This is a genomic window from Bradyrhizobium uaiense, assembly GCF_010811875.1.
Classification (GTDB): Bacteria; Pseudomonadota; Alphaproteobacteria; order Rhizobiales; family Xanthobacteraceae; genus Bradyrhizobium; species Bradyrhizobium uaiense.
In genome coordinates, this window is sequence record NZ_VKHP01000022.1 from 1 (window position 1) to 55,306 (window position 55,306).

Here is a 55,306-nt window from a genome sequence, read left to right on the forward strand (position 1 = left end):
CCTCCATTGGCGCCCCCTGTGCCTGGTGAGCCACCACCCCCCGGGTCGGCGGCCCCAGCGCCACCACCGGCAGCGCCGACAGCGATGCCGGCAGCCCCGTTGCCACCCGTCGAGCCAGTCTGGCCGGCCCCGCCGTTGGCGCCGAGGCCAATCCCGCCTCCGCCACCACCGCCGGAGTTACCACCGTTTCCGCCATTGCCACCGAGCCCGCCGCCACCGCCACCACCGGCGACGGTCGAGCCGTAATTGCCGCCGCTTCCGCCATTAGCCTGATTGCTCGCGAGCGACACATTGCTGACCGTGACGTTGGCGCCGCTGGCGACGAACAGCGCGCCGCCCTTGGCGACGGCGTTCTGGATGGTGAGATTGTTGATCGCGACGCTGCCGGCGTAGACGAAGAATCCGCGCTGCAGGCCGCCGCCATCGAGCGTGAAGTTGCCGCCGTTAATGGTTACGGTGCCGCTTGAATTGATGACCGGCAGCGTTGTTCCGGCGGTGAGCGTGATGTTGTTCGTGATGTTGAGCGTATAGTTGGTGCCGGGATTGTTATCGATCGTCGTCAGCGCGGTGACGAGGCTCGCGCCATCGCCGACATTCAGCACCGTCTGGGCACGTGCGCCAGTCCCGAACGCGACGAGCAGAGCGACGGTTACGGCAACCCGTCGCAAGCGGGGCAATCGAAAACGTTCCTCGACCTGCACGCGAATGCCATTCCAACTCGGGCCGAGAATAGGCGGCCACTGAAAATCTCAGCGTGAGGTTGTATCCCCTGAGACATCCTGCCGCATCACGAAAAACAAAGATGCAACCGAAAGCGCGACGATGTGCTTTCTGTGCCACAAAGTCATGTCCGCACGTTTCCTTGCGCCGCCTCGACACGCTCGCGTGAGATTTACCGGAATACTTGTTGAGGCATGCCGATCGCACATTGCGTGGCGCGATCGGCTGCTGAATTGCTGTTGGCGATCCGGGTGCCGCTACGTCAACTTCCCCGTATATTTCTCCAGCGTCGCCCAGGCGTCCGCGCCGTAAGTCTTCTGCCACTGCGTGTAGAAGCCGGCCTTCACCAGCGCGGCCCTGAACTGGACGTGATCGAGCTTGTTGAAGGTCATGCCCTTCGCGGTCAGCTCGGCCTGCAGCGAGCGATCGAGCTCGATGAGATCAGCGCGCTCCTTCATTGCGGCCGCGTCGAACGCCGCATTGATGATCTCGAGCAGATCGGGCGGCAGGCTCGCCATCGCGCGGCGGTTGCCGATGATCCAGTAGCCGCTCCAGCAATGGTTCGACAGCGCGCAGTATTTCTGGACCTCGTAGAGCTTTCCGGTCGAGACCTGCGCCAGCGGATTCTCCTGTCCCTCGACGATGTGGGTCTGCAGCGCCGAATAGAGCTCGCTGTAGGAGATGCTCGACGGCAATGCGCCGAGGCCTGAGAACAGTGAGGTCAAGAGCGCGGTCACGGGTACGCGGATCTTGAAGCCCTTGAGATCATCGACACTGCCGAGCTGTCGGCTCGACGATGATGTGATCTGGCGGAAACCGTTGTCCCAAACCTTCTTCAACGGCACCAGGCCGGTCCTGGCGATCGCCTCGCGCACGGTGTCGCCGACGCCGCCATCCATCGCCGCCCAGACTTGATCGTAGGATTGGAATGCGAAGCCGATGCTGGGCAGCCCCGAAAGCGGCACCAGGATCGACAGCGTCAGGCTCGGCGCGGCCATCAACTCGATCCCGCCGGCCCGGACCTGCGACAGCATTTCAGGGTCGCCGCCGAGCTGGCTGTTCGGAAACACCGTGATGCTGACCCGCCCCGACGACTGCGCCGCAACATCCTTTGCGGCCTCGACGAGGCGGATTGTTAGCGGATGGGTTTCCGGAGTGTTGACGCCGAGCTTGAAGTCGAACTCGGCGGCGGCAAGGACTGGCTTACCAAACATGGTGGCGGCAACGGCCGCGGAGCCGGTTCCCAGCACCCGGCGGCGCGTCATATTCTTTGTTTTCATTATTGTTTTTCTCCCGAGCGCGTTCCGCGCCTGGAGCCAGTTTCAGCCCTCCGGCTGTGTGATGCAAGGCACGGTGAAACCAATCCGCCTGTGGCACGAAACCATTTCCGGGAACTCACGAAACGATCCGGAAACAGATGCGGCTTACCAGTAGCTGCCATAGACGGCGCATAGACGCCCGGAGGCGACCATGAACCACTCGATCCATTCAGCCGATCGCGCGACCCACCTCAAGATTGTGGTGGTTGCCCTTGTTGCGGCCATCGGGGTTGCGGCTTTCGGCATTTCGGCGCGGAACAACGCGGATTTCACCCAGACTGCTCAGACCACCCAGGTCATCAAGGCCGGTAAGCCGGTCGCGATCACCTCCTCGGGCGCCTCGACCGTCCGCTAAGACGTTCCACACTTCGGCAGACAAACGGCCGCTTCGGGCGGCCTTTTTGTTGGGCGCTGCCGAACTGAAACAGCTGTCCCATTCCGACGCGCATGACCGCGGGCCGGCCACAGCAGGACCAGACGGCACCGCGGCCTGACCCGGGCGAGCCCGCCCGCAGCGAACCTGAAATCCACGCCAACTCCTTCCCCTGCTACCGGCGTTAACCCCGTTACGCGCCTACGCATCGACGGGCGGCGATTCCGCGCCGCGCGGCACGATCGCTGCCCCTTCCAAACCGTCTTGCCCCGCTCTCGCCCCGATGCGGGACAGGCAGAGTTTGGAGGATTGCGATGTCCGTCACCAACCACGCCCAGCCGGCCGCCGGCATCACCGATTACATTGCGATCGCCAGGCCAGACCACTGGATCAAGCATGTGCTGATCATCCCCGGCGTCGCCTTTGCGCTGATCATGTCGCAGACCGGGCCGATCGAGCTTGCGACGCTCGCCGAGCGCCTCGTCATCTGCCTGTTCGTTGCGATGGCGCTGTCGTCGGCCAACTACACCATCAACGAATGGCTCGATGCGCCGTTCGACGCCATGCACCCGACCAAGCGCGCCCGCCCCGCGGTGCAGACCGCGATGTCGCCGACCATCGTGCTTGCGCAATACGTCGTGCTGACCACCGTCGGCATCTGGGCCGCCAACCGGCTCGGCTATGCCTTCGCTGCCACCGCGACTGTGTTCGCGGTGTTCGGCGTGATCTACAATGTGCGTCCGATCCGCGCCAAGGACCGCGCCTTCGTCGACGTCATCGTCGAGTCCCTCAACAATCCGCTGCGCTTCCTGTTCGGCTGGTTCGCCGTGGTGCCGAGCATCGCGCCACCGGTGTCGATCCTGCTCGCCTACTGGTTCGGTGGTGCCTTCCTGATGGCGGCCAAGCGGGTCTCCGAGCATCGCGCAATCGTCGAGGCCGGCGGCACCGCCAACCTCGCCGCCTACCGGCCCTCCTTCGCGGTCTATACCCATTCGAGCCTGGTCACGAGTTGTCTCGTCTATGCCCAGGGCTTTGCCTTCATGATGGCGATCTTCCTGCTGAAATATCGCATCGAGTATCTCGTCGTGGTGCCGATGCTGATCGCGCTGTTCGCGTCCTATATGCGGCTGGCACTGACGCCGGATTCCGCCGCTGCACGGCCGGAGGAACTGATGCGGCAGCCGGCGATGCTGATCGCGGCGGCGGTCACCATGGCGCTGTTCGGCATCCTGACCTTCGTCGACCTGCCCTGGCTGAACAGCCTCACCAGTTCGGACCTCATCCGTCTCGGCGGGATCCGCTGATCATGTCGATTGCAACTCCGTTCGAGGCACAGAAGGCCAATTTCGGCGTCGTCGCCATGGCGCTGCTGTTCGCGGCGCTGCTCGTGCTGCTCGATGGTCCGATCTGGCTGGTGAAGCTGGTTCCGACCCAGGACGGGCCGGTGCATCTCGCGCAGGCCGACCTGATCGCCCGCTTCGGCTGGGGCGGCGCGCTGCAAGAGCCGGCGGCGTCGTTCTATCAATGGAATCCACGGATCGAGCCGAACTCGGCGATCTATCTGCTGCTTGCCGCGCTGATCCGGCTGACCGGCGATGCGCTGGTCGCCAACAGCCTGTTCCTCAGCCTCTATGGCCTCGTCTGGATCGTTGCGGCGTTCGCGGCGAGCCGCGCAGAGACCGAGCGGCCGTTGCTGCCGGCGCTGCTGCTGCTGCCGATCGCTTTCGGCGTCTTCATCCATTGGGGCTTCTACAATTTCGCGCTGGGCATCCCGCTGTTCCTGCTGTTCGCGAGCTTCTGGCGCGGCCTCAACGGCCGCCGCGATGCGCTGGCCTTTGTCGCGACCGCGGTGTTCCTGGCCGCGCTCTATCTCACTCACATCACCTCGGTCGTCGCGGCTTGTCTGCTGCTCGCCGCCGACGGCATGGCGCGCGCCGTCGCGACCTTCGAGCGGCAAGGCACCAAGGCCGCCGTACGGCGCCTGCTGCGCGATGGCCTGTGGGCCGCCGCGGCCGCGCTGCCTGTCTTGCTTCTGATTGCAAGCTTCCTGCTCGCCTACCAGAACATCGCCGGCGAGACCGCCAGCACCGAGGGCGGCATTGCCCAGATCATCCGCCGCGTCGTGGCCGCGACCTATCTCTTCACCTTCACCCGGTGGGAAGTGATCGCGCTCGCCCCTGTGCTCGGCGCGATCGTCCTGGCGGGTTTCGTCGCGCTACGGCGCTTCCGTTCGGGTGATCTGCTGTGGCCTGTGTTCTTCGTCCTCGTGGTGGCGCTGTCGCTGCTCAATCTCAAGACCGGCTCGGCGCTGCTGTCGGAACGTCTTGCGCCCTATAGCGGGATCGCGATCGTGCTCGCGATCGCAAGCCGCCAGCCCGCTCCGGCGCTGGCCCGTGCGCTTGGCATGGCCGCGCTGTCCGGCCTGGTTGGACAGACTGCGGTCCGTGCCGTCGCCTACGAGAGCTGGGCTCCGACGCTGGAAAGCGAGCTCGCCGCCGGCCGCGACAATCCCGGCCAGAGCTTTGCCAGTGCCGACCTGATCGCCCAGCGCGACAGCCATCTGTTCGCCTGGCGCATCCGTCCGACACTGCACGCCGCGCAGACCGCAGCACTTGCGGGTCGCGGCGTCGGCCTGTCGTCGCCGCTGCCCTCGACACGGTATTTCGGCTACTTCCCGCTGCAATACGTCGAGGCACGCGATTTCATGCGTGCCACGCCGGACTGGCAGGATACGCCCGACGTCGCCTCAGTCGCCAAATTTCGCGCCGCCAATCATGGCGCGCCGCAGGTCTTGATCGTCTCGAGCTCGGATGAAGACGGTGTGGCCTTTGCCGCCAGGTTCGGCTACGGCGATTGCAGGACCACCGAGACCGGGGCACGCGAGATCGACGTGTGCAAGGTTGCAACCCGGCTGAGCGCCGCGAATGACTGAACCTCGCCTCGCCGGCAATGGCATTGCCAGGCCGCAGGACACCTCCAGCACCGACGGGTTGGCCACTCTGCTCGGCCTCCCGGCCTCGCTGCCGTTGGTGCTCGACCTCGACGGCACGCTGATCAAGGGCGACCTGCTCTATCTCAGCCTGTTCTCGATCCTGCGCCGCAATCCGCTGATCGTCGCGGCATGCGCCGCCTGGCTGACGCGCGGCCGCGCGGCGCTGAAGCGCCAGCTCGCGCTGCGCCAGCGCATCGACTGGAGCCGGATCGATCTCCACCAGGACGTCGTCGCCTTGGCCGAGCGTGAGAAAGCGGCCGGCCGCCGCGTCGTGCTGGCGACCGCGGCCGACGCGCTGCTTGCGAACCAACTTGCATCGCGCCTGCCATGGATCGACCAGGTGCTCGCCTCCGATGGCGAACACAATCTCAAGGGCGCGAACAAGGCTGACCTGCTGCTGAAGACCTTTCCCGCGGGCTTCATTTATGCAGGCGACAGCGCGTCCGACCTCGCGGTCTGGGCCCACGCCGCCGGCATCATCACCGTCAATGCGCGGCAGGCCGTGCGCGCCACCGCCGCCAGGCTCAACAGGCCGACGTTGCACCTGCCGGGCCGCACCGCCGCGTCGAAGTCTTAACCGCGTCCTAACGCGGTCGTTCGATTGCAATCCGCTCCGCGACCCCAGTTTTAAAAATTGTTCCCTAAGGTCGGCGTCGTCAGAGGCGCAGGCCCACAATGAATTTGCATCAGCAAGTAATTTCGACCGGCTTCAAGATCATCTGCACGGATTGCGGCAGCCTGGCGATCAAGGTCGCCGATCCGGCGCACGCAGCCGGCGACACCATCATCGAATGCCGCCGCTGCAACGCGGTGCGCGGCACCGTGGCGGACCTGCACACCCTGGCCCGTCGCGGCCGCGACCTGTTCGAATTCTAGCCCCCGGCACCGCCGATGCTGTCAGATCCGAAGGCAACCATGCAGAACGACGTTCCAATGGAGACGGTCTGGTCGATCCTCGAGGCTGCCAACGAACTGGGCGATACCCCGACGGTGGACGCCTGCCGCCGCATCATCGACGCCAATCTGCGCGGCGACGTTCCCGGCCAATCCGACCTGAACGCTGTCGCCGCCTTCTTTGCCTGATCAAGGCAACCTGTTGCTGTCTGTGAACCTAATGCGGCGCCGCGGTGACAGACCGTCCGGCGGAAACACAACAACATGGACCGGGACGTCGCTTAACTTTGCTTGACTTGCTTCGTCCGCAGCCGGCTGGCTAACTGGCAGCCAGCTTTCGATTCGGACTGGCCGATGAAATTGACGCGCGACGACCTGGTTGTCGGGATCACGATCCCTGGGTTCTTCGTCCTCAGCGTCGGCTCGTTGATCGCCTGCGGGCACGCCTTCCCGGCGATGCACGTCTGGCGATCCGACGTGACGGTGCAGGCCGTGCTTGGCACCGCCGTCATGGTCGTCTTCATCCCGGCGTTTGTCGCAGCACGCTTCAGCTTCGGTTATCTGGTGGGCTTCCCGCTGCTGTCGGCCGTGTTCGGCTTCGTGTGGCTCAGCTTCTTCAGCGAATTCGATTATCCGCACGCCATCGCCCGCTGGGCCATGATTGCCGCGCTGGCCGCAGCGATCATCCCGCTGATGTTCCAGAATATCCATCTTTGGCGGCCCGACCTGTCGGGCGCTACCATTGAGCGTGTCGCGCTGCTGCTGCTGGTGTCGTCCTTCGCCGTGCTGATCGGCGACATCTCCTACGGTGCCAATCTCGGCAATCCCTATGGCGCAGCCCGCAACGCCGTCGTGCGGCCGGCGCTGCTGAACTATCTCACCGGAATCATGATCGGCGCGGTTCTGCCGTATCTGTTCGCGTATTTCGCATCGCACCGCCGATGGATCGCGGCGGCCGGCGTGTTGCTGCTTGCGCTCAGCTTCTATCCAGTGGTCAACAACAAGACCGTCCTCCTGTTGCCGATCTGGCTGCCATTTCTGTTCTGGTTGTTCAGCCGCTTCAATCCGCGGCTCGCCACGGTGCTCGCATTCCTGATCCCGATGATGATCGGCCTACTGGCTTTCTTCGTTCTCGCTGCCGACAGGAACTATGTCCTGTTCAGCGCCATCAATCTGCGCTTCCTCGCGATCCCCTCGCTCGCGCTTGATCACTACGCCGACTTCTTTGCGCATCGCGAGCTCACCTGGTTCTGCCAGATCACCGTCCTGCGCCACGCGACCGCCTGCCCGTATGGCGAGCTCGGCCCGACGCTCGGAGCGATCTATCGGAACGGCAATTTCAATGCCTTCTTCCTCGCCACCGAGGGCATCGCATCGGTCGGCCTTCCGCTCGCCCCCCTGTCGGCGCTGGCGTGCGGCCTGATCCTGTCGATCGGATCGATGGTCTCGCGGCATCTCCCACCGCGCTTCATCGCGGTGTCGTCCGGCATCGCCGTTCAGGCGATCATGAACGTGCCGCTCACGACAGGCCTGCTGTCGAATGGGGTTGCTTTGCTGTTCCTGCTGTGGTGGCTGACGCCCGAACAGCAGGCGGCAGCGTCGCGTCATCGGCGACAGTCAACGCTGCCCATCAATGTCGTCGGTGTCGCGGCCTGATTTTTTCGCATCCTGCCGCGGCACGACGTTGCCGAAAAGCTGAAGACGTGCCTCACTTCTTTCGGAGCACGATGATGCCCTGATACGGCGATATCCCGTTCATGCCGACATCGATAAGATCAAAACGGTCGGTCCAGTGCGTCTCGATGTACCGTTTGGAAATGATCGTCTCGCCATAGGTCATTTCGCCGTCGACCGGATAGCTTTGGGGATAGAAGTAGAATCCGTCTCGCGCCACGGTCTCGGCGATTTTTTGCTGATCCCAGCCAGGCAATTTGGAGATCGGCTCATAGAATGCGTATGCCGGCGGTCGAATGGTGAGCAGAAACAGACCACGATTCTCCAGAGAGGCGTGGACCGCGTCCAAACATACCTCGCTCGCAGCAGGCGAGAGGTGCGTCCAGATCGACAAGGCGTAAGCCACGTCGAATTTCTGGTTGAACGGAAGACGTCTCGGCAGGCTGTCCGACACCACGATATCGGCGCCCGGGTTGGAGCGTTGCGCGACCTGGATGATGCCTTTGTGAGGATCGCACCCGTGCAGATTGCGCAGCGGCACGTCCTTCATGAAATAGCGGAGCACACTCCCCCAGCCGCAACCATAGTCCAGCACGGAGCACTCATCGAATGGCTTGTCCAGATGGCGCCTGAGCTTGTCGTGCAGGAGACGATAGGTTTCGATGACGGCGGCACCGAGCTCCATCCCGGAACGACCGCTCCAGTTTTTCTGGGTCCCGGCATCGGGTGGATCGGGAATAGCGGCCTTGATCGCCTTGAAGCCATCATATTCCTTCCAGAGCAGCACATTCCACAGATACGGATCGTCGATCCATTTGAGTGCCTCGTATACCGACTCTCCCCTTCGGCAGGCGGCATCCGCCTTTTCCAGTTCGTCGTTGTAGTACTCGTTGAGCCACGAACTCCAGTTCATCGACACGCCTCCGTGCTATGGTCGCTTCATCAGCCCTCGCCCGCCAATTGCATTGTTCGAGACTGTCTCGTTTCTCCGGCGACTTTAAGACGCATCGAAAGCATGTGAGTTCCGGAAGACGATGGAACCGCTGGCGTCGTTCCGCTCCAAGTCGTCGTGACCGCTGTCACCGGGAGCAATTCAGAACGATGCCTATCCGCAGTATTTGAGATCCGTTCCGTGATCGACGCATCGGTGACCGACTTCAGCCGTCACACGGGTAAGGTTGGCGTCAGGCTCGCGCGTTACGCTGCGCAGATGAACCGAGACCTGCCGCACGTCAGCTTCTCATTGGTCTGGATGGCGATAGTCACTACCGCATCGGCTCACGTGATGCTGGTGTGCGAGGCGAACCAGTTGGCCAGCCTCCAGGAAGCATGTCGATGAAAGTCCGCGAGCTCATCCAGGTGCTCCAGGCACTCCCGGATCAGGACGCAACGGTCGTCATTGGAGAAGGCGCGAAGCCGGATACGTGGCTAATCGTGTCAGGCGTGGCGGAATGCCAGATTGCACGCGTGAACGATGATCACGCGACTGCCGGGAGCGACCCGGCGATCGAGATCGTCTGAGCAAGCGCGAGCGTCGGCGCGGAGTTGTCCTCGCGTTCCATGATACGTGCCGCAGCCCCAGGCAAAGGCGCGTTCAAAAGTGCCATGGCGGCGCACCGCGTGACACGTCTCAAATCTGGAATTTGGGCTAAGTGCTTGATAAGACTGGCGCGAGAGACGGGACTCGAACCCGCGGCCTCCGCCGTGACAGGGCGGCGCTCTAACCAACTGAGCTACTCCCGCGGATGCCGATCGTCGATTGATCCGCGCAGGATCGAGGGCATAAAGGCCCGCATCCCGATAGTCAAGCACGTTGCGGATCCCTGCACAGCGCAGCCATTTTACGCCGCGGGCTCGGGTTGTCGCCTGTTTTCGGGGGAAACGGTGGTGTCAGCAAAGCCCCGAATCGAATAAGGCCTGATACGTCTGGGTTTCCTGTGGCCGGCCCGGCGCTGCCCGTTCCCAGAACCGGTGGTTTTCAGGACCTCTCCGGACGCAATTTCCCGACGCGAACGGCGCGCCATTCGCGTGAAAGCAGCAATCCAGCCATTCAGCAACGAGGAGGGCCACACATGGCGAAGAAAGCAGCGACCCCGGCGACGATCACGCTGAAGCACCTGGCGGCGGCCATCGCCGAAGAGCAGGAGCTGTCCAAGAAGCAGGCCGAGGCGATCCTGACCGACATGGTCACCCGGATCACCAAGCACCTCAAGAAGGGCGAGCGGATTCGTATCGTCGGCCTCGGCATCCTCCAGGTCCGCAAGCGCGCCGCCCGCATGGGCCGCAACCCGGCAACCGGCGAGCAGATCCACATCAAGGCGAGCAAGAAGGTCGCCTTCCGCGCCGCCAAGGAGTTGAAGGAAGCCGTCTGAGGCTCTTAACTCTCCGTTGATACCAGGCGCCATTCCGGCTCGCGCGCGGCCCCGGAGTGGCGCTTTTCTGTTATAGAGTTCTGTCTTGATGCGTTTTGCTTGCGCGAACCACCTTCGCCCAAGCGCTTTATTCCCGTTCCCCACCTTGCGCGGTCTTCATGCTGGCACCGGCTCTCGACTTCAAACACACCGTCACCGAGCGCTTCCTGCGCTATGTCGTGATCGACACCCAGTCCGACCCGGATTCACCCACCACGCCCTCCACCGAGAAACAGAAGAATCTCGGTCGCCTCCTGGTCACCGAATTGCAAGCGATGGGGATATCGGACGCGCATCTTGATCCACACGGCTACGTCTATGCGACGATCCCGGCCAACACCGACAAGAACGTGCCGGTGATCTGCTTCTGCTCGCACATGGACACCTCACCCGACTGCACCGGCAAGAACGTCAGGCCGCAGGTCGTGAAGAATTATGCCGGCGGCGACATCGTGCTCCCGGCCGACGCTTCGCAGGTGATCCGCGCCGCTGAGCATGAAGCGCTGGCCGACCAGATCGGCAACGACATCATCACGACCGACGGCACCACCCTGCTCGGCGCCGACAACAAGGCCGGCCTCGCCGAGATCATGGATGCCGCGCATTTCCTGATCACCAATCCGCAGGTGAAGCACGGCACCATCAAGATCCTGTTCACGCCGGACGAGGAGATCGGCCGCGGCGTCGACAAGGTCGACATCAAGAAGCTCGGCGCCGATTTCGGCTACACCATGGACGGCGAGACCGCCGGCCACATCGAGGACGAGACCTTCTCGGCCGACGGCGCCAGCATCATCATCGAAGGCGTCGCGACCCATCCGGGCTTCGCCAAGGGCAAGATGGAGCACGCGATCAAGATCGCCGCCGCGATCGTCGATCGCCTGCCGAAGGATCATTGTTCGCCCGAGACCACCGAAGGCAAGGAAGGCTTTCTGCATCCTGTCGCGATCTCGGGAGCGCTGGAGAACGCGCGGATCGATTTCATCGTGCGCGACTTCACCGAGGCCGGCCTGAAGCAGAAGGAAGCGCTGCTCGGCGACATCGTGAAAGATGTCATGAAGGGATACCCGCGCTCGACCTACCGCATGGAGGTCAAGCAGCAATACCGAAACATGAAAGAGGTGATCGATCGCCACCCCCGGATCGTCGCCTACGCGATCGAGGCGATCGAGCGCGCCGGCCTGACGCCGGTCAAGACCTCGATCCGCGGCGGCACGGATGGTTCGCGGCTGTCCTTCATGGGTCTGCCCTGCCCCAACATCTTCGCGGGCGAGCACGCTTTCCATTCGCGGCTCGAATGGGTCAGCCGTCAGGACATGGAAAAGGCCGTGCAGACCATCGTTCATCTCGCGATGATCTGGGAAGAGCGAGCCTGATCAGGCCCCCGCCGTCACGATCCAGATCGCGCCCGGCAGCCGCACGGAATCGCCCTTGACGAAGGGCGCCAACGCCTCGCGCATCGAGGCGATCGCGGCGGAGCGCACCTCATCCGGATGGCCTTCCAGGGCACGGCTGGCCGGCCCGATCTCGAGCGCGCCCTGGATCGCCGCATCCATGCCGCGTCCAGTGGCGACATCGAGCTCGACCTTGCACGGCTCCATCGCGATGCCGGAGAAGCCCGCTTCGCTCAGGATCCGTTTCACCCGAGCTTCGGAGGCAAACGAAAACGGACCGGGATCCTCGGGCCCGAGCTGGGGCAGTTTCGGCACGTGCTTGTAGACCGCCTGCAGCGGTGCCATGAAGAACGGATTTTCGCGCGGCTCCTGCCAGCAGGCGAAGGCAAGACGGCCCGTCGGCTTCATCGCCTTGTGCAGATTGGCAAAGGATGCAGCGGGATCGGCAAAGAACATCACGCCGAAGCGCGAGGCCAACAGATCAAAACTCTCGGGGGCGAACGGATAGACGGTCGCATCGGCAAGCGCGAACTCGACCGGCAATCCCTGCGGCGCGCTCTGCCTTGCCCGCGTCAGCATCGGCTCCGAGACGTCGACGCCAAGCACGTGGCCGGCGGGCGCGACCTTCGACGCCAGCGCGAATGTCGTGGCGCCGCTGCCGCAGCCGACATCGACGATGCGCTCGCCGGCCTTCGGGGCGGCGCGATTGATCAGGAGGTCGAGCACCGGCTGCAGCACGATGTCCTGCGCGGCCTGCCGTGTGGCCCAGCGCTGACCGCCCGGGCCGTTCCAATATGTAATCTGATCGGCGTTTTGCGGATGGCCTGCGTTCATGCGATCCAAACCTTGTTGAGGAGCTTCCGTCGTTTCGTATGCGAGCATGATCTCCGCGCAAACGCGTTCGCGTTTGTCGCGAGGGAAAACCGCTTCGCACTGTTCGGGATCATGCTTTAGCAGCTCTCGCGCGTCGCAGCGCGCAGCATCGGCATCACTTGATAGGTGAATCCGGCATTGGCCCTGGTGACGGGATCGTTGGCGACGATCTCGTGCGGATCGGCATCATCGGACAGTTGCAGCACGCCGAGCCCCCAGACGCCCGCAGGATCGGCGACCGGCCCGAAGACCAGCGCCTTGCCGGCTTGCAGCAGCTCGCCCCAATAGGCGACGTGCGTCTGCATGATCGCGGCTTCCTGCGGCGTCATGTCCTGCGGGAAGGTCGGGCGCGGTCCGGTCAATTTGCAAAGGTAGTACTTCATCGACCGGGTCCGCGCTCGGAGATCATTTGGCCGCTGCGCTCGTCGGCTTGGCCTGCTTCGTCTTCGCAGCATTCGCCTTCGGGGCGGCCTGCCCGTCATTGCGCGTGATGCCCCACGGATCGGTCGGCTTCTGGTCCGGCACGCCGCTGAGCGCACGCTGGTAGGCCCGCTGCTGCCGTGCCTCGTTGGCCGTATCGGCCGGCGACTTCTCGACCTCTTCGCGGTAGCGCTGGACGTGATCCGACTGCGCGAATGCAGGTCCGGCAATCATGGCGAGAAGAAAAATCGCGGCGAGTTTGCGCATGCATCAAGTTCCCGGTTAGGCGGAGACAATAGCATCGCTGCAGCGTCGGCATCAAACCTGCGTGCGTGACTTTCGGCACCTTTCGCGCAATGCGCCATCGAATAACATTTGCCACGCCAGCGCGGAGCAAGCGCGGTCCCGGCCACCCCATCGAGACTACCCCACGGCCGGGATCGCGCCCTATCCACGCGCGCAACGAGGGCCAAGCAATGGCCTTACTACGTAGGGCTCATCAGCCAGAGGCCGCCTTGCAGCTCGTGAAACACCGCGCCATCGTCATCCTGCGCGAGCACGTGCAAGCGGAGGCGGAGCTGGTCGGACGAGCTGCGGTTCTCACCGATGGAACTGCGGGGACCGTCGACGGCGTGTTCCTCGACGAGTCCCATGGGTTGCGTATCTCGATCAGGGGGCACATCGGGAAGTGGCCGATCTCGACGATCAGGATGCTTCAGCAATAGAGCAATGGGCTGCCAGAGATGAAGGAGCCGGTCCGCCTACGCTCTTCGGCGCGACAGCCTTCGCCCTGCGGTACGGAACAAGTGGATGATTTCATCCGCAATGGCTGGCTTGCCCAGCCGTAGCCCGTGAGGTCCGAAGGCTGGTAGGCGGCGAGAGATTCGAACTCCCGACCCTCTCGGTGTAAACGAGATGCTCTAACCAGCTGAGCTAGCCGCCCTTACCTGCGCGCCTCTTTAGCCTCGCCCGCCCCTCAGGCGCAAGGTCGCAGAGCCTCAATCCCTACGCTTCAGTCGTTGGGCCGCGCCGGCAATCCTTTGAGATCACTGGTCCATGGTGCGGCGGAGCGACACCAGACCTGGCGTCGCGGGGTCAATTGGCCGCGTTGGCGAATGCTGCCCCAGCGGATGCCCCAGTCGTCGGGTCCGCCGTCCTCGCCGCTCGTGAACAAGGGCGAACCGCAGTCGCCGCAGAAATGCTGGAAGCGGATCCGGCCGTTGTCGCCCGTCTTGCCGTACACTTTCGGCGCAGGTCCGGTCAGCCGGACCTGCTCGGCGGCGCAGATCACCGTGACCCGATACGGCGAGCCGGTCAGTGCCTGGCAGTCGGTGCAATGGCAGATCGATATGCGCTCGGGATCGATCTCGGCCTCGTAGGTCACGGCTCCGCAATGGCATTGCCCGTCGATATGCATTTGGCGGTCTCCCAATTCCGTCAAACAAAGCAGTTCGCCGGAGACGGGTTCCATCGTCCGCGGCCCGGCTCGCGGCCCGGCCGCTGGCTAACCCCTCGGGCATTCCTGGTATCCCGGATCAGCCTTGTTTAGGATACCAAATTGGGATACGTCGACGAGGAGCCCCCGAGGAGGGCCCCCTATGTCACAGATGCTCCAGATCCACGACCAGCTCCGGGAGATGATCCTCTCCCTCGACCTTGGCCCCGGCGAGCGGCTGACCGAGCGCTGGTTGGAGAGCCGCTTCGAGGGATCGCGCACGCCGATCCGTGCCGCGCTGGTGCGGCTCGAAGGCGAAGAGCTGGTCCGCCGCGACGGCCGCAACTGGATCGTCGCGCCGATCGACCTCGGTGAGCTGGAGTCGCTGGCGGAGTTCCGGATTCCCCTGGAGACGACGGCCGTCCGCCTCGCCTGCGCGCGGGCGAGCGAGGCCGACATCGCCGGCGTCGAAGAGATGCTGAATGCCTGTCAATCCGGCGCGCCGCGCGAGGAATGGCATCGTGTCGGCACCGATTTCCATGTCGAGATCGCGCGCCTCTCCGGCAACCCGTTCATCGTCAAGGCGATCGCCGGCGCCATGACGCGGCTGTCGCGGGCGCGCTGGCTTGAGGTGTGGACCGAACCCTCTCGCGAGCAGGCCTGGCGCGAGCACCGGCGCATTCTCGGCTTCATCAAGGCCAACGATCCCGAAGCCGCCGCGCGCGAGGCCGCCGATCACATCACCGACACCCGCGATCGCCTGCTCCGTTCGCTGAATGAAGATCGCCGCGGCCTGCGGGCACGCGGCTTCGCCGTCATCGGGCTGCGCTGACATGAACATGGAAGTGGATCGCGAGGCACTGCTCGACGCGGGCCCCTGGAAGCGCAACCTGACCGTCTGCGTTTTCGGCTCGTTCACGACAATCGTGGGGATGACGCTGCTGCTGCCGTTCCTGCCGCTCTATGTCGAGCAGCTCGGCGTCACGGACCACGCCGCCATCGTGCAATGGTCGGGCGTCGCCTATGGCGCAACCTTCTTCAGCGCGGCGTTGACAGCGCCGCTGTGGGGCCGGCTCGCCGATCGTTACGGTCGCAAGCTGATGCTGATCCGCGCCAGCCTCGGCATGGCGATTGCCATGTCGCTGATCGGCATGGCGCACAATGTCTATGAGCTGGTGGGCTTGCGGCTGCTGACCGGCCTGCTCGGCGGCTACGCCTCGGGCTCGACCGTGCTGATCGCGGCGCAGACGCCGAAGGCGCGGTCCGGCTGGGCGATCGGCGTGCTGTCGGCCGGCATCATGGCCGGCAGCCTGGTCGGTCCCTTGATCGGTGGCGTCCTGCCGGGCCTGATCAGCATCCGCGCGACCTTCTTCCTGATCGGCGGCGTCATCTTCTTCACCTTCCTCGGCACGACCTTCCTGATCCGCGAGGATGCACGTCCCAAGGCGGCGAAAGGCAGCAAAGCGCGTGGCGGCTGGGCGCTCGTTCCAGACAAGCGTCCTGTCGTCGCGATGTGGGGAACGGGCCTGCTGCTGATGATCGCCAACATGTCGATCGAGCCGATCATCACGGTCTATGTCGCGCAATTGGTCGACGCGCCGCAGGTGACGTTCGTGGCCGGTCTCGTGATGTCGGCGGCGGCGTTCGGCAGCCTGTTGTCGTCGTCGCATCTCGGCAAGCTGGCCGATCGTGTCGGCCACTGGCGGATCATCACCGTCTGTCTTGCCGTCTCGGCGCTGCTGCTGATCCCGCAGGCCTTCGTCGCCAGCGGCTGGCAACTGATCTTGCTTCGCTTCCTGATGGGGCTCGCGCTCGGTGGTCTCTTGCCGTGCATCGCAAGCGTGATCCGGCACAACGTGCCCGATGCGGTCACCGGCAGCATGCTGGGCTATTCGATCTCGGCGCAGTATGCCGGCCAGGTGATCGGCCCGCTCGCCGGCGGATTCATCGGCGGCCATATCGGCATGCGCGCGGTATTCCTCGGCACCAGCGTGCTGATGGCACTCGGCGCGATCGGCAATTTCGTCGTCGAGAAGAAGGAGTAGTTGCGGGCGCCGGCTGCTCGCAGTGCTCGACGAACCACCAAAACAAAAACGGCGCCCGAAGGCGCCGTTTTCTATTTCGACCGGAGCTTGCTTCAGTGCGCCGTCAGGCCGCCGGACGCTTCATCCGAAGCGTCGGGCTTGACGTCGACCTTGCTGGTCTCCTCTTCCCAGACGATCGGCGCGGGCACGCGGACCAGCGCCTTGGCGACGACCTCATCCAGCCGCGAGACCGGAATGATCTCCATGCCGCCCTTGATCGCATCGGAAATCTCCGTGAGATCCTTGGCGTTGTCCTCCGGGATCAGCACCGTCTTGATGCCACCGCGCGCGGCAGCCAGGAGCTTCTCCTTCAGGCCGCCGATCGGCAGCACGCGACCACGCAGCGTGATCTCGCCGGTCATCGCGACATCGTGGCGGACCGGGATGCCGGTCATGACCGAGATGATCGCGGTGGCCATCGCCACACCGGCGGACGGACCGTCCTTCGGCGTTGCGCCCTCCGGCACGTGAACGTGGATGTCGCGCCTGTCGAACATCGGCGGTTCGATGCCGTAGACGATCGCGCGCGAGCGGACGTAAGACGCCGCCGCCGAGATCGATTCCTTCATCACGTCGCGCAGGTTGCCGGTGACGGTCATCTTGCCCTTGCCGGGCATCATGACGCCTTCAATGGTCAACAGTTCGCCGCCGACATCGGTCCAGGCCAGACCGGTGACGATACCGACCTGATCCTCGTCGTCGATCTCGCCGAAGCGATACTTCGGAACGCCGAGGAACTCTTCGATATTCGCCTCGGTGACCTTCACCGACTTCTTCTTGGAGATCATCAGCTCCTTCACCGCCTTGCGGGCGAGTGTGGAGAGCTCACGCTCCAGGTTACGCACACCCGCTTCGCGGGTGTAGCGGCGGATCATCAAGAGCAAGGCCGCGTCGTCGATCGACCATTCCTTGGAGTCAAGACCGTGCTTGGAGAGCGCGCTCGGGATCAGATGCTTGCGCGCGATCTCGACCTTCTCGTTCTCCGTGTAACCGGCGATCCGGATGATCTCCATGCGGTCCATCAACGGCCCCGGAATATTCAGCGTATTCGCGGTCGTGATGAACATCACGTTGGACAGGTCGTAGTCGACCTCCAGGTAGTGGTCGTTGAAGGTCGAGTTCTGCTCGGGGTCCAAAACCTCGAGCAGCGCCGACGACGGATCGCCGCGGAAATCAGCGCCCATCTTGTCGATCTCGTCCAGCAGGAACAGCGGATTCGAGGTCTTCGCCTTCCGCATCGACTGGATGATCTTGCCGGGCATCGAGCCGATATAAGTGCGGCGGTGACCGCGGATCTCGGCCTCGTCACGCACGCCGCCGAGCGACACGCGCACGAACTCACGCCCGGTCGCCTTCGCGATCGACTTGCCGAGCGAGGTCTTGCCGACGCCGGGAGGCCCGACCAGGCACAGGATCGGTCCGGTCAGCTTGTTGGCCCGCGACTGCACGGCGAGATACTCGACGATACGGTCCTTGACCTTCTCGAGCCCGTAGTGATCGGAGTCCAGGACCGCCTGCGCGGCCTCGAGGTCCTTCTTGACCTTGGACTTCTTGCCCCACGGGATCGACAGCAGCCAATCCAGATAGTTGCGCACGACGGTCGCTTCCGCGGACATCGGCGACATCTGGCGCAGCTTCTTCAGCTCGTGCTGCGCTTTCTCGCGTGCTTCCTTGGACAGCTTGGTCTTGGAGATCTTCTCCTCCAGATCGGCCAACTCGTCGCGACCTTCGTCGTCGCCGAGTTCCTTCTGGATCGCCTTCATCTGCTCGTTCAGGTAATACTCGCGCTGGGTCTTCTCCATCTGGCGCTTGACGCGCGAGCGGATGCGCTTCTCGACCTGCAACACCGAGATCTCGCTCTCCATCAGGCCCAGCACCTTCTCCAGGCGCTGCGTGACGGACAACGTCTCCAGGATCGCTTGCCGATCGGCAATCTTGACCGCGAGATGCGAGGCAACGGTGTCGCCGAGCTTGGCGAAATCGGTGATCGCCTGAACCACGCCGACGACTTCGGCGGAGATCTTCTTGTTCAGCTTCACATAGCTTTCGAAGTCGGACACCACCGAACGCGCCAGCGCCTCGGCCTCGACCGAGGTGGCGTCAGTGTCGGCGAGCGCGACCGCGGTCGCTTCGTAATATTCGCTGCGATCGGAATACTTCTCGACGCGCGCGCGCTCGAGGCCCTCGACCAGCACCTTCACGGTGCCGTCGGGTAGCTTCAGGAGCTGCAGAACGCTGGCGAGCGTACCGGTCTCGTAGATTGAATCGGGTGCCGGATCGTCATCGGACGCATTCTTCTGCGTCGCGAGCATGATCAGCGCGTCGTTCTTCATCACCTCTTCGAGGGCGCGGATCGATTTCTCGCGGCCGACGAACAGCGGCACGATCATGTGCGGGAAGACGACGATGTCGCGGAGCGGCAGCACCGGATAGGAGTGGCTTTCGCCGTGGACGATCGTTGGCCGGGGTTTTGAGGTCGTCATGGCCTATTCCTTTTGTTTTGCCCCCTTGCACGCAGTCCGCCTGCTCGCGCAACCGCCACAAGGTGCCTTGGTGATCCGGAACGAGATTGCCGTCAGCAGCCGCTTATTCCGCATCGTGAAGCGACGAATCTCAACGCATGAGATCCCTCGCCGATAGCATTAGGTGGCTATCAGGCAGGGGGGTGTCAAGTCTGAGAAGTGCCGGGAAATATAGGCTAAACAGGCATTTACTGCGACGCCGCAAGGGGCGCTGCTGCTGCGCCACAGCGGCCGCCGGATCGCCCGGCAGCCGTGCATTTTTGGCGGGTCGATACGAGCGCTGTTTAAGCGCTCGCGCTGCTCTCGACGGCGCGGTCGGAACGATCCGCGTAGATGTAGAGCGGACGGGCCGTGCCCTCGACCACTTCGCGCGAGATCACGACTTCCTCGACGCCTTCCAGGCCCGGGAGGTCGAACATGGTCTCGAGCAGGATGCTCTCCAGGATCGACCGCAGGCCGCGCGCGCCGGTCTTGCGCTCGATCGCCTTGCGGGCGACCGCGCCAAGCGCCTCGTCGGCGAAGGTCAGCTCGATGTTCTCCATCTCGAACAGCCGCTGGTACTGTTTCACCAGCGCATTCTTCGGATCGGTCAGGATCTTCTTCAGCGAGGCCTCGTCGAGGTCTTCCAGCGTCGCAACGACGGGCAGACGGCCGACGAACTCCGGGATCAGGCCGTACTTCAGCAGATCCTCCGGCTCGACGTGACGGAAGATCTCGCCGGTACGGCGGTCCTCCGGCGCCAGCACCTGCGCCGCGAAGCCGATCGAGGTCGAACGGCCGCGCGCGGAGATGATCTTCTCGAGGCCCGAGAACGCACCGCCGCAGATGAACAGGATGTTGGTGGTATCCACCTGCAGGAACTCCTGCTGCGGATGCTTGCGGCCGCCCTGCGGCGGGACCGACGCCACCGTGCCTTCCATGATCTTCAGCAGCGCCTGCTGGACACCCTCGCCCGACACGTCGCGGGTGATCGAGGGATTGTCCGACTTGCGGCTGATCTTGTCGATTTCGTCGATGTAGACGATGCCGCGCTGCGCGCGCTCGACGTTGTAGTCGGCGGCCTGCAGCAGCTTCAGGATGATGTTCTCGACGTCCTCGCCGACATAGCCGGCTTCGGTCAGCGTCGTCGCGTCAGCCATGGTGAAGGGAACGTCGAGGATGCGGGCCAGCGTCTGCGCGAGCAGCGTCTTGCCCGAACCGGTCGGACCGATCAGCAGGATGTTCGACTTCGCCAGCTCGACGTCGTTGTGCTTGGTCTGATGGTTAAGCCGCTTGTAGTGATTGTGGACGGCGACCGACAGCACCTTCTTGGCATGGCTCTGGCCGATCACGTAGTCGTCCAGGACCTTGCAGATCTCCTTCGGCGTCGGGATGCCGTCGCGCGACTTCACCAGCGAGGATTTGTTCTCCTCGCGAATGATGTCCATGCAGAGTTCGACACATTCGTCGCAAATGAAGACAGTCGGTCCGGCAATCAGCTTGCGAACTTCATGCTGGCTCTTGCCGCAGAACGAGCAGTATAGCGTGTTCTTGGCGTCGCTCGTGCCGACCTTACTCATTCATTATCTCCGTCCGCCGTTCGATCTTGTTTGCCAGATCGACCCAATCCGGCACAAAACCGGGGTCTTGGGTAGATAGAGCAAATTCCGTACCAAAAAAGACCCTACGCAATACTGACCGTTCCAATCACGGTTTATTCGAATCTCCGCGATCATAGCCGATGCATTACAGCCAACCATGCTGGCACCCGACTATCAAGAATTCGCTAATCGGATGGCCGGCTCAAGACCGTGACAATACCGTGATTTTCCACGATCGCACGTGGAATACACGTCGAAATCCACGGAACGTTGCGGGATTACCACGCCAGCCGATGAGCACGAAAGCGGAACTTTCTGCCCGTGCGTATGCACTTACGGGGTACTCCGCCGTCCTGCTTGCCGGGTATGTGAGGCGTCAATGTGGAGATCACACCGACGCCTCCAGATCTCTGTCCAGATCAGGCGGCTTTCGCCGCTGACGGGTCTTCGGGGCGCTTGTCGATGACCTTGTCGACGAGACCGAAGGCCTTGGCGTCCTCGGCGGTGAGGAACTTGTCGCGCTCCAGCGCGTCCTCAATCGCCTTGTAGGTCTGGCCGGTATGCTTCACGTAGATCTCGTTGAGGCGCTTCTTGAGATTCAGGATCTCCTGCGCGTGCAGCATGATGTCCGTGGCCTGGCCCTGGAAGCCGCCCGAGGGCTGGTGCACCATGATGCGGGAATTCGGCAGCGTGAAGCGCATGTCCTTCTCGCCGGCTGCAAGCAGCAGCGAGCCCATCGACGCCGCCTGCCCCGTGCACAGCGTCGATACCGGCGGACGAATGAACTGCATCGTGTCGTAGATCGCGAGACCCGACGTCACCACGCCACCCGGCGAGTTGATGTACATCGAGATTTCCTTCTTCGGATTCTCGGCCTCGAGGAACAGCAGCTGCGCGACGATCAGCGTCGACATGCCGTCTTCCACCGGGCCGGTGACGAAGATGATGCGCTCTTTCAGAAGGCGCGAGAAAATGTCGTAGGCGCGTTCGCCGCGATTGGTCTGCTCGACGACCATCGGCACGAGGTTCATGTAGGTTTCAACGGGATCGCGCATGAAAGAACCCAGGGGTTAGGGGGTGATGCAGAACTGCTTAAGGGTACTCGGCTCAAGGCTACTCGGCTCAAGGCTTAACCCAGATATGGGCCAATTTCCGGCCGACAAGACCGGCACCAGCCGCACTAGCCATCCGGGCAGGCCGCGGAAGTTCAAGCTGATTCGCGTCGGCGCGCCTAGCGACGGGGACCCGTCACCGGCGCGCTTTCGCGGTTCATCATTAACGCGAGGTGCCGGAATTAGGCGGCAGTCTTCTCGGCGTCTTCATCCTTGAACAGCTCATCCTTGCTGACCTTCTTCTCGGTCACGTTGGCGAGCTCCAGGACGAAGTCGACGACCTTGTCCTCGTAGATCGGGGCGCGAAGCTGGGCCAGCGCCTGGGCGTTGCTGCGGTAGTAGTCCCACACTTCCTTCTCGCGGCCGGGCGCCTGGCGTGCACGCTCGATCACCGCGCGCGACACCTCGTCGTCGGTCACGGTGATCTTGTTCTTCTCGCCGATCTCCGACAGCACCAGCCCGAGTCGGACGCGGCGGTCGGCAATCTTCTGGTACTCTTCCTTGGCCGCATCCTCGGTGGTGTTCTCGTCGGCGAAGGTCTTGCCCGACGACTCCATCTCGGCCTTGATCGAGTTCCACATCAGGTTGAACTCTTCGGCAACCAGCGACGGCGGTGCCTCGAATTTGTGGCTCTCGTCGAGGCGGTCGAGCAGCGCGCGCTTGACCTTCTGGCGGGTCGCGCCGGCGAACTCGGCCGTCAGTCGCTCGCGCATCAGCTCCTTCAGCTTGTCGAGCGACTCGAGGCCAAGCGTCTTGGCGAACTCGTCGTCGACGGTGACCTCGCCGGGCGCCTCGATCAGCGTCGCGGTGGTCTCGAACTCGGCCGGCTGACCGGCGAGCTTTTCATTGAGGTAGTTCTTCGGGAACGCGACCTTCAGCGTGCGGGTCTCGCCCGAGCCGATGCCGGTCAGCTGCTCCTCGAAGCCCGGGATGAACTGGCCGGCGCCGATCACGACCTGGATGCCCTCGCCGGTGCCGCCCTCGAAGGCTTCACCGTTGATGGTGCCCTTGAAGCTGATGGTGACGCGGTCGCCCTTCTCCGCCTTGGCACCTTCGGCCTTGGCATTGTACGGACGGCTGCCCTCGGCGATGCGCTTGATGGCCTCGTCGACGTCGGCGTCGGCGACATCGACCACTGGCTTCTCGACCGAGAACGACTTGAAATCAGCGAGCTGGATCGGCGGCACGACTTCGATCGCGACCGTGTAGGTCAGGTCGGTCTTGCCCGACAGCAATTCCTCGACCTGGTCCTTCTCGGTCGGCATGGTGATCTTCGGCTCGCCGGCGAGACGGAAGCCGCGATCTTCGAAAATCTGCCGGTTGGTGTCGCTGATGGTCTGGTCGATGGTCTCGGCCATCACCGAACGGCCGTAGATCTTCTTCAGATGCGCCACCGGCACCTTGCCGGGACGGAAGCCGTTGAGACGGACCTTGTCCTTGAGGTCGACCAGCTTGGCATCTGCCTTGGCATCGAGATCCGATGCCGGAACGCTGATCTTGAACTCGTGCTTCAGTCCCTCGTTGAGGGTCTCGGTGACCTGCATGGTATCAATCTTCTTCCGCTTTTGCCGCGGCCCGAGCGGCCGTGGCAGTGTTCAATCTGTTCGACGGTGAGCCTTGCGGCCTGACGTCTGTGGGTTCGGCGAACCCTCATCCCTTTCGGGGCCAAAGGTTCTCCAAGAAATCGTCATGCAAACGCTGTAAGCGCTTGGTGCGGGCGGAGGGACTCGAACCCCCACAACTTTCGTCACTGGAACCTAAATCCAGCGCGTCTACCAGTTCCGCCACGCCCGCGTGAAAAGCATCCAATCCGGCCGCGGTGCCGCGGGCGGCGGGCTTATAACATGGGCCCACCGGTTCGCAGCAAAAAAATGGCCGCTGGAGCGCCCGCCCTGCGACCGATCGCGACTGGACAGGTACACTCGAAAATGGTCCGCATCGGCCGGATGGCAAGTCCCCTAGCAAGTCCCGAATTTTCCCTCACCCGGCGCGACCTGATAGCCGGCCTCGGCGCCGCGACACTCTGCCCGGCGTGGCCGGCCACCGGCTCGGCGCAGGGGCGGACCGCGTTCGTGCTCCAGGCCAAAGCTGACCGCATCTTGCTTGGTCCAGGCGCCTCGGGTCCTTCCGGACCGGAGACGCCGGTCTGGTCGCTCGGCAGCGGCGACCTCCGCTTTAAGCGCGGCGAGGTGCTGGACGTGACGTTCGGCAACGAGCTGCCGGTCGCGGCCGCGCTCGATTGCCGCGGGCTCGATGGCGTCGCGGCCGCAGAGCCATTGGCGTCGCGGGGGCCCCTTGCCGCGGGGGCAAAGGATAGCTTTCAGCTCCCGCTTCGCCATGCCGGCACCTTTCTGTGCGAGCCGCTGCTCGGTGACGGCGGCACGGCGCCGACGCGGCCGCGCCCGCTGATCGTGACTGGCACCTCGCCGGTCGCGGTCGATCGCGACGAGGTCTTGCTGATCGAGGAGTGGCGCCTCCGGTCGGACGGAACCGCGATCCCCGCAGGCAGTGATCCGAAAGATTCAACGCAAATTCATACGATTAACGGGAAAACCTCATACGACATCTCGGCGCCGGCCAACACCCGCCTGAGACTCCGCTTTATCAATGGCAGCCCACGCAGCGTGCTGGCCGTCAAGCTTGAGAGCCTCGATGTCCGGGTGATGGCCATTGATGGCCAGCCGGCCGAACCGTTCCCGGCCCGGAACAGTGCGCTGGTGCTGGCTCCCGGAGGCCGCACGGATGTCTTCGTCGATGCGGTCGGGCCGGCCGGGACGAGCTTTGCGATCCTCCTGCACGACGGCAAGCAGGCTCGATCGGTCGGCAAGTTGGTCGTCTCGAGCGAACCGCCGGTCCGAGCGGCGCCGTTTCCGCCCGCTCCACCACTTCCGGGCAATGACATGCCGGCCGCACTCGACCTCAAGAGCGCCGCAAGGTTCGATCTGGCGCTCGGCACGCCTACCGACTGGTTCCGCCCGGCAGAGTTCAAGCCGTCGGCCGCTCCGGCTTTTCAGGCCAAAACCGGCCGGCCTGTCGTGCTGACACTGACCAATCGCGGCACGATCGCCAGCGTCTTTCATCTGCACGGCCATCACTTCCGACTGCTCGACCGGCTCGACGACGGCTGGAAGCCGTTCTGGCTCGACACGCTCGCGGTCGAGCCGGGCCAGACCCAGCACATCGCCTTCCTCGCCGAATATCCGGGCCGCTATCTGATCGAGCAGGTCGCGACCGATTGGGCCGCGCCGAGGCTCGTCCGATGGTACAGTGTCCAATAACAACAAGAGGAAACGCCCATGAGTCAGACAGTTGCCGCAATCCGCGGAGTCCGTGCGCGAAGCGTGGTGGTGCCGCTCAAACGTCCCGTGAAGAACGCCTTCGGCGTGATCGATTCCGGACCGCTGGTGCTGATCGATGTCGAGACCGATCAAGGCGTTACCGGCCGCACCTACATCTTCGCCTACAGCAAGCTCACGCTTAAACCTCTGGTCTATCTGATCGAGGAGATCGGCCGCGAACTCGTCGGCAAGCCGGTCGCACCGTTCGACCTGATGAAGGCGATGGATGCCAGGTTTCGTCTGCTTGGCTGGCAGGGCCTGGTCGGCATGGCCGTGTCCGGTCTCGACATGGCCTGTTGGGATGTCTTGGGCCAGCTCGCTGGTCGGCCGTTGGTCGAGTTGCTTGGCGGCTCCGCAAAACCGATCAAGGCCTATGACAGCTACGGCGTGGTCGATCCTGCGGCCGATGAGCGCGCGCTGCGCCGTTCGCTCGATCAGGGCTTTCGCGGCATCAAGATCAAGGGTGGCGACGGCGATGCCGCCAATGACGAGCGCGTCGTGAAGGGCGTGCGCGCCCTGCTCGGCCCCGACATCGCGCTGATGATCGACTTCAACCAGTCGCTCGATCCGGCCGAAGCCACCCGCCGCATCTCCCGCCTTGCGCCCTACGATCTGCACTGGATCGAGGAGCCGGTGCCGCAGGAGAGCCTGTCCGGCCATGCCAAGGTCCGCGAGACTTCGCCGACCCCGATCCAGGCCGGCGAGAATTGGTGGTTTCCGCGCGGCTTCGCCGAGGCGATCGCGGCCGGCGCATCCGACTTCATCATGCCCGATGTAATGAAGGTCGGCGGCGTCACCGGCTGGATGCAGGTCGCGGCTCAGGCCGACGCGGCGTCGATCCCGGCGTCGAGCCATCTGTTCGCGGAGGTCAGCGCACATCTGCTCGCGGTGACGCCGACCGCGCACTGGCTCGAATTCCTCGACTTCGCCGGCGCGATTCTGGCAAAACCCGCCGAGATCATCGATGGCGCCGTGACCGCCCGCGGTCCCGGCCTAGGGATCGAATGGAACGAGCCGGCGGTGGCGAAGTATCTCGTGAGCTAGCGACCCCTTGGGATAGGTGGCGCGCTGCGTGCACTTCACCCTTGCCGCGCATTCATGTAGGCCACCCCGACATCGGAGCGCGCTCAATGTCCACCAACAACAAGCTGACGCTCAAATTCCGTTGCCCGACGGAGCTTGAGGGACTGATACCGCAACCCATCCCGGCTGCGCAGGGCGTTCCCGACTGGCTCAAGGCGATGCCGGCGACGGCCTTCTCTTCGATCGACCTGCACGAGGAAGACACCATCAAGCGCTGCCCGCCATTCGTCGATGCGATGACCTGCGGGTTCTTGCTGCCGCTGGTCTGCGACCTCAAGGTCGAGGACGGCGAAATCACCTGGGATCAGGACCTGCCGCCGGGAGGCACGCCCGAATTTCCCCGTTCGCCGATCGGCTTCCATGATCCGGGTCAGGTCACCGGCACCCCGCTGTTTGAAGAGGGCCGCTTCTTCCTCAAATTCCACAATCTGTGGACCGTCGAAGCCCCTGAAGGCTACGCAGTTTACTTCACGCATCCCGTCAACCGCTTCGACCTGCCATTCACGACACTCAGCGGCCTCGTCAATTCCGATCTCTATACCGACAATTGGGTGCATTTCCCCGCGTACTGGCACGACAAGAATTTCAAGGGTGTCCTCCCCAAGGGGACGCCGATCGCACAGTGCATTCCGGTCAAGCGAGACAGCTGGAGCGCGCAGGCATCGCCGTTCACCGCCGAAGAAGCCAAGCGCGTCGGCCAATTCCGCGGTGAACTCAGGCGGCAGCCCAATCTCTATCGGAGAAACTTCAGGGCGTGAGCCGCGGCGAGATTTCGTCCGGCGCCCCCCGACCTCACTCCGCACCGAGGAATTTCGCAACGTCGCTCCGGGCGAAGAAGAAACGGCCATGCGAGCCCGCGGCCATCACGAATGCCGCGCGTCCCAGGAGCTGGGGCTGCCCCTGCGTGACGGCGCGGAGCGCCGCCTCGGCGGCATCGCGCTCACCCCGCTCGAAAAGCGATGTCGCGAGGTAGGCGCGGGTCGAGCGATCGTCCGGATACATCGCGAGCACGCGGCGGAAAGCCTCCGCAGCTCCGGCGTAGTCGCCATGAAGAATTAGGACTCGCCCGAGCTGGTTGAGAACGTCGGGGCGTCCCGGCGCAGCATCACGCGCAGCCGTCAGGACGCTCGCAGCCCGTGCGATGTCATTGGTCTCATGCAACAGGCGTCCGAGGTCGAGCTTCAGATCGACGCTGTCAGGCGCAAGCCGAAGGCCGCCCTCGATCGTGCCGATCGCCTCGTCGTACTCACCAGCCTTGGCGAGCTGTCCGGCGAGCTCCTGAAACGAAGGCAGGTATGGCGGCCGTCGGGCAACCGTGCGCCGAAGCTGCGCAATCCCGTCCGACACGCGTCCCGCGCCGCACAGCAACGCGCCGAGCAAGGTTTCAACCTCGCCGTCCTCGCCGCGGCGCGCAATCCTCTCAAGCGGTGCGATCGCCTCGTCTCCCCGCTTCTGCCCCATCAGGGCATGCGCCAGCAGGAGCGCGGCATGTCTGTCCGTGCGACTTGATTTCAGGATGTTCGTCGCAATCTGCTCTGCCTGAGCAAATTGCTGCGCCCGCAACGCCAATGCGCCTTGTTGCAGCGCCTGAGCGAGGAAATTGTTCTGCCTGCCACTCACGAGCGAGATTCACGGGATGCCAAGGAATGTCATTGGGCTTTAGCCCGCATCTCCCCACGCGTCCACCGAAAGTCTTGTGAGAGGCGACATACGCTTCCCCCTCAAGCGAAGCCCCGCTAAGCGGGACAAGTGCTGGATCAATCCTGTATCGTGGAGCTGGTCGGCCTGCCGCCGAACGAACCTGACACCATGTCACTCAGATCGGAGAACCAGGATGGCACAGTGCGTTGTTATCGTTCAATTCGACCTTCCGAAACGAACCGAGGAACAGGCCATCAAGGGCGGCGTGGGTACCGCGCCCATCTATCGAAACCTCGCGACACGGGGGCTGATCCGTAAAGACTACCTCAACGGAGAGGCCGGTACGGGCGGCGTCTACCTGTGGGAGAGCCGAGAGGCGGCCGAGGCATGGTTCACCGAGGCCAAGATGACCGAACTGACTGAACGGTTCGGAGCCCGACCGCGATTGACCTGGTATGACACGCACGTCACCGTCGACAACCTCAAAGGGGAGACGCGCGTGAACCAATCTCCGCTGATTTCAGCCGCGGAATGAATCGAATTCAGGTGTCGTCGAACGCGCCCGCGCGCGGTGCGGATGCCGGTTGGTCCGCGCGCGTCCAGAGATAGCGCATATCCGGTTCCTTCTCCTCGTTGCGGCTGCCGTCGGTCTCCTCGACCGGCACGAAGCCACGGGCCTCGTAGAAACGGCGCGCCCGCGCGTTGCGCTGGAAGGTCCAGAGTTGCAGCCGATCCGTACTTTGCTTCGCGATGTCGAGCAGCGCGGCGCCGGTGCCGCGGCGCTGCGCGAGAGGGAGCACATAGAGTTGCTCGACCCAGTCGTCGTGCAGCGCGATCACGCCGTTCAGCGCCTGGCCGTCGAACGCACCCCATAGCGTGCAGGTCGCAAACATCCGCTCACGATAGAACCAGCGGTCTTCGTCAGGTGTATGCAGGCCGGCGAGCCAGGGCAGCGCATGATCGAACGCCGCACGATGCACGCGCGCAGCGGCGTCCATGTCGGCGAGTTCGAGTAGCCTAATACTCAATCCCGAACTCGTCATAGAGACGGCGGAACACGGCCGGCAACACCTCGGTGAGATCCTCGGCGATCAGGCCGGGCCCCGCTTCGCCGGCCGCCTCGCCATGCAACCACACACCGATGCCGGCCGCCTCGAAGGCCGCGACGCCCTGCGCCAGGAAGCCCGCGACGATGCCGGCCAGCACGTCGCCGGCGCCGGCGGTGGCAAGCCAGGGCGGCGCATTGGCGGCGATGATGGCGCGACCGTCCGGAGAGGCGATCACCGTATCTGCTCCCTTCAGCAGCACCACCGCGCCGGAGCGCTCGGCTGCCGCACGGACGCGTTCGAGCTTCGATCGGCCGGGGTGCTTGTTGGAGATATCGCTGAACAACCGCGGAAACTCGCCCTCATGCGGGGTGAGCACCACCCCAAGGCCGTCGGATGCCTTGATCGCCTCGAACAGGCGGTCCGGCGTCCCGGCAAAACTCGTCAGCGCGTCGGCGTCAAGCACCAGATGCCGCCGTGCCGACAGCGCAGTGTGAACGAAGTCGCGGGTGCGCGCGCTGACGCCCGCGCCCGGTCCGATCACGCAGGCGTTGAGACGTTTGTCGTCGAGCAGTTCGGCGAACTGGATCGGGTTGTCGACCGCGCGCACCATCACCGCGGTCAGCGCCGCCGCGTTGACGGCAAGCGCATCGCGCGGCGAGGCCAGTGTCACGAGGCCGGCGCCCGCGCGCAACGCCGCACGCGCGGCGAGCCGCGCCGCCCCGGTCGAGGCGAGATCGCCCGAGACCACGACGGCATGCCCCCTTGCGTATTTGTGGCCGTCGATCCGCGGCACCGGAAACGACCATCGCCAGGCTTCCGGCGCATTCTCCGCGGTCAGCGGCTTGATCTCATCGAGCACCTGCGCCTCGATGCCGATGTCGGCGACGCGCACCCGGCCGCAATACATCCGGCCCGGCAGCAACAGATGCGCGGGCTTCTTGCGGAAGAAGGTGACGGTTTCGGTTGCCTGCACCGCCGCACCCATGACAGCGCCCGTGGTGCCGTTGATGCCGCTCGGCAGATCGACCGCCAGCACCGGCGTACCGTTGGCATTGATCGCCGCGATCATCTCCGGTGGGTCACCCTTGACCGGGCGGTTGAGCCCGGCGCCGAACAGGGCGTCGATGATCAGCGCCGGCTTGCCGAGCGCCTGCGGGTTGAACGGCAGCACCGGATACTTCCAGCCCTTCGCCGCCAGCGCCGCGTCGCCCTGTAGGCTGTCGCGCTCGCAGAGCAGGATTACCGAGACCTCCCGCCCGCGCGCGGCGAGCTCGGCGGCGGCGACAAAACCGTCGCCGCCATTATTGCCCCGGCCGGCGACCACGACGATCGGCCCCTCCTCGACCAGGTCCATCGCAGCTTCGGCGACGGCCTGGCCGGCGCTCATCATCAGCGCGAAGCCCGGCGTTCCGGCTGCGATGGTCAGCCGGTCGGCGCGCTCCATCTCGGTGGTGGTCAGAACGTCCATGCCGAATCCTCAATCGCTTCGCCTTCTCGAGAGGCAATTCCTGTGACGTTCGCGGGGTTTCTACTGGCCGACTGCATAGAGATTGATCTATTTGCCTATTTGTTGAGCTTGGATATCATAGCCCATGTGGTTCGATATCCGCCGAAGCCTGTTAAAAGGCTGATAACATTCCGAAATCGGGGACCTTAACAACTTGGCATAGACCCTGCTTTTGAGGAAGCCGCGTACAAGGGCCGGTTCATACGACCATTGCGCGTGTTTCCGGCCAACCGCCGGAAGGCTTAAGACCAACCTGACTGCGCCCCACGCGCATCGAACTCGACCCTGCAATCTGCAATGCCCGGGAGGCGCTCAGTGAAGAAGATTGAAGCCATCATCAAGCCCTTCAAGCTCGACGAGGTGAAAGAAGCGCTCCAGGAAGTCGGACTGCAAGGTATCACCGTCACCGAGGCCAAGGGATTTGGCCGTCAGAAGGGCCACGCCGAACTGTATCGCGGCGCGGAATACATCGTCGACTTCCTGCCCAAGGTGAAGATCGAGATCGTGATCGGCGACGACCTGGTCGAGAAGGCAATCGACGCAATCCGTCGCGCGGCCCAGACCGGGCGGATCGGCGACGGCAAGATCTTCGTCTCCAACATCGAGGAAGCGATCCGCATCCGGACCGGCGAATCCGGGCTGGACGCTATTTAAGGGCGGTGCTATCCGGAATTTCTGACGGCAAAAGAGAAAAAAGGCTGCTTCGGCAGCCTGATTTCGTTTGTGCAGTCACACGAACTCGCCAAAAGCGGGAATAACGTCGCTCACCGCTGGAAACCGACCCGCACATCCATAAGGGGTATTCATGAAGACCGCCAAAGACGTCCTGAAATCGATCAAGGACAACGACGTCAAATACGTCGACCTGCGCTTCACCGATCCGCGCGGCAAATGGCAGCACGTGACCTTCGACGTCGGGATGATCGAAGAGGACACTTTTGCCGAAGGCCAGATGTTCGACGGCTCCTCGATCGCCGGCTGGAAGGCGATCAATGAATCCGACATGTGCCTGATGCCCGACCCGCTCACCGCGACGATCGATCCGTTCTTCGCCGAGACCACCATGGTCATCGTTTGCGACGTGCTCGAGCCGACCACCGGCGAGCCCTACAACCGCGACCCCCGTGGCATCGCCAAGAAGGCCGAAGCGATGGTGAAGTCGCAGGGCGTGGGCGACACCGTGTTCGTCGGTCCCGAGGCCGAGTTCTTCGTGTTCGACGACGTGCGCTATTCGGCCGATCCGTACAACACCGGCTTCCGCCTCGACTCCTCCGAGCTGCCGATCAACTCCGCCACCGAATATGAGGGCGGCAATCTCGGCCACCGAATCCGCACCAAGGCCGGCTACTTCCCGGTGCCGCCGCAGGATTCGGTGCAGGACATGCGGTCTGAGATGCTCGGCGCGATGGCCAAGATGGGCGTCAAGGTCGAGAAGCACCACCATGAAGTCGCTTCCGCCCAGCACGAGCTCGGCATGAAGTTCGACACCCTGACGCTGATGGCCGACCAGATGCAGGTCTACAAGTACTGCATCCACCAGGTCGCGCACATCTACGGCAAGACCGCCACCTTCATGCCGAAGCCGGTCTATGGCGACAACGGCTCGGGCATGCACGTCCACCAGTCGATCTGGAAGGAAGGCAAGCCGGTGTTCGCCGGTAACAAGTACGCCGACCTGTCGGAGACCTGCCTGCACTACATCGGCGGCATCATCAAGCACGCCAAGTCGATCAATGCCTTCACCAACCCGTCGACCAATTCCTACAAGCGTCTGGTCCCGGGCTATGAGGCGCCGGTGCTGCTCGCCTACTCCGCGCGCAACCGCTCGGCGTCATGCCGCATCCCCTACACGGCGAACCCGAAGGCCAAGCGCGTCGAGGTGCGTTTCCCCGACCCGATGGCCAATCCCTATCTCGGCTTCGCCGCGATGCTGATGGCCGGCCTCGACGGCATCAAGAACAAGATCGATCCGGGTCCGGCGATGGACAAGGACCTCTACGATCTGCCGAAGGAAGAGTTGAAGCAGATCCCGACCGTGTGCGGCTCGCTCCGTGAAGCACTCGAGAGCCTCGACAAGGACCGCGCCTACCTCAAGAACGGCGGCGTGTTCGACGACGACTTCATCGACGCCTACATCGAGCTGAAGATGACCGAGGTCGCCCGTTTCGAAATGACCCCGCACCCGGTCGAGTTCGAAATGTACTACTCGCTGTAAGCTTTACGGCACCTCACGAATGCGAAAGGCGCTTCCGATGGAGGCGCCTTTTGTTTTTGGGTGAGCACACGAAATGCGTAGGATGGGGAGAGCGCAGCGAAACCCATCGCGCCTTGCCTCGGTAAGAGCGATGGGTTTCGCTTCGCTCTACCCATCCTACCACTGCGAAGCCATCACCATTGGTATCAGCACATGACCGGAATCACTGTCCGCTCCGCGGCAGAACACGAACTGCCCGAGGTGCTAAAGCTTTACCGACACCTTCATCCACACGATCCTCAGCTGGAGACCGCCACTGCCGAACGTGTCTGGTCGGAGTTGCTTGCATCCAGCTTCATGACCGTGGTCGTGGCGCAAGCAGTAGAATTGCTTGTCTCTTCGTGCACGCTCGCGATCGTGCCTAATCTGTCTCGAGGCGGCAGATCATATGGGGTAATTGAGAACGTAGTCACTCACGCCGACTACCGTCGGCAGGGGCTCGGCCGACGGGTTCTTTCTCATGCGCTCGATATTGCCTGGCAGGCCGACTGCTACAAAGTCCTGCTGGCAACGGGTTCGAAACGGGAAACCACCCTCCGATTCTACGAGGAAGCGGGCTTTCAGCGTGGGAGCAAAACTTACTTCGAAATTCGCCGTCCTTAGCTACCGTCGCGAACAGATCGTGATGCGTCTAGAAGGCGCTTCCACCGGAAGCGCCTTCTGTCCCTGTCCCGCCGATTACACCTTCGCCTTTGCGATCCGCCGCCCGCCTGAATCGAGCGCCCCGAAATTGCCAGCGATCATGTCCGGCGTCGGGATCATGCCGCCGAGCGACCAGCTCGCCGGCTCACCTTCCTCGATCTTGACCCAGACGTTGCGGCGGAAATCGGGGTTACCCTGGCCCTCGATCTCGACCATGAGATCGGTGACGCGCTCGAGCATGGCGCGCTTCTGCGCAACATCGAAGATGCCGCGGACGGTCGAAATGGTGACGTAAGGCATGGTCTCTCTCCATTAGCTGAGGTTGTGACAACGCAACGAAGATGGACCGGCATGGCCCGATCAGGCAGTGGCCGATCGGACAGAGATCGGGCAATATCTGCCACCGCCCGATGGCCCAGATCGGGTAGGATGACGGCAAATCCGGAGGTCCCATGAAACTTGCGATCGTCGCGCTGGAAGGCTGTATGCAATCGGCGGTCGCCGGCATCGCCGACATCCTCACACTCGCCAACCATGTGATGCAGCTGCGCGGCAGCAAGGCGCGCTTCAGCTGGCAAACGCTCTCGCTCGACGGCAAGGCGGTTCGCGCGGGCGGCGGAAAGCTGCTCGCCGTCGACGGCGCTCTCGGCAAGCGGACGGCATGCGACGCGATCATCGTGCCCGGCAGCCTGGTCGACCATCTGACCGCCGAACGCCTGCAACCGCAATACGACCGTGTCGGCGCCTGGCTACGCCAGCAGCACGCCAGCGGCCGGTTGATCGGCGCCTTCTGCAGCGGCGTGCTGCTGCTCGCCAATGCCGGGCTGCTCGACGGCCGCCGCGCCACTATCACCTGGTGGCTGCAAAGCGAGCTGCGACGCCGCCATCCCATGATCGATCTCGCCAGCGATGCCGTCATCACGCAGGCCGATCGCCTGGTCTGCGCCGCCGGCCCGATGTCATGGGTCGATCTGCTGCTGCGGCTGATCGAACTCGTCGAGGGCCCGGAAGTCGCAAAAGTCTGCGCCGACTATGCGGTGATCGACACCGCACAGCGGACGCAAGCGATCTTCATGCCGCTCGGCTACATGCTCGGACAGGACCCGCTGCTGATCAAGGCGGACATGCTCGTGCGCCGCACCGGCAAGGCGCCGATCACGGTGCGCAGCCTGGCGCAGGCGCTGGGCCTGAGCGAGCGCACGCTGAACCGCCGCTTCCGCGAACTGACCCACGAACCGCCGCAGGCCTTCATCACACGTCGCCGCGTCGAGCACGCCCGTACGCTGCTGGAGACCACGGCACAACCCATCAAGTCCATCGCCCGCGCCACCGGTTACGAGGACGAGAGCAGCTTCCGGAAAGCCTTTCGCAAGCTCACCTTGTTGTCGCCACAGGCTTACCGCGCGCAGCGAACGATGCGTGCTGCGTAGGAGTAGGAATCCCGGAAGACTACGGTCAGCAACACTGACAAACCGCGCGAAGCAATGCGACGCGGGCATGCGAGCTGCGACGTTCGGAATCGACAACGCCCGGCACCGGGTGTTCACTTGCAGCAAGGGCCCGAAAGCGGCCTCGACAAAAACAGACACCTTCATTTTGCATTTTGGGAGAAACGAGATGTCTTTCGTCGCTCGACGAATGGCGGCGCTTTCGACCGCCATCATTATTCTCGCTGTCTGTTCCGGCAGCACATTTGCCCAGAAGAAATACGACACTGGCGCAACCGATACTGAAATCAAGATCGGCAACATCATGCCCTACAGCGGGCCGGCATCCGCCTATGGCACCAGCGGCCGGGCTCAGGCTGCCTATTTCCGCAAGATCAACGCCGAGGGCGGCATCAACGGGCGCAAGATCACCTTCATCTCCTATGATGACGGCTACAGCCCGCCGAAAACGGTCGAGCAGGCGCGCAAGCTGGTCGAAGGCGACGAAGTCTTGCTGATCTTCGCCGCTCTCGGCACAGCATCGAACGGCGCCATTCAGAAATATATGAACACCAGGAAGGTGCCGCAGCTGTTCATTCAAACCGGTGCGACCAAATGGAATGATCCGCAGAACTTTCCGTGGACCATGGGCTGGCAGCCCAGCTACCAGAGCGAGGGACGGATCTACGCCAAGCATATCCTGAAGGAAAAGCCGAACGGCAGGATCGCCGTGCTCTACCAGAACGACGATTATGGAAAGGACTATCTCAAAGGCCTGAAGGACGGTCTTGGCGACAAGGCGGCGTCGATGATCGTGACCGAGGATGCGTATGAGGTCGCCGAGCCCACGATCGACACACACATCGTCAAGATGAAATCGCTGAATGCCGATGTGTTCGTCGACATTGCCACGCCGAAATTCGCGGCGCAGGCCATCAAGAAGGCGGCCGAGATCGGCTGGAAGCCGCTACACATCCTCAATTCGGTCGGCTCCTCGATCGGCGCCGTGATCCAGCCGGCCGGTTTCGAGAACGCGCAAGGCATCATTTCGGTGGCCTACCTGATGGATCCGCTCGATCCGCAATGGAAGGACGACCCCGGCATGAAGGCGTTCGACGAATATCTTGCCAAATACTTCCCCGAAGGCAACCGGGCCGATGGCCTGGTGGTGACGGGTTACAACGCCGCCCAGACGCTGGTTCAGGTGCTGAAGCAGTGCGGCGACGATCTCACGCGGGCGAACGTGATGAAACAGGCCGCCAATCTGAAGGCCTTCCGCACCAACAACCTGCTGCCTGGCATCACGATGAACACCAGCCCGATCGACTTCGCGCCGATCAAGCAGATGCAGCTCAGACGATTGAAGGGCGAGAGATGGGAGTTGTTCGGGCCCATGCTCAGCGCAGAAGTGGGCGGTTAGCCGACCATCGCCCCCATATGCAATAGGCTTGCGGGCCTGGGGCACTTGCACGATTTCGGAATATTGGAAATGTATCCTTGATTTGCCCGACGTGTCAAGCTGCCGGTCGGATGGCGGCGGCCCCGGCGCCTTTGCATGGGGTTGTTTTCGATATTTTGGTCCCGCGTAGCTACGGCGAACAGTTCGGCGCTGGTTTCTACACCGTCATGGCCGGGCATAGCCGTCCGGGGGACGGCGTCGCTTCCGTTCGCCTATCCCCGGCCATCCACGTCTTTCTTTGCATGGAAACGAAGACGTGGATGGCCGGCAGCCGGCTACGCCGGGCTTTGCTGTCAGCCTCGCCGAAGCTTAGCGAAAGCGGGCACAAGGCCGGGCATGACGAGTTTGTGGGGGAGCGAGCGCATATGCGATTGCCCTACCGTCACACCCGAAACAGCTTCGCGTACCTTGCCTTGATCTCCTCGCTCTGCGCCTGCACCTGGGCCGGATCGGCCTTCAGCATCTTCAATCTATCAAGCGGCACGTGCCCGGCTTTCTCCTTCACCTTGGCGTGGAACGAGCGGTGCGCGAACTCGTCGGCCAGCATCTGTTGGGTCGCGGCGCTGAAGAAGTAGCTCTGGAACAGCCGTGCCGCATTCGGGTTCGGCGCGCTCTTGAAGATGCCGCTCGGTACGATGATCAGCGGCGCGCCTTCGGCCGGGTAGACCACCTCGACCGGCTTACCCTGATCCTTGGCCAGCACGAGGTTGTAATCGTTGCCGTCGGCCATGACGGCACGCTCGCCGAGCAGGATCTTCTTCGGCGGATCGGCCGCCGACTGCACCTGCATCACGCGCTGCTGCGAAAGCTTCTCCAGATACGGCCAGCCGAGATCGCGCGCCAGCACGAAGGTCGCGGTCATGATCGCGCCGGAGTAGCCCGGGTGGGCCTTGACGATCTTGCCGCGCCATTTCGGATCGAGCAGATCGGCGTAGCTCTTCGGCGCCTCCTCGCGCTTCACCTGCTCGGTGTTGTAGCCGATCACCTCGAACCAGGCGCAGGATGTCGCGGATGTGCCGTCGGGATCGATCTGGTCGGCCGGAAAGTGCTTGGCGACCTCTTCGGGCATATAGGCTGTGAGCCAGTCGTTCTTCTTCCAGTCCAGATAATGGGCGGGATCGGTCGAATTGGCGACGTCGACGGCATGGATGCCGCTGCCCTGCTCCTGTGCGATGCGCTGGAAGATCCGCTCGGCGCCGGAGCGTTCGACGCGCACGCTGATCCCTGGATATTTCTGCTCGAAATCGCGTGCCAGACGCTCGGCCGTGTTCAGTTCCAGCGCACTGTAGAACGAGATCTTGCCTTCCTTCTTCGCCGCGGCGATCAGCTCCGGCGTCACGGCCTCAGCCGGCGGCGCCGCCGCCCTTGAGGGTTCGGCGAACACCATGCCGGCGGCGGTCGCCGCCGTCACCTTGAGCCAGTCGCGCCTCGACCATTTGCGGTCCCGCATTCCACGCTCCCCGAATCGGGCCGTTGACCGGCCGCGCCATTGTTGCGGGACGATGATAGCGCGTAGGATGAGTTGAGCGAAGCGATACCCATCAAACAGTGCCGCAGGAGAGTTGTTGGGTTTCGCTGCGCTCCACCCATCCTACGGCCCGGCCGACGCGGCTGACCATGCCTACGTCTTCTCCGGCGGGTTCTCGCGCAGGAAGCGTTCGAGATCGGGCTGCACGGAGTAAGGTTGCGGAACCGGATCACCCTGGAAGTCGACCTGAAGATCAAGGCTGCGCCGAAGTATCCGCGCCAGCTCGCTGCGCCGATAGGGTTTGGTCAGCAGCGGAATGCCATGGCCGCCACGCCCCTGTTGTGCCGGCAGCACGCCATCGCTGTAGCCTGAGGTGAACAGCACCCGCAGCGCCGGACGCCCCGCCATCAGCGTGTCAGCCAATTGCCGGCCATTCATGCTGCCGGGCATCACGATGTCGGTGAACAGAAGATCGAACGCGGTGCCGCGGCTGACGATCTCGAGCGCGGCATCCGCATTCGCCGCTGCCAGCACCGTGTAGCCGAGGCTTTCGAGCTGGCCCGTGACGTAGTCGCGGATCGTCGGGTCGTCCTCGACGCACAGGATCGTCTCGTTGCCGCCTCGGACCGGCAGGTCGTCCTCATCGGCCGCGCGCTGCGCGGTGCCGTCTGCCTTGGGCAGATAGATCCTGAAGATGGTGCCCCGCCCCTGCTCGCTCCTGACCTCGATCCCGCCGCCACTTTGCTTGACGAAACCGAACACCATGCTGAGCCCGAGCCCGGTGCCCTGCCCGACCTCCTTGGTGGAGAAGAACGGATCGAAGATCTTCTTCAGATCCGACGGCGAAATTCCGGTCCCGGTATCGGTCACCTCGATCACGAGGTGGTCACCGGCGCGCTCGACGCCGTGCGCCACCGCCTCGGGAATCCCGAGCTGGATGTTGCGGGTCGCAAAGGTCAGCGTGCCGCCCTCCGGCATGGCATCGCGTGCGTTGATGGCGAGATTGACCAACGCTGCGCCGAGCTGGCTGCGGTCGACAAAGGCGAGCCATGCGCCACGGTTGAGCTCGGTCCTGATCTCGGTCTGCGAGCCCAGCGTCTGCGACAATAGCCGCACCACTTCGCCGATCAGGTCGTTGACGTCGGTCTCGGCGGGCTGCAACGGCTGCTTGCGCGCGAATGCCAGCAGGCTCGAGGTGAGTTGCGCGCCGCGATCGGCGGCATCGCTGATCAGCTTGGCGATCGCGGCAAGCTGCGGGTTGTCCTTGACGCCGTCGGCAAGGATCTCGACCGTGCCGGTGATCACGGTCAGCATGTTGTTGAAGTCGTGCGCGATGCCGCCGGTCAATCGCCCAAGCGATTCCGTCTTCTGCGCCTGGATCAACTGCTCCTCGGCGACCCGTCGCTGGGTGACATCCCTGACAAAGGAATTGATGATGTAGCCGTCGCCGCGGCGCAGCGCATTGAGCGACACCTCGACGTGGAAGCGGTGGCCGTCGCGGTGCACCGACGCGGTTTCGTAGCGCATGCCCATGCCGCCCGCCGCGGTCTCCTGCAGGAAGCGGGTGATGCGCTGGCGGTGCGCGACGCGTAGCTCCTCCGGGAACACCAGCTCGACCACGCGCTGGCCGACCGCCTCCGAGCGTGTCCAGCCGGTCAGCGCCTCGGCCTGCGGGCTCCAGTCGAGAACGATGCCGTCCTGGTCGGTCTGGACGAAGGCGTCGAGCGCGGTCCTGACGATCGCCTGCGCCATCTGCTCGCTGTCGACCAGCGCCTGATGCGCGCGTCGGTGCGCGGTGACATCGTGCAGCACGGCGACCGCGCCACGCAGATTGGCGGCGTCATCGCGCAGCGGCCTGGCGTTGGCGACGAGATAGACGTCCGGATCCGGCGGCGACAGCGGTCTCACGATCAGTTCGAAATCGTCGATATTCTCGCCGCGCAGCGCCCGCGCCACCGGCGTGTCCGAGATCGGCATTACCGTCGTGCCGTCGGCATAATAGTTCTGGAACCTGCGAACGCCGGTCAGGGTGTGAAAACCGGGTTCGACGCTGTACAGCCGCCGCGCCGCGGCGTTGGCGATCACGACCACACCGTGCTCGTCGGCGACCACGACCGGATCTCGGATGCTCTCGATGGTCTTCTCCAGCAGGTTCTGCCTGCTGCCCAATTGCGCCGACAGTTCGGCGAGCGTCGCGGCGAGTTGAGCGGCCTCATCGTTGCCGCTTGTGCCGATCGGTGCCTGCTGACCGCGCGACGGCGCTTCCGCCACCCGCACCATCTGGGCGGGCGTCCTGGACAGCGACTTCGCAATCAGCTCAGCAGTCATCAACACCACCGCAACCGCGCCGCCGGCGAGCGCAACGCCCGACCAGCTGACGCCATGGATGAAGCCCAGAGCGAGCAGGAGCATGACGACCGGAAGCATCATCCCGACCGCCAGACGGCCCGACAAATTCATCCCGACCAACTCATCGTGAGCAGCTGCACCGGAAAATGTAAAAGGAAACCAATATCGGAAAGGACGTCGGCGCCGGGGCAATATCGGGGGCTTGCCCCCTTTGCTTAGCCGAGTCCGGCCCGGCAATCCGCCACTTTCGTATCCGTATAAGTACGGAGATCGGCCCACTGGCATATGCCGACGCCGGGTGAACCGGCTTCGGCGCCGTGGGCTATGTGTGATTTACGGAATCTTCGTCTGATTGCCGGCGCCCATCGGCCGCCAAGGCCGCGCAGCCAATTACCGCCCGCGGCAAGGCTTGGCCTACACAAGCCGCGGTGCGGGGCCATCCCAACCGCCGACCCACGCAGGGGTCGGTCAGCCCTCAAAGGCTGGAGGCGCTGGAGAGAATGGGCGCCGGCTTTGCCAAGCCCAGATGATCGCGAAAGGTCGAACCGGAATAGTCGGTCCGATAGAGCCCGCGCCGCTGCAATTCGGGGATGACAAGGCTGGTAAAGGCCTCGACGGATTCAGGCACATAAGGCGGGAAGATATTGAAACCGTCGGCCGCCTTTTCGTCGAACCAGTGCTGGATGTGGTCGGCGACCTCGTTCGGATCGCCGACGACGACGGCGCCGGTGCCGATGTGCCCGATGATGAGATCACGATAGGTCAGACGGTTGGGGCCTTTCACGTCCCGGCGCGTGAGACGCGTGACGTCGGCAAACAGCCGCTGGCCGTCTGCATTGGCCTCTGCCAGCACCAGGGGGTCGACGGGCGCATCCCGATCCTGACCAGCGACATCGACGCCAATTGCAATGGAAACCGCGGTGAGGTTGCGGCGTTTTCCCATCCTGCCCAGAGAACCGTAGCGGCTGGCCTCGCCGCCATCGCCATCCGGCTCCAACGCGATGAAGGAATTGAGGTGGTCGAATATTTCAACCGCCTTCTCGGTCGTTTCGGCGACCACGGGGGTGAGCCCGGGCAGAATGGCGATGTCGCTATCCCTCCTGCCATATTTGCTGGCTCTGGATTTGACATCGGCATAGTAAGCCTTGGCGCTCTCGATCGTCGCCTGACTCGCGAAGATGACATCGGCATCGCGCGCGCCGAGCTCCCGCGAACGGTCCGACGTGCCGGCGTGCAAGATCACCGGGTGGCCCTGAGGCGGGCGCTTGACGTTCAGCGGTCCGGCGACGTCGAAATAGCGCCCCTTGTGGTGCAGAGGCGTAATCGCATCGCTATCCCAAAGTCCCCGCACCACGGCGACGAATTCATCCGCCCAATCATAGCGCCGCTCGGTGTCCCAATGGGACTGGCGCGAGAAATTGCCCGCTGCAATCTCGTCCGCGCCGGTCACCAGATTCCATGATGCGCGGCCTTGGCTCAGGTGATCGAGCGACGCGAACATGCGCGCGAGATTATAGGGATCATAGTAGGTCGGATTGGCCGTGACGACGATGCCGATATGGCTGGTCGCTGCCGCCAGGCTCGCACCGGACACGAAGGGCTCGAGGCGCGACATCTGGGAGGGATTGGTGGTTTGCAGGCTTGGATCGCTCGCCAGCCGGTCGCCAAGAAAGAGGAAGTCGAACTTGGCCGCTTCCACAAGCTGGGTGACCCGCTGCAGGAACTCGATGTCGAAGGCGGCGCCTGCATGGGAGGACGGATAGCGCCAGCCGCTCGGGTGTGTACCACCCGCCCAGAACATCAGGCCGAAATGGAGTTCTCGCTTGGACATGATGAAACGCTCGCAGGAGGTTCAGGCTGCCGTACTGGCTGGCTCTGGTGCCTTGTGTTCGAAGATATTGCCCGGCCGTGCCAGACCGAGCCTTTCGCGCAAAGTGCCCGATCGGTCGCCTGATCGCAGCCGCTGCCGCCGCGCCAACTCCGGAATGACATCCCGGGAAAAGGCATCGGGGCTGCTGCGCACGACCCGAGGCGCCACTACCAGACCATCCAGCGTCACGGCATTCGCCAGTGCCTCGATCTGGTCAGCGATCTCCGTCGGAGTACCAGACACGTAATGGGCGACGGGCGCTTTCGGCGCGCCTGCCGCATGGTCCGGCCCAATCACGGAAACGATCTCCGCAAACAGCAGCACATGCTGCTCGTCGCGACGGGCGCCCCTCGCGGCGGCAAGTACATTGTCGCGCAAGGCCGCGATATCGCCTGCCGTCTCTGCCGCCAGAATGGCGATATCGGCGTGTCGTCCCGCGAACTCCGCCGATCGCTCGTCCGCCACGCGATGCGCAACGATGACCTGGCCCTGCGGCGGTCGTGCAACGTTCAGGGGCCCCTTGACCGAGAAGGAAGCGCCGACGTGATCGATGGGATGGATTTTGCTGCCATCGACGAACACGCCGCTTTGCTTGTCGCGAATGAAGGCACCGTCCTCCCAGCTATCCCATAGCCGGCGTGCAATATCGAGGATTTCGCTGGCGCGCTCATAGTGGACGGCAGGCGCAACAGCCGTCTGCCCGTAGTTGGCGCCGGCGGGATCGACCACACCGGTCGAGACGAGCCAGCCGGCGCGCCCATGCGTGACATGGTCGAGCGAGGCGGCGAGCCGCGTCACATTGTACGGCTCGACATAGCTTGTGTTGGCCGCGGCGATCAGACCGATGTGGCGCGTCCTGGTCGCGAGGAAGGACGCCGTCGTGAACGCTTCACTGCGCGCTGGCTCCGTACGGCCGACGCTGTCGTCGATCAGGAGGAAAGCAAAGCCGGCACCCTCCAGGTCCCGCGCGAAAGTTGTCAGGTGGACAGGATTCAGGGGATCGAAGTTTTCGTCGTGCGTCTGGTACCCGGATTGCGGCGCATAGAGAAAGCCGAGGTGGAGCGGTTTGGCCATTTTGATCTCCGTTCTGTCAGGCCACGGTTGCTGTTGGCTCCAGCGCGCGGAGCGCCTCATAGATCCGGGCTTCCCGTTGCAAGAGTTCGATGTCGCCCCGCCGACGCGGACGCAGCAGGTCGAGGGTGACGATCTCAGCGATCCGTCCGGGCCGCGGTGACAGCAGGACAATACGATCGGCAAGAAACACGGCTTCGCCAACGTCGTGCGTCACGAAAACGATGGTCTTGCGGCGCTGCTGCCAGATGCGGATCAGGTCTTCCTGCAACTTGTTGCGCGTGACGTAATCGACCGCTCCGAAAGGCTCGTCCATCAGGATCACGTCGGGATCATTGACGAGTGCGCGCGCGATGCCGGCACGCTGCTTCATGCCGCCGGAGATCTGGTGCGGAAACTTGCCGCCAAAGCCGTCGAGCCCAACCAGGGATAGCTGCTCTTCGACCAATCGGCGGGCTTGGACCTTGTCCACCCCGCGCAATTCGAGCCCGAGGCCGACATTGGCCGCAACCGTTCGCCACGGGTAGAGCGAGGCATCCTGGAACACGACGCCGAGTTCTCCACCCGGACCGATGATCGGCCTGTCGCGAAACAGCACCGAGCCGCCGCTCGGCTGCTGCAGCCCGGCGAGAATTTCCAGCAGCGTACTCTTGCCGCAACCGCTCGGACCAAGCAGGACGATGAACTCGCCCTCCTCGACCGAGAAGCTGATGTTGCTCAGCGCACGCACCGGCGGCGCTCCTGGATAGATCTTGTCGAGAGACCTGACGGTGAAGGCAGGCATGCCCTCGCGCTCCTGCTTGATCTCACTCACTGAGTCTTGCGCCCGGGATAGACGAATGGCTTCACGTAATCCTGCGGGATGAAGCGCTCATCGATGTATTTGGCGGCGTCGTAGAACTCCTTCTGGTTGCCGACATCGATCTCGAGCTGCTGGGTGTCGTGGATCGCCTTCGGATCGATCGCCGGATTGGCGTCCCAGACGTCGTCCTCCTGATAGATGGCGCGCTTCACCGCCTCCGGATTGATCTTCAGGTGGGCCTGCAGCCAGGGCAGGTATTCGTCGTAATGCGCCTTGGCGTAGGTGTAGGATTTGAAGTAGGCCCGCAGGCCCCGCCGCAGCAGATCGGGATCGTTCGCGATCACCGTGTCGCCCGCGATCAGGACGCCGGTGTGATAGGTCGGCAGGTAATCCCAGGCACGTGCGAGCGTGGTCGAGACTCCCTCGATCTCCCCGAGCGCCGCGAAGGGCTGATGGATGATGGTGGCGTCGACCTGGCTGGTTTCGAGCGCGCCGTAGGCTTTTTCGGTTGCGCCGGCAGCAAAAAGCGTCACGTCGCGGTCGGGATCGAGACCTTCGGCTCTCAGGAGGTAGCGAGCGACTGACGCGAGGTTGCCGCTTGTGTCGGGCCCAACGCCGATCGTCTTGCCCTTCAGATCCGCAAAGGACTTGATGCCCTTCCGGGCGATCAGAAAATAAGGTCCCTTCGAGCGGAAGGCGGCGGAGACGATCTTGATCGGCGCTCCCAAGGCCGCAGCGCGCAGATAGACGCTGGTCGGACCAAAGGCGAAGGTCACATCGCCGCGCGAGGTGGCTGTGACCGGATCTTGCGTCCCCACAAACTCAACGTTCAAACCTTCTTCGGCGAAGAACCCCTTCTCCACGCCGAACACGATGGGCTGCTGCGTATAGCTTGTCGTATCCTGAAGCTTGAGGGTCTTCTTCTCCTCTGTACCGGCCGCCGCAGAGATGCCGAGAGCGAGTGCGGTCAAAACAAGAAGACGAGCCGAAAGGCTTGGTGAGAACATGATCGATCCCTTAGAACGAGCGATGACTGGAAGACGCGAAACCGGGATCGGTCAGACGTATTTCCACTTGAGCAAGACACGCCGTTCGACCAGATCCACTAGATAGATGATCAGCAATGCGATCGACGTAACGAGAATGACGAGGGCGAAGACACCGGCCGTGTCGTAGATACCCGAGAGCTTGTTGAGGAGGTTGCCGACGCCGGCCTTGGAGGCGACGATCTCGGCGAACAGGGTTGCAAGCAGACAGGTCGCCGCCTCGATGCGGACCGCGGCGACGATCGATGGCGCGGCTGACGGCAGCACCACTTTCCAGATGATTTGCCGCTGCGTCGCTCCGAGCGCGCGTGCGACCTTGATATGACTATCCTGTACCTGCTTGATGCCAGCGATCGTATTGAAAACGAACAGGAAGTAGCAAAACAGGAAGATGATGAACACCTTGTGTTCGAAGCCGAGGCCCAGATAGAGGGTGAGAAGCGGAATGATGGTGACCTTCGGGATCGCCATGAACCAGATCAGGAACGGGTTGAGAAACCGATGCACCTTCGGGAACAGGCCCATGGCGATGCCCGTCGCAATGCCGAGGATCGCGCTGATCCCCACGCCAACGCCCGCTTCGGCGAGCGTCACCGAGAGGTGAAAGAGCAAATTCTCTCTGGTGAAGAGCTGAGGGAAAGCAGCAAGAATCTGGGTCGGCGAAGCCAGATAGATTCGTTTAACTGCGCCGCTATCGACCGCTATCTGCACTCCGAGCAGGATCGCGGCGACCACCAGTATCTGAATGATGACGATCCACGGAAGTTTAGCGGCGAGCGAGCGCAGCGTTGTGCGGCCGTCCCTGTCTGTGGTCGTCTGAACATCAACAGCGGATTCGATCGACTCGACTGACATGACCATGCCCTAATACGCTACGGGCGGTGATCACGCTTGCGACCGTACCCTTGCAGTGCAAGCAAACTAGACCATTTCGGCAGACAAGATATTCCATAGTTTGAGGCCACACGTGATGACACATCTCGTAAAGGCCCGCGCGACAGTGAAGGAATGCAGATGAAATATGGAACGCTCGCGAACACCGGAATCCAAGTGTCGCGAATTGCCTTCGGGTGTTCAAGCTATGGATCGAAGGATTGGATGCCATGGACGCTGAGCGAGGAGCAGGCGCAAGATCATTATCGTCGTGCCTTTGAGGTTGGCTTTACCTTCTTCGATACCGCCGATTCCTATTCGTCCGGCCTCAGCGAAGAGATTCTCGGGCGCGCGGTAAAGCGCTACGCCGGAGGACGGGATCAGGTCGTCATCGCGACCAAGGTATTTTTTGCGACGGGCACCGACGCCAATCAGAGAGGATTGTCGCGTAAGCATATCCGACACGCCATCGACGACAGCCTGCGTCGCCTCGGCACCGACTATGTCGACCTGTATCAGATCCACCGCCTCGATCCCCTTACGCCTTGCGAGGAGATCCTCGAGGGGCTCGATGCCGTGGTGCGAGCCGGCAAGGCACTGCACATCGGCGCATCGAGCATGCACGCGTTCCAGTTCGCCAAGCTGCAGGCGCTTGCACACGCCAACGGTCTGACGAAATTCGTCACCATGCAGAACAAGTATAATCTTCTCTATCGCGAGGAAGAGCGAGAGATGATTCCTCTCTGTCTCGATCAGGGTGTCGGAGTCATTCCCTACAGCCCGCTTGCGCGGGGACTGCTCGCCGGCAGCCGCCGCGACAACACCGAGCGCTCACGCGTCGTGAAGGACTTCTCGCGTCCGGAAGACGACGCGGTGATCGATCGCGTATTCGCCGCGGCGCAGGCGCGCGGCTGCAAGCCCGCCCAGGTCGCGCTTGCCTGGTTGCTGCACAACCCAGCCGTGACGGCCCCCATCCTCGGCGCGACCAAGCTCCACCACATCGACGATGCCGTTGCCGCGCTCGATATCCAGTTCACCGATCAGGAGCTCGACACCCTCGAAGAGGCCTACCGTCCGCAACAGGTTCAGCACGATCGCAATGAGCAATTGCAGTCCGGGCAGACCGCGGCGGCCGAGCTCAAGCGCCTGTTTCGCCGGTCTGCCGGGAGGTGACGGTTACGCCTGTGCTTCAGCACCGGACGCAAAACTCGATGTCGTCCCGGGCAAGCGAAGCGCGACCCGGGATCGATAACCACAAATGCCGATTGGTTTGCGAAGTGGGGCCACAACTCGTTGCAACAACGAACGGCTGTGGTTGGGTCCCTGCTTTCGCTGGGACGACAACAGCATTTGCCGCTCCCTACGCCGCGCGCCGCCGCTCGCGCAGCGCGTCGCCGAATGCCTCGAACAGCGCGCGGTTGATCGGATTGCGCTGCGGATCGTATTCGGCGTGCCACTGCACGCCGAGCGCAAAGCCGGGGGCATCGGCGATGCGGATCGCCTCGATGGTGCCGTCCTCGGCGACACCCTCGATCACGACGCGCTTGCCGGGCTCGAGGATGCCCTGGCCGTGCAGCGAATTGACGCGAATGGTCTCGCGGCCGAGGATCTTTGCGAATGCACCACCGGGCGTCAGTGCGACGTCGTGCCGGTCGGCGAACACCACGGTCGGATCGGGATGGATTTCGCCGTTCTCGAGCCGCGGCATCCGGTGGTTCATGCGGCCGGGAATTTCGCGGATCTCCGGATGCAGCGAGCCGCCGAACGCGACGTTCATCTCCTGGAGGCCGCGGCAGATGCCAAAGATCGGCACCCCGCGCGCGACGCAGGCCTCCGACAACGCCAGCGCCACGTCGTCGCGGTGGATGTCGTAGGGCTCGTGAGCGGCGCAAGGTTCGATGTTGAAGCGCGTCGGATGGACATTGGCGCGGGCCCCGGTCAGGACGACGCCATCGACCACGTCGAGCAAGGCACCAACCTCGGTGATTTCGGGGCTCCCGGCGAACATCAGGGGCACGGCCCCCGAGACCTCGGCAACCGCGCGCAGGTTGCGCTCTCCGACCATCTGGACCGTGAAACGATTTTCGATGCGATGGGCGTTTCCGATCACGCCGACCACGGGCCGTCTCATTATTGAAGTCTCGCGCAATGATTTTTCTAAGTTTGCGACGTTGCGGAGGCGATCATGCCTTCGAGTTCCCGCCGGATCAACCGTCTATATCTGCACAAGGGGGCTTGCAGTCCTGCACAGATTCGCCCCAGGGAAGCCCAGATCCGGCCCGGCGCCCGGCGGTCGTGCCGGATGCCACGGCGCGTCAGCGGCAAACCGGCACGGTCCGGGCAGCTTGATCCCGGCGGGATTTTCGCCAAAGACTGCTCCGGACACCGTCCGCGAAGGGGGAATCACCCGTGACTGACTCGGCTGACAATCGCCTGCAGGCCCGTAGCGACATGGCGTGGGCGATCGCCGTCGGCGGAATCGGCGCCGTGCTGTTCGCCGCCCTCCTGATGTTCGCCTGGCATTTCGCCGCAACCCTGTTCCTGCTGTTCGCGGGCATGCTGCTCGGGGTCGCCCTGAATGCCATGGCCACCCTGCTCGGCCGGCTGACCGGGCTGCCGCACGCGTTGCGGCTTGCAATCGTCTGCCTGGCGATGGCTGGGCTCTTGTCCGGCATCGTGTTCCTCGGCGGCACCACGATCGCACAGCAGGCCACGGTGCTGAGCAACACGATCAAATCGCAGCTCGGCAGCGTCAAGGAGTTCCTCGAGCAGCATGGCGTCGATACCAGCTATCTCGATTTCACCAATGCCGCCGGCGAGGCGAAGCCGGAAGGTACCGCCGTGACGACAACGACAACGACGCCGGCAGCGTCGCAGTCCCATGGCATCCCCGGCGCCGGCGCACTGGCCTCCAGCGGCGGCGCTATCATCAGTCAGACACTGAAGGTGCTGCTCGGCACGGTCAGCGTCGTCGGCAATTTCTTCATCGTGCTGTTTCTCGGGCTCGCCTTCGCGGCCCAGCCGAGTATCTACCGCGCCGGGCTGTTGTTCATCGCGCCGGCCAAATACCGCGCGCAGGCAACTATCATCGTCGATCGCATCGGCGAGACGCTGGAGCGCTGGCTGATCGCGCAGATCATCACGATGACCGCCGTATTCCTCGTCACCTGGATTGGCCTTGCCATCATCGGCATTCCGAGCTCGTTCATCCTCGGCATCCAGGCCGGCCTGCTCGCCTTCATCCCGACGGTCGGGGCGATCCTCGGCGGGCTGATCGTGGTGCTGGCGAGCCTCGCGACAGGGTGGATCGCGGCGCTGTCCGCCTTCATCCTGTTCCTCGGCGTCCACGCACTGGAAAGCTACGTGCTGACGCCGATCATTCAGCGCCAGGCGCTCGACATCCCGCCCGCGACGCTGTTCGCGTTCCAGATCCTGCTCGGCGTCGTGTTCGGCATCTGGGGGCTAGCGCTGGCGCTGCCGTTGATGGCGATCGCCAAGGTGATGATCGATCACTTCAAGGCGGAGGATCAAGCGCCTGCGCGGGCAGCGTAAACGCCCGTCAGGTGGTCAGCACCGTCTCGGTGTGCTCGACCTCCGGCGCCGCCGCGAAATAGGGGCCGACCAGCGCGCGCCAGGCGGTGAAATCCTCGGAGCCGCGGAAATCGACGGTGTGGTTCTCCAGCGTCTCCCACTTGGCCACGAGACGGTAGCGCGACGGCTTCTCGATCGAGCGGTGCAGTTCAAACCCCTTGCCGCCCTTGGCGCGCAGGAACAGCGGGCGCGCCTTGGCCACCGCAGCCTCAAAATCCTTCTCGCTGCCGGGCTTGACGTCGATCTGCGCGATTTCCGTGATCATTGGGCTTTGGCCTCGCTTTATTGGTTTCCCTTGGGCAAGGCCCGTCTCTAGCGCAGCCGGCACAAAAGCAAAAGGCGCCCTCCGCGGGCGCCTCCTCCGTCGAATTTGCAGCGGCTCAGCCGAACAGCAAGACCGTACCGACAACCATCAGCATCACGCCGAGCAGCATCGCGATCGGCCATCGGCTCTTCGGCGGCTCATATCGCCCTTGCGCGCGCCGTTCGGCGATCAGCGCGGTCTCGTATTCATCCGAGTCCGAAAACAGGCAAGCGAAGCCGCTGCGCGCGGAAACCGCGTCGGCTTCGAGCGACATCAGGGCTGATTGCGGATTGCGGGTGCGGATCGACTCCATGCCCGAAAGCATGGGATCGAATGGTTAACCTGTCGTTACCGCACTCACAGGCGGGCGGTCGCCGGCTTTTGCCGCGCCGATGCGGACAGGCCCGCGGTCTTGCGTCGCCAATTCTCCAGCGAGAGCGGCAGCTCCTCAGCAGCCTCGACCCGGTTCCGGCCGCCGCGCTTGGCCTGGTAGAGCGCGGTGTCGGCCGAGGCCAGCAGCACCTCGAGCTCGGTCCCGGCAGGCCCACCGGCGACGCCGATGCTGACCGTGGTGTCGACCGCGCCGTCTTCGCAAGTGATGTTGCTGTTCTCGAAGGCCTCACGCACCCGCTCGGCGACCAGCACGCCCTCCTCCAGCGAGCACGGCAGCAGCGCCGCGAATTCCTCGCCGCCGATCCGGCCCGACAGATCGCTGATCCTGAGATTGTTGACCACCACGGCGGAGAACAGTTTCAGGATCTCGTCACCCGCGGGATGGCCGAACCGGTCGTTGATCGACTTGAAGTGATCGATGTCGAAGATCATCACGGTGACAGGCCGGCCGCCATTGGCCTCGCGTTCGATCACGCGCGCGCAGGCCTCGGAGAAGCCGCGGCGATTGAGCATGCCGCACAACGGATCGATCGACGCAGCGGTCTTGTGCACGGCCACGGCGCGGTCCGACACCATCATGAAGATCACGAACACCGTGCCGATCGCGTATAGCACGAGTTCGATCGAGAACAGCGTGACCCAGAAGGTGCTGATGAAATTCTGGCCGTTCAGTCGCAGCAGGTCGCCGACCAGGATCGGCAGCATCAGGACACAGCCATGAGCAACCGGGATGGCGATCGCAATCCAGCGCCGTTGCATCGCACGGCGGCGCTCGCTCCAGAGTTCAGAGGCGGTCAGCGCGGCATAGATCGCGACGATCCCGGCGCCGATGGTCAGCCGCATCGCCGGATCCGCCACCGTCGTCATGGCGCCGATCCACGCGACCGGGCCGAGCACAAGGCCCAGCAGGTTGGCCTTGCGGCCGTGGAAGATCCGCGAGGCATTCCAGACCATGCCGCAGGCGGCGAAGCCGAACGCATTGAGGCCCAGCAAGACCATGGGATCGAGCGTCGAGCTGCCGACCGTCCAGAGCGCGACCGAGGTCGCGCCGAGCAAATAGGCCGTGCCCCACCATTTCAGCGCGGGAATGTTCTCCTGCCTGCCGAACAACCAGAGCATGGCGCCGAGCATGCCCGCGACCATGGTGGCGAACAAATAAAGCGTCGATGGATCGAACGACATAGAGTCACCCCAGCCCGGTGTGATGCAACGTTCGCAGGCGCAATTAATACGGTGATGCAGCGCCAGTGCGAGACCGCAAGCTAGAAGGCCCGAGTTCCAATTTCGTTTGCTCGCACACGCAAGTTTTCATGAAAAACTGCGCTAATTCGCGTCGAAGCACGCCCGATTTGGGCACAGCAAAAAGGGCGCCTCGCGGCGCCCTCTGCAACTCGATGCACGCGACAATTGCCGCGAATTTTAGGACTCGAATTAGCGCTTCGAGAACTGGAAGGACTTGCGGGCCTTGGCCTTGCCGTACTTCTTGCGTTCGACCGTGCGGGAGTCGCGGGTCAGGAAGCCGCCCTTCTTGAGGACGCCGCGCAGCTCGGGCTCGAAGTTGGTCAGCGCCTTCGAGATGCCGTGCCTGACAGCACCGGCCTGGCCGGACAGACCACCGCCGGCGACGGTGCAGATCACGTCGTACTGGCCGTTACGGGCGGCAGCGACCAGCGGCTGCTGGATCATCATGCGCAGCACCGGGCGGGCGAAGTAGACTTCGAACTCGCGGGTGTTGACCGAGATCTTGCCCGAGCCGGGCTTGACCCAGACGCGGGCGACCGCGTCCTTGCGCTTGCCGGTGGCGTACGCGCGATTGAACTTGTCGACCTTCTTGACGTACTTCGGCGCGTCGGGAGCGGCCGGCTTGACCTGCGAGAGCTGGTCGAGGGACTGCAACGTATCGGACATTATGCGGCCCTCGTGTTCTTGCGATTCAGGGAAGCGATATCGACCTTCTCGGGGCTCTGGGCCTCGTGCGGATGCTCGGCACCCGGATAGACGCGCAGATTGCCCATCTGCATGCGGCCGAGCGGACCGCGCGGGATCATGCGCTCGATCGCCTTCTCGACGACGCGCTCGGGGAAGCGACCCTCGAGGATCTGCTTCGCGGTGCGCTCCTTGATGCCACCGATGAAGCCGGTGTGCTTGTAGTAGACCTTCTGGTCGCGCTTGCGACCGGTCAGCACCACATGCGCGGCGTTGACGATGATGACGTTGTCGCCGCAATCGACATGCGGGGTATAGGTGGGCAGGTGTTTGCCGCGCAGGCGCATCGCGACGAGCGTGGCGAGACGACCGACGACCAGACCCTTGGCGTCGATCACAACCCACTTCTTCGTCACTTCGGCGGGCTTGGCCGAGAACGTGCTCATGTGTGAAATCCGTGAAAAAGAAATCGGCGCCGTATGCGCCGAACTGCGTGGCTTTCTAGAGAAGCCCCGACCGCACGTCAACGTCGATACGCAATAATTACATAAGCAAAAACAATGGCTTAAAAATATGGTGCAATAATACCGCGAAAAAGACTATTGATTCGGAATGGAATAGGTCGCCGTGACATGGGCGATTGGATCGGGCGAGGTGCCGGACAGCAGGTTCACCTCGCCGACCGCGAGCCGCTTGCCGAGCTTGAGCAGCTTGGCGACCGCGAGCACGTCCTGGCCCGGCTGGCCCTTGCGCAGGAAATTGATGTTGAGGTTGGTGGTGACGGCAAGGCCGATCGGCCCGATCGCCGACAGCAGCACCACATACATCGCGAAATCTGCCAGCCCCATCAGGGTCGGCCCGGACACCGTGCCGCCCGGCCGCAGCATCCGCTCGCTGAAGCGCTGGCGCAGCAGGGCCGTCTCGCCGTCGGCGCTTTCGATCCTGATGTCATCGTGGGTGAATGCCTGCGGAAACTCCTTGCGCAGGAACTCCTCCAGGTCAGCCACGCTCATTTTCGCAATCGCCATGCGGTCCCTGCCCTCGCTTCAGTCTGCCTGTTACATTAAGTTGTCACAGAGACCAAAGTGGAATTTCACCATGTCCGCCCAAGCCGCCCGCGCGGAAGCGCCGCAACGTCAGCCGATCCTGCTGCGCGAGACCGTCGGCAGTATCGCGTTACTGACGCTCAACCGCCCCGCGGCGCGGAACAGCCTCTCCGAAGGCCTGATCGGGGCGTTGCATGCTGCGCTGATCGATATAGGCGGTGACAAGAGCATCCGCGCCGTGGTGCTCGCCGCCAATGGCCCGGCCTTCTGTGCCGGCCACGACCTCAAGGAGCTTACCGCGCGCCGCACCGGCGCCGACCGCGGCCGCGCCTATTTCGCTGAGATCATGAACGCGTGCAGCGCGATGATGCAGGCCATCGTGCATCTGCCGAAGCCTGTTGTCGCATCCGTCCAGGGCATCGCGACCGCGGCCGGCTGCCAACTCGTCGCAAGCTGCGACCTTGCGATCGCCTCCGAGGCCGCGGCATTTGCGACGCCGGGCGTCGATATCGGGTTGTTCTGCTCGACACCGATGGTGGCGCTGTCGCGCAACGTGCCGCGCAAGCAGGCGATGGAAATGCTGCTGACCGGTGAGCCGGTCTCCGCAGCGACCGCGCAGAGCATCGGTCTCGTCAACCGCGTGGTGTCCGCAGGCACCGAACGTGACGCCGCGATCGCCCTGGCCGAGAAGGTCGCGCTGAAATCGGCCTACACGGTCAGGCTCGGCAAGGAGGCGTTCTATCGTCAGGCCGAGATGAGCCTTGCGGACGCTTATCGTTTCGCCGCCGAGGTGATGACCGAGAACATGATGGCGCGCGACGCCGAGGAAGGCATCGGCGCCTTCATCGAGAAGCGCGATCCGAAGTGGCAAGATAAGTAAGACCGATAAGGCAAATAAGACCAACATGAATCACGACGCCTACGACGACAACTACATCCGCAGCATCCTGAACAACGTCAAATCGATCGCGATGGTTGGCGCCTCGCCGGTCAATGTGCGGCCGAGCTATTTCGCATTCAAATACCTGGCGCAGCGCGGCTACGACATGATCCCGGTCAACCCCGGCCATGTCGGCAAGGCGCTGATGGGGAAGCCGTTCGTCGCGTCGCTTGCGGACATCGATCGTCCGATCGACATGATCGACATCTTCCGCAACTCGAGCCACATCATGCCTGTCGTCGAGGAGGCGCTGAAATTGTCGCCGCTGCCGAAGGTGATCTGGATGCAGCTCGGTGCGCGCGACGATGCCGCGGCCGAGAAGGCCGAGGCCGCGGGGCTGAAGGTTGTGATGAACCGCTGCCCGAAGATCGAGTATGGCCGGCTGTCGTCGGAGATCTCCTGGATGGGCGTCAACTCGCGCACGCTGAGCTCCAAGCGTGCACCGATCCCGACGCAGGGCATGCGGCTGTCACTCAACCGCACGAGTTTCGGCGGCGGCCAGACTGCGGCATCCGACCGCGCGGCGAAAAACAAGACCGAGACGACCTGACGTCGCGGCGGAATAATACTTTCACTGATCCGGTATGGCGTAGGATGCCTTTCCAGGAAATGGCGGCGTCCCGAACTCGCTTGACGGCGGTCGCCGCCACCATCAGCATGCCGCGCATTTCGACCAGGCCACAACAGGACGCAAAGAATGACCGATCGCCTTCCGGGATTTTCCACCCTCGCCGTGCACGCCGGCGCACAGCCTGATCCCACCACCGGCGCGCGGGCGACGCCGATCTACCAGACCACGTCATTCGTCTTCAACGACGCCGACCACGCGGCCTCGCTGTTCGGCCTGCAGGCATTCGGCAACATCTATACCCGCATCGGCAACCCGACCAACGCCGTACTCGAGGAGCGCGTCGCAGCGCTCGAGGGCGGCACCGCGGCGCTCGCGGTCGCCTCCGGCCACGCCGCGCAGCTGGTGGTGTTGCAGCAACTGCTCCGGCCCGGCGACGAGATCATCGCCGCGCGAAAACTCTATGGCGGATCGATCAACCAGTTCACCCACGCCTTCAAGGCGTTCGGCTGGAACGTGGCCTGGGCCGATCCTGACGAGATCGAAAGCTTCGAGCGCGCGGTGACGCCGCACACCAAGGCGATCTTCATCGAATCGATCGCCAACCCCGCCGGCAGCATCACCGACATCGAGGCGATCGCTGCGGTCGCGCGCAAAGCCGGCGTGCCGCTGATCGTCGACAACACGCTCGCTTCGCCCTATCTGATCAAGCCGATCGACCACGGTGCCGACATCGTCGTGCACTCCCTGACCAAGTTCCTCGGCGGACACGGCAACTCGCTCGGCGGCATCATCGTCGACGCCGGTACCTTCGACTGGTCGAAGGACAACAAATATCCGATGCTGAGCGAGCCGC

At 63.5% G+C, this 55,306-nt stretch carries 56 protein-coding genes, 3 tRNA genes and 1 pseudogene (1 of these 60 cut by a window edge); 28 read left to right on the forward strand and 32 right to left on the reverse strand.

All coding sequences use genetic code 11. The features are described from left to right. Both FNJ47_RS08265 and FNJ47_RS08270 read right to left on the reverse strand, forming a co-directional pair. Positions 1–668 (reverse strand): annotated as a pseudogene (locus FNJ47_RS08265) (hypothetical protein); the annotation flags it as partial. 309 nt (positions 669–977) lie between these two features. Continuing rightward, positions 978–1,934, reverse strand: a complete 957-nt coding sequence (locus tag FNJ47_RS08270) for a TRAP transporter substrate-binding protein (RefSeq protein ID WP_163152550.1) — start codon at positions 1,932–1,934, stop codon at positions 978–980. Between the two features lie 256 nt (positions 1,935–2,190). On the opposite strand from FNJ47_RS08270, the gene FNJ47_RS08275 reads away from it, so the two are divergent. The 7 genes from FNJ47_RS08275 (at position 2,191) to FNJ47_RS08305 (ending at position 7,954) form a co-directional block, all read left to right on the forward strand. Beyond that, on the forward strand, positions 2,191–2,394 hold the full coding sequence (locus FNJ47_RS08275; protein ID WP_163152457.1) for a hypothetical protein: 204 nt from the start codon (positions 2,191–2,193) through the stop codon (positions 2,392–2,394). Positions 2,395–2,726: 332 nt separating this feature from the next. Continuing rightward, the gene (locus FNJ47_RS08280; RefSeq protein WP_163152459.1) at positions 2,727–3,716 is read left to right on the forward strand and encodes a UbiA family prenyltransferase; all 990 of its coding nucleotides are present in this window, start codon (positions 2,727–2,729) and stop codon (positions 3,714–3,716) included. A gap of 2 nt (positions 3,717–3,718) precedes the next feature. After that, a complete protein-coding gene (locus FNJ47_RS08285; RefSeq protein ID WP_163152461.1) occupies positions 3,719–5,344 on the forward strand; it encodes a hypothetical protein in 1,626 nt (541 codons plus the stop codon). After that, on the forward strand, positions 5,337–5,981 hold the full coding sequence (locus FNJ47_RS08290) for a haloacid dehalogenase-like hydrolase (RefSeq protein WP_163152463.1): 645 nt from the start codon (positions 5,337–5,339) through the stop codon (positions 5,979–5,981). Before FNJ47_RS08285 ends, FNJ47_RS08290 begins: the two co-directional genes overlap by 8 nt. 98 nt (positions 5,982–6,079) lie before the next feature. Continuing rightward, positions 6,080–6,280, forward strand: coding sequence for a hypothetical protein (locus FNJ47_RS08295; RefSeq protein WP_163152465.1), 201 nt, complete (start codon positions 6,080–6,082; stop codon positions 6,278–6,280). Between the two features lie 39 nt (positions 6,281–6,319). After that, positions 6,320–6,487 (forward strand): hypothetical protein, encoded by a 168-nt coding sequence (locus FNJ47_RS08300; protein ID WP_229199790.1) that lies wholly within the window; start codon positions 6,320–6,322, stop codon positions 6,485–6,487. Between the two features lie 165 nt (positions 6,488–6,652). Beyond that, positions 6,653–7,954: a hypothetical protein gene (locus FNJ47_RS08305; protein ID WP_163152469.1), complete on the forward strand. Its 1,302-nt coding sequence runs from the start codon at positions 6,653–6,655 to the stop codon at positions 7,952–7,954. Positions 7,955–8,006: 52 nt separating this feature from the next. Here FNJ47_RS08305 and FNJ47_RS08310 read toward each other — a convergent pair whose 3' ends face one another. After that, positions 8,007–8,885, reverse strand: coding sequence for a class I SAM-dependent methyltransferase (locus FNJ47_RS08310; protein WP_229188078.1), 879 nt, complete (start codon positions 8,883–8,885; stop codon positions 8,007–8,009). 219 nt (positions 8,886–9,104) lie between these two features. On the opposite strand from FNJ47_RS08310, the gene FNJ47_RS08315 reads away from it, so the two are divergent. Both FNJ47_RS08315 and FNJ47_RS08320 read left to right on the forward strand, forming a co-directional pair. After that, positions 9,105–9,311 (forward strand): hypothetical protein, encoded by a 207-nt coding sequence (locus FNJ47_RS08315; protein ID WP_163152473.1) that lies wholly within the window; start codon positions 9,105–9,107, stop codon positions 9,309–9,311. Further along, on the forward strand, positions 9,308–9,493 hold the full coding sequence (locus tag FNJ47_RS08320) for a hypothetical protein (RefSeq protein ID WP_163152475.1): 186 nt from the start codon (positions 9,308–9,310) through the stop codon (positions 9,491–9,493). Before FNJ47_RS08315 ends, FNJ47_RS08320 begins: the two co-directional genes overlap by 4 nt. 145 nt (positions 9,494–9,638) lie before the next feature. Here the strand turns inward: FNJ47_RS08320 and FNJ47_RS08325 are convergent. After that, a tRNA-Asp gene (locus tag FNJ47_RS08325) sits at positions 9,639–9,715 on the reverse strand. Positions 9,716–10,020: 305 nt separating this feature from the next. Between FNJ47_RS08325 and FNJ47_RS53865 the strand changes: the two genes are divergently transcribed. Together FNJ47_RS53865 and pepT are read left to right on the forward strand one after the other, a co-directional pair. Then, entirely contained in the window at positions 10,021–10,344 is a 324-nt protein-coding gene (locus tag FNJ47_RS53865; RefSeq protein WP_224924859.1) for an HU family DNA-binding protein, read from the forward strand. 158 nt (positions 10,345–10,502) lie between these two features. Continuing rightward, positions 10,503–11,759 (forward strand): peptidase T, encoded by a 1,257-nt coding sequence (pepT, locus tag FNJ47_RS08335; RefSeq protein WP_163152477.1) that lies wholly within the window; start codon positions 10,503–10,505, stop codon positions 11,757–11,759. On the opposite strand, the gene FNJ47_RS08340 is transcribed toward pepT, so the two are convergent. The 3 genes from FNJ47_RS08340 to FNJ47_RS08350 form a co-directional block, all read right to left on the reverse strand. After that, positions 11,760–12,611: a class I SAM-dependent methyltransferase gene (locus tag FNJ47_RS08340; protein ID WP_163152479.1), complete on the reverse strand. Its 852-nt coding sequence runs from the start codon at positions 12,609–12,611 to the stop codon at positions 11,760–11,762. Positions 12,612–12,727: 116 nt separating this feature from the next. Beyond that, complete coding sequence (locus tag FNJ47_RS08345) at positions 12,728–13,033, reverse strand: YciI family protein (protein ID WP_163152481.1); 306 nt, start codon at positions 13,031–13,033, stop codon at positions 12,728–12,730. Between the two features lie 22 nt (positions 13,034–13,055). Then, the gene (locus FNJ47_RS08350) at positions 13,056–13,337 is read right to left on the reverse strand and encodes a hypothetical protein (RefSeq protein ID WP_163152483.1); all 282 of its coding nucleotides are present in this window, start codon (positions 13,335–13,337) and stop codon (positions 13,056–13,058) included. Between the two features lie 248 nt (positions 13,338–13,585). Here FNJ47_RS08350 and FNJ47_RS08355 point away from each other — a divergent pair, with 248 nt between their 5' ends. After that, positions 13,586–13,795, forward strand: a complete 210-nt coding sequence (locus FNJ47_RS08355; RefSeq protein WP_163152485.1) for a PRC-barrel domain containing protein — start codon at positions 13,586–13,588, stop codon at positions 13,793–13,795. Positions 13,796–13,936: 141 nt separating this feature from the next. Here the strand turns inward: FNJ47_RS08355 and FNJ47_RS08360 are convergent. After that, positions 13,937–14,013: transfer RNA gene (locus FNJ47_RS08360), tRNA-Val, on the reverse strand. A gap of 69 nt (positions 14,014–14,082) precedes the next feature. Further along, positions 14,083–14,487: a GFA family protein gene (locus tag FNJ47_RS08365; RefSeq protein WP_163152487.1), complete on the reverse strand. Its 405-nt coding sequence runs from the start codon at positions 14,485–14,487 to the stop codon at positions 14,083–14,085. 181 nt (positions 14,488–14,668) lie between these two features. Between FNJ47_RS08365 and FNJ47_RS08370 the strand changes: the two genes are divergently transcribed. Further along, entirely contained in the window at positions 14,669–15,337 is a 669-nt protein-coding gene (locus tag FNJ47_RS08370) for a GntR family transcriptional regulator (protein ID WP_163152489.1), read from the forward strand. Position 15,338: 1 nt separating this feature from the next. Then, complete coding sequence (locus FNJ47_RS08375) at positions 15,339–16,550, forward strand: MFS transporter (protein ID WP_163152491.1); 1,212 nt, start codon at positions 15,339–15,341, stop codon at positions 16,548–16,550. A gap of 92 nt (positions 16,551–16,642) precedes the next feature. On the opposite strand, the gene lon is transcribed toward FNJ47_RS08375, so the two are convergent. The 5 genes from lon to FNJ47_RS08400 form a co-directional block, all read right to left on the reverse strand. Beyond that, positions 16,643–19,072, reverse strand: coding sequence for an endopeptidase La (lon, locus tag FNJ47_RS08380; RefSeq protein ID WP_163152493.1), 2,430 nt, complete (start codon positions 19,070–19,072; stop codon positions 16,643–16,645). Between the two features lie 323 nt (positions 19,073–19,395). Further along, positions 19,396–20,670 (reverse strand): ATP-dependent Clp protease ATP-binding subunit ClpX, encoded by a 1,275-nt coding sequence (gene clpX / locus FNJ47_RS08385; RefSeq protein WP_024583449.1) that lies wholly within the window; start codon positions 20,668–20,670, stop codon positions 19,396–19,398. Positions 20,671–21,110: 440 nt separating this feature from the next. Continuing rightward, a complete protein-coding gene (locus FNJ47_RS08390; RefSeq protein WP_021079148.1) occupies positions 21,111–21,746 on the reverse strand; it encodes an ATP-dependent Clp protease proteolytic subunit in 636 nt (211 codons plus the stop codon). Positions 21,747–21,985: 239 nt separating this feature from the next. Beyond that, positions 21,986–23,347: a trigger factor gene (tig, locus tag FNJ47_RS08395; protein ID WP_163152496.1), complete on the reverse strand. Its 1,362-nt coding sequence runs from the start codon at positions 23,345–23,347 to the stop codon at positions 21,986–21,988. 165 nt (positions 23,348–23,512) lie between these two features. After that, positions 23,513–23,597: transfer RNA gene (locus tag FNJ47_RS08400), tRNA-Leu, on the reverse strand. A gap of 152 nt (positions 23,598–23,749) precedes the next feature. Here FNJ47_RS08400 and FNJ47_RS08405 point away from each other — a divergent pair. The 3 genes from FNJ47_RS08405 (at position 23,750) to FNJ47_RS08415 (ending at position 26,982) form a co-directional block, all read left to right on the forward strand. Next, positions 23,750–25,081 (forward strand): multicopper oxidase family protein, encoded by a 1,332-nt coding sequence (locus tag FNJ47_RS08405; protein ID WP_235999672.1) that lies wholly within the window; start codon positions 23,750–23,752, stop codon positions 25,079–25,081. A gap of 18 nt (positions 25,082–25,099) precedes the next feature. Further along, a complete protein-coding gene (locus tag FNJ47_RS08410) occupies positions 25,100–26,185 on the forward strand; it encodes an enolase C-terminal domain-like protein (protein ID WP_163152500.1) in 1,086 nt (361 codons plus the stop codon). A gap of 86 nt (positions 26,186–26,271) precedes the next feature. Continuing rightward, positions 26,272–26,982, forward strand: coding sequence for a hypothetical protein (locus tag FNJ47_RS08415; RefSeq protein WP_163152502.1), 711 nt, complete (start codon positions 26,272–26,274; stop codon positions 26,980–26,982). 34 nt (positions 26,983–27,016) lie between these two features. On the opposite strand, the gene FNJ47_RS08420 is transcribed toward FNJ47_RS08415, so the two are convergent. Next, a complete protein-coding gene (locus FNJ47_RS08420) occupies positions 27,017–27,844 on the reverse strand; it encodes a tetratricopeptide repeat protein (RefSeq protein ID WP_347341633.1) in 828 nt (275 codons plus the stop codon). Between the two features lie 214 nt (positions 27,845–28,058). On the opposite strand from FNJ47_RS08420, the gene FNJ47_RS08425 reads away from it, so the two are divergent. Continuing rightward, the gene (locus tag FNJ47_RS08425) at positions 28,059–28,400 is read left to right on the forward strand and encodes a monooxygenase (protein WP_163152504.1); all 342 of its coding nucleotides are present in this window, start codon (positions 28,059–28,061) and stop codon (positions 28,398–28,400) included. 7 nt (positions 28,401–28,407) lie between these two features. Here FNJ47_RS08425 and FNJ47_RS08430 read toward each other — a convergent pair whose 3' ends face one another. Both FNJ47_RS08430 and FNJ47_RS08435 read right to left on the reverse strand, forming a co-directional pair. Further along, positions 28,408–28,908: a GNAT family N-acetyltransferase gene (locus FNJ47_RS08430; protein ID WP_163152506.1), complete on the reverse strand. Its 501-nt coding sequence runs from the start codon at positions 28,906–28,908 to the stop codon at positions 28,408–28,410. Then, positions 28,883–30,382 carry an NAD(P)H-hydrate dehydratase gene (locus FNJ47_RS08435; protein ID WP_163152508.1) on the reverse strand — a complete coding sequence of 500 codons (1,500 nt, stop codon included), beginning with the start codon at positions 30,380–30,382 and terminating at the stop codon, positions 28,883–28,885. The genes FNJ47_RS08430 and FNJ47_RS08435 overlap by 26 nt, the downstream gene beginning before the upstream one ends. A 354-nt stretch (positions 30,383–30,736) precedes the next feature. On the opposite strand from FNJ47_RS08435, the gene FNJ47_RS08440 reads away from it, so the two are divergent. The 3 genes from FNJ47_RS08440 to FNJ47_RS08450 all read left to right on the forward strand — a co-directional run bounded on the left by FNJ47_RS08440 (position 30,737) and on the right by FNJ47_RS08450 (position 33,278). Further along, the gene (locus FNJ47_RS08440; RefSeq protein WP_011441447.1) at positions 30,737–31,075 is read left to right on the forward strand and encodes a P-II family nitrogen regulator; all 339 of its coding nucleotides are present in this window, start codon (positions 30,737–30,739) and stop codon (positions 31,073–31,075) included. A 151-nt stretch (positions 31,076–31,226) separates the two neighbouring features. Next, positions 31,227–32,636, forward strand: coding sequence for a type I glutamate--ammonia ligase (gene glnA / locus FNJ47_RS08445; protein WP_163152510.1), 1,410 nt, complete (start codon positions 31,227–31,229; stop codon positions 32,634–32,636). A gap of 192 nt (positions 32,637–32,828) precedes the next feature. Then, on the forward strand, positions 32,829–33,278 hold the full coding sequence (locus tag FNJ47_RS08450) for a GNAT family N-acetyltransferase (RefSeq protein ID WP_163152512.1): 450 nt from the start codon (positions 32,829–32,831) through the stop codon (positions 33,276–33,278). A 75-nt stretch (positions 33,279–33,353) separates the two neighbouring features. Here FNJ47_RS08450 and FNJ47_RS08455 read toward each other — a convergent pair whose 3' ends face one another. Continuing rightward, positions 33,354–33,617 (reverse strand): tautomerase family protein, encoded by a 264-nt coding sequence (locus FNJ47_RS08455; protein ID WP_163152514.1) that lies wholly within the window; start codon positions 33,615–33,617, stop codon positions 33,354–33,356. 152 nt (positions 33,618–33,769) lie between these two features. Here FNJ47_RS08455 and FNJ47_RS08460 point away from each other — a divergent pair, with 152 nt between their 5' ends. After that, positions 33,770–34,747, forward strand: a complete 978-nt coding sequence (locus FNJ47_RS08460; RefSeq protein ID WP_163152516.1) for a GlxA family transcriptional regulator — start codon at positions 33,770–33,772, stop codon at positions 34,745–34,747. A 187-nt stretch (positions 34,748–34,934) separates the two neighbouring features. Beyond that, on the forward strand, positions 34,935–36,164 hold the full coding sequence (locus FNJ47_RS08465; protein WP_163152519.1) for an ABC transporter substrate-binding protein: 1,230 nt from the start codon (positions 34,935–34,937) through the stop codon (positions 36,162–36,164). A 421-nt stretch (positions 36,165–36,585) separates the two neighbouring features. Here the strand turns inward: FNJ47_RS08465 and FNJ47_RS08470 are convergent, their stop codons facing one another. The 7 genes from FNJ47_RS08470 to FNJ47_RS08500 form a co-directional block, all read right to left on the reverse strand. Further along, complete coding sequence (locus FNJ47_RS08470; protein WP_163152521.1) at positions 36,586–37,653, reverse strand: ABC transporter substrate-binding protein; 1,068 nt, start codon at positions 37,651–37,653, stop codon at positions 36,586–36,588. A 171-nt stretch (positions 37,654–37,824) separates the two neighbouring features. Continuing rightward, positions 37,825–40,131 (reverse strand): hybrid sensor histidine kinase/response regulator, encoded by a 2,307-nt coding sequence (locus tag FNJ47_RS08475; RefSeq protein ID WP_163152523.1) that lies wholly within the window; start codon positions 40,129–40,131, stop codon positions 37,825–37,827. 364 nt (positions 40,132–40,495) lie between these two features. Then, complete coding sequence (locus tag FNJ47_RS08480) at positions 40,496–41,851, reverse strand: LLM class flavin-dependent oxidoreductase (protein ID WP_165445598.1); 1,356 nt, start codon at positions 41,849–41,851, stop codon at positions 40,496–40,498. Positions 41,852–41,872: 21 nt separating this feature from the next. Next, the gene (locus FNJ47_RS08485; protein WP_163152525.1) at positions 41,873–42,964 is read right to left on the reverse strand and encodes an LLM class flavin-dependent oxidoreductase; all 1,092 of its coding nucleotides are present in this window, start codon (positions 42,962–42,964) and stop codon (positions 41,873–41,875) included. 16 nt (positions 42,965–42,980) lie between these two features. Beyond that, positions 42,981–43,775, reverse strand: coding sequence for an ATP-binding cassette domain-containing protein (locus FNJ47_RS08490; RefSeq protein WP_206685298.1), 795 nt, complete (start codon positions 43,773–43,775; stop codon positions 42,981–42,983). After that, positions 43,772–44,770, reverse strand: a complete 999-nt coding sequence (locus FNJ47_RS08495; protein ID WP_163152527.1) for an ABC transporter substrate-binding protein — start codon at positions 44,768–44,770, stop codon at positions 43,772–43,774. The genes FNJ47_RS08490 and FNJ47_RS08495 overlap by 4 nt, the downstream gene beginning before the upstream one ends. Positions 44,771–44,821: 51 nt before the next feature. Next, positions 44,822–45,664, reverse strand: coding sequence for an ABC transporter permease (locus tag FNJ47_RS08500; protein ID WP_206685299.1), 843 nt, complete (start codon positions 45,662–45,664; stop codon positions 44,822–44,824). 159 nt (positions 45,665–45,823) lie between these two features. On the opposite strand from FNJ47_RS08500, the gene FNJ47_RS08505 reads away from it, so the two are divergent. Next, positions 45,824–46,855, forward strand: coding sequence for an aldo/keto reductase (locus FNJ47_RS08505; RefSeq protein ID WP_163152531.1), 1,032 nt, complete (start codon positions 45,824–45,826; stop codon positions 46,853–46,855). A gap of 187 nt (positions 46,856–47,042) precedes the next feature. Here FNJ47_RS08505 and FNJ47_RS08510 read toward each other — a convergent pair whose 3' ends face one another. Next, positions 47,043–47,813 (reverse strand): gamma-glutamyl-gamma-aminobutyrate hydrolase family protein, encoded by a 771-nt coding sequence (locus FNJ47_RS08510; RefSeq protein ID WP_163152533.1) that lies wholly within the window; start codon positions 47,811–47,813, stop codon positions 47,043–47,045. A gap of 278 nt (positions 47,814–48,091) precedes the next feature. Between FNJ47_RS08510 and FNJ47_RS08515 the strand changes: the two genes are divergently transcribed. After that, positions 48,092–49,234 carry an AI-2E family transporter gene (locus tag FNJ47_RS08515; RefSeq protein ID WP_175068361.1) on the forward strand — a complete coding sequence of 381 codons (1,143 nt, stop codon included), beginning with the start codon at positions 48,092–48,094 and terminating at the stop codon, positions 49,232–49,234. A 7-nt stretch (positions 49,235–49,241) separates the two neighbouring features. On the opposite strand, the gene FNJ47_RS08520 is transcribed toward FNJ47_RS08515, so the two are convergent. The 6 genes from FNJ47_RS08520 to FNJ47_RS08545 all read right to left on the reverse strand — a co-directional run bounded on the left by FNJ47_RS08520 (position 49,242) and on the right by FNJ47_RS08545 (position 52,924). After that, positions 49,242–49,538 (reverse strand): antibiotic biosynthesis monooxygenase family protein, encoded by a 297-nt coding sequence (locus FNJ47_RS08520; RefSeq protein ID WP_076857811.1) that lies wholly within the window; start codon positions 49,536–49,538, stop codon positions 49,242–49,244. Between the two features lie 115 nt (positions 49,539–49,653). Next, positions 49,654–49,890, reverse strand: a complete 237-nt coding sequence (locus FNJ47_RS08525; protein ID WP_163152560.1) for a hypothetical protein — start codon at positions 49,888–49,890, stop codon at positions 49,654–49,656. Between the two features lie 44 nt (positions 49,891–49,934). Further along, on the reverse strand, positions 49,935–51,152 hold the full coding sequence (locus FNJ47_RS08530; protein ID WP_163152535.1) for a GGDEF domain-containing protein: 1,218 nt from the start codon (positions 51,150–51,152) through the stop codon (positions 49,935–49,937). Between the two features lie 249 nt (positions 51,153–51,401). Next, positions 51,402–51,878 (reverse strand): 30S ribosomal protein S9, encoded by a 477-nt coding sequence (gene rpsI / locus FNJ47_RS08535; protein ID WP_163152538.1) that lies wholly within the window; start codon positions 51,876–51,878, stop codon positions 51,402–51,404. Further along, entirely contained in the window at positions 51,878–52,342 is a 465-nt protein-coding gene (gene rplM, locus FNJ47_RS08540) for a 50S ribosomal protein L13 (protein WP_050405657.1), read from the reverse strand. The genes rpsI and rplM overlap by 1 nt, the downstream gene beginning before the upstream one ends. 153 nt (positions 52,343–52,495) lie before the next feature. Then, positions 52,496–52,924: a PaaI family thioesterase gene (locus tag FNJ47_RS08545; RefSeq protein WP_097673498.1), complete on the reverse strand. Its 429-nt coding sequence runs from the start codon at positions 52,922–52,924 to the stop codon at positions 52,496–52,498. Positions 52,925–52,994: 70 nt separating this feature from the next. Between FNJ47_RS08545 and FNJ47_RS08550 the strand changes: the two genes are divergently transcribed. From FNJ47_RS08550 to FNJ47_RS08560, 3 genes are all read left to right on the forward strand, one after another. After that, positions 52,995–53,822 carry an enoyl-CoA hydratase gene (locus FNJ47_RS08550; RefSeq protein ID WP_163152540.1) on the forward strand — a complete coding sequence of 276 codons (828 nt, stop codon included), beginning with the start codon at positions 52,995–52,997 and terminating at the stop codon, positions 53,820–53,822. A gap of 25 nt (positions 53,823–53,847) precedes the next feature. Further along, positions 53,848–54,432, forward strand: coding sequence for a CoA-binding protein (locus FNJ47_RS08555; RefSeq protein WP_050405660.1), 585 nt, complete (start codon positions 53,848–53,850; stop codon positions 54,430–54,432). A gap of 147 nt (positions 54,433–54,579) precedes the next feature. Next, positions 54,580–55,306, forward strand: the 5' portion of a protein-coding gene (locus FNJ47_RS08560; RefSeq protein WP_163152542.1) for an O-acetylhomoserine aminocarboxypropyltransferase. 554 nt of this gene lie beyond the right edge of the window; only the first 727 of its 1,281 coding nucleotides appear in the window; its start codon is at positions 54,580–54,582; the stop codon falls past the right edge of the window.

Coding starts and splice junctions, on each gene's coding strand:
- FNJ47_RS08450 (WP_163152512.1), top strand. CDS start 32,829: ATGACCGGAATCACTGTCCGCTCCGCGGCAGAACACGAACTGCCCGAG.
- FNJ47_RS08290 (WP_163152463.1), top strand. CDS start 5,337: ATGACTGAACCTCGCCTCGCCGGCAATGGCATTGCCAGGCCGCAGGAC.
- lon (WP_163152493.1), bottom strand. CDS start 19,072: ATGACGACCTCAAAACCCCGGCCAACGATCGTCCACGGCGAAAGCCAC.
- FNJ47_RS08430 (WP_163152506.1), bottom strand. CDS start 28,908: ATGACGAGTTCGGGATTGAGTATTAGGCTACTCGAACTCGCCGACATG.
- FNJ47_RS08545 (WP_097673498.1), bottom strand. CDS start 52,924: ATGGCGATTGCGAAAATGAGCGTGGCTGACCTGGAGGAGTTCCTGCGC.
- FNJ47_RS08505 (WP_163152531.1), top strand. CDS start 45,824: ATGAAATATGGAACGCTCGCGAACACCGGAATCCAAGTGTCGCGAATT.
- FNJ47_RS08455 (WP_163152514.1), bottom strand. CDS start 33,617: ATGCCTTACGTCACCATTTCGACCGTCCGCGGCATCTTCGATGTTGCG.
- FNJ47_RS08520 (WP_076857811.1), bottom strand. CDS start 49,538: ATGATCACGGAAATCGCGCAGATCGACGTCAAGCCCGGCAGCGAGAAG.
- FNJ47_RS08295 (WP_163152465.1), top strand. CDS start 6,080: ATGAATTTGCATCAGCAAGTAATTTCGACCGGCTTCAAGATCATCTGC.
- FNJ47_RS08320 (WP_163152475.1), top strand. CDS start 9,308: ATGAAAGTCCGCGAGCTCATCCAGGTGCTCCAGGCACTCCCGGATCAG.
- FNJ47_RS08530 (WP_163152535.1), bottom strand. CDS start 51,152: ATGTCGTTCGATCCATCGACGCTTTATTTGTTCGCCACCATGGTCGCG.
- FNJ47_RS08405 (WP_235999672.1), top strand. CDS start 23,750: ATGGCAAGTCCCCTAGCAAGTCCCGAATTTTCCCTCACCCGGCGCGAC.
- glnA (WP_163152510.1), top strand. CDS start 31,227: ATGAAGACCGCCAAAGACGTCCTGAAATCGATCAAGGACAACGACGTC.
- FNJ47_RS08285 (WP_163152461.1), top strand. CDS start 3,719: ATGTCGATTGCAACTCCGTTCGAGGCACAGAAGGCCAATTTCGGCGTC.
- FNJ47_RS08425 (WP_163152504.1), top strand. CDS start 28,059: ATGGCACAGTGCGTTGTTATCGTTCAATTCGACCTTCCGAAACGAACC.
- FNJ47_RS08415 (WP_163152502.1), top strand. CDS start 26,272: ATGTCCACCAACAACAAGCTGACGCTCAAATTCCGTTGCCCGACGGAG.
- rplM (WP_050405657.1), bottom strand. CDS start 52,342: ATGAGCACGTTCTCGGCCAAGCCCGCCGAAGTGACGAAGAAGTGGGTT.
- FNJ47_RS08340 (WP_163152479.1), bottom strand. CDS start 12,611: ATGAACGCAGGCCATCCGCAAAACGCCGATCAGATTACATATTGGAAC.
- FNJ47_RS08390 (WP_021079148.1), bottom strand. CDS start 21,746: ATGCGCGATCCCGTTGAAACCTACATGAACCTCGTGCCGATGGTCGTC.
- FNJ47_RS08300 (WP_229199790.1), top strand. CDS start 6,320: ATGCAGAACGACGTTCCAATGGAGACGGTCTGGTCGATCCTCGAGGCT.
- FNJ47_RS08550 (WP_163152540.1), top strand. CDS start 52,995: ATGTCCGCCCAAGCCGCCCGCGCGGAAGCGCCGCAACGTCAGCCGATC.
- FNJ47_RS08270 (WP_163152550.1), bottom strand. CDS start 1,934: ATGTTTGGTAAGCCAGTCCTTGCCGCCGCCGAGTTCGACTTCAAGCTC.
- FNJ47_RS08435 (WP_163152508.1), bottom strand. CDS start 30,382: ATGGACGTTCTGACCACCACCGAGATGGAGCGCGCCGACCGGCTGACC.
- rpsI (WP_163152538.1), bottom strand. CDS start 51,878: ATGTCCGATACGTTGCAGTCCCTCGACCAGCTCTCGCAGGTCAAGCCG.
- FNJ47_RS08525 (WP_163152560.1), bottom strand. CDS start 49,890: ATGGAGTCGATCCGCACCCGCAATCCGCAATCAGCCCTGATGTCGCTC.
- FNJ47_RS08485 (WP_163152525.1), bottom strand. CDS start 42,964: ATGGCCAAACCGCTCCACCTCGGCTTTCTCTATGCGCCGCAATCCGGG.
- FNJ47_RS08555 (WP_050405660.1), top strand. CDS start 53,848: ATGAATCACGACGCCTACGACGACAACTACATCCGCAGCATCCTGAAC.
- FNJ47_RS08345 (WP_163152481.1), bottom strand. CDS start 13,033: ATGAAGTACTACCTTTGCAAATTGACCGGACCGCGCCCGACCTTCCCG.
- FNJ47_RS08365 (WP_163152487.1), bottom strand. CDS start 14,487: ATGCATATCGACGGGCAATGCCATTGCGGAGCCGTGACCTACGAGGCC.
- FNJ47_RS08305 (WP_163152469.1), top strand. CDS start 6,653: ATGAAATTGACGCGCGACGACCTGGTTGTCGGGATCACGATCCCTGGG.
- FNJ47_RS08375 (WP_163152491.1), top strand. CDS start 15,339: ATGAACATGGAAGTGGATCGCGAGGCACTGCTCGACGCGGGCCCCTGG.
- FNJ47_RS08310 (WP_229188078.1), bottom strand. CDS start 8,885: ATGAACTGGAGTTCGTGGCTCAACGAGTACTACAACGACGAACTGGAA.
- FNJ47_RS08275 (WP_163152457.1), top strand. CDS start 2,191: ATGAACCACTCGATCCATTCAGCCGATCGCGCGACCCACCTCAAGATT.
- FNJ47_RS08280 (WP_163152459.1), top strand. CDS start 2,727: ATGTCCGTCACCAACCACGCCCAGCCGGCCGCCGGCATCACCGATTAC.
- pepT (WP_163152477.1), top strand. CDS start 10,503: ATGCTGGCACCGGCTCTCGACTTCAAACACACCGTCACCGAGCGCTTC.
- FNJ47_RS08410 (WP_163152500.1), top strand. CDS start 25,100: ATGAGTCAGACAGTTGCCGCAATCCGCGGAGTCCGTGCGCGAAGCGTG.
- FNJ47_RS08495 (WP_163152527.1), bottom strand. CDS start 44,770: ATGTTCTCACCAAGCCTTTCGGCTCGTCTTCTTGTTTTGACCGCACTC.
- FNJ47_RS08370 (WP_163152489.1), top strand. CDS start 14,669: ATGTCACAGATGCTCCAGATCCACGACCAGCTCCGGGAGATGATCCTC.
- FNJ47_RS08470 (WP_163152521.1), bottom strand. CDS start 37,653: ATGCGGGACCGCAAATGGTCGAGGCGCGACTGGCTCAAGGTGACGGCG.
- FNJ47_RS08480 (WP_165445598.1), bottom strand. CDS start 41,851: ATGTCCAAGCGAGAACTCCATTTCGGCCTGATGTTCTGGGCGGGTGGT.
- FNJ47_RS08500 (WP_206685299.1), bottom strand. CDS start 45,664: ATGTCAGTCGAGTCGATCGAATCCGCTGTTGATGTTCAGACGACCACA.
- FNJ47_RS08460 (WP_163152516.1), top strand. CDS start 33,770: ATGAAACTTGCGATCGTCGCGCTGGAAGGCTGTATGCAATCGGCGGTC.
- FNJ47_RS08350 (WP_163152483.1), bottom strand. CDS start 13,337: ATGCGCAAACTCGCCGCGATTTTTCTTCTCGCCATGATTGCCGGACCT.
- tig (WP_163152496.1), bottom strand. CDS start 23,347: ATGCAGGTCACCGAGACCCTCAACGAGGGACTGAAGCACGAGTTCAAG.
- clpX (WP_024583449.1), bottom strand. CDS start 20,670: ATGAGTAAGGTCGGCACGAGCGACGCCAAGAACACGCTATACTGCTCG.
- FNJ47_RS08510 (WP_163152533.1), bottom strand. CDS start 47,813: ATGAGACGGCCCGTGGTCGGCGTGATCGGAAACGCCCATCGCATCGAA.
- FNJ47_RS08475 (WP_163152523.1), bottom strand. CDS start 40,131: ATGAATTTGTCGGGCCGTCTGGCGGTCGGGATGATGCTTCCGGTCGTC.
- FNJ47_RS08465 (WP_163152519.1), top strand. CDS start 34,935: ATGTCTTTCGTCGCTCGACGAATGGCGGCGCTTTCGACCGCCATCATT.